Source organism: Kitasatospora sp. NPDC029312, assembly GCF_055569215.1.
Genome location: NZ_JBVHXY010000018.1, coordinates 1 through 55458, shown reverse-complemented (window position 1 = coordinate 55458; position 55458 = coordinate 1). Strand labels below are relative to the sequence as shown.

The window sequence follows — 55458 nt, the reverse complement described above, 5'->3', positions numbered from 1 at the left end:
GACCTGCCACCTCAAACTCCCGCTGGCCACCGCGACGCTGGGCCTGCGTAACCGGCGCACCATCAAGCCGGTCACCCTGGTCAACGGCGCCGTCGGCCAGCGCCTGGTGGAGGCCGTGGTCGCCCGCGAACCGCGCTTCGCCGGGCGGGTGTTGCACGCCGACGAACAGTGCTACGCGCATGCTGACGACGAACTGCTGGCCGTCCTGCTGCGCCGCTACCCGGCCGGCCTCGACGACGCCGTCACGGTGCCGCTGGCCGCGCTGCTCGCCGGGGCCCCCGACGGCCGGCTGGTGATCGACCACCTGGCCGACCGCTTCCACGGCGGTTCCGTGCTCGCCCTGTACGAGGAACTGCTGCGGCTGCTGATCGACTGGCAGACCACCCTGTTCGGCTACGGCATCGCCCTGGAGTCCCACCAGCAGAACACCTCGCTCGTCCTCGACGGCACCGGCCTGCGGCTCCTCTACAAGGACAACGACGGGCCGCGGATCAACACTGCCCGGATCGGCGAACTTGCCCACCTGGCGGCCGAGTTCTGCGACCCGAGGATTCTCGGCGAGCAGGACCGCGCCCTCACCGACCTGTTCGCCACGATCACCGGCCACCTGTGCACCGCCTCGCTCGCCTTCGGTCTCGCCGCACACGACCGGGTACCGCTGGACCTGAGCCTGCGGCTGCTGCGCGATGTCCTCAGCGAGTCGGTGAACCGCCTCGGCCCCGCCGGGGAGCCGCTGCGCACCGCCCTGCTGGACGCCGAACGGCTGCCCGTCAAGGCCATGGTGAGCGCCGGCACCCTTCTCAGCAAGGAGCGCAGCGGCGCCGCCGACATCAACAAGCACTACACCGACGGCCCCAACTACCTGCTGCTGAAAGACCTTTCCCGATGACCGTCGAACCGCTGGCACGTCCAGCCGACGCGGCGGTCGGTCTGGACCGGCGCCAGGTGCACGCCGTCGCGGCCTGCTACTTCGTCGCCTCTTTCGCCGCCCTCGGCCTGCCGCCCTACCTCACCGAGATCCTCCCGGGGCTCGGCGACCACGACGGCCACTGGGCCGGCCTGCTCTACATCGCGCCGACCGTCTTCACCGCCCTCGGCGCGCCGCTGTGGGGCCGGCTGGCCGACCGCTTCGGCCAGAAGCGGCTGCTGCTGCGCGCCCAACTCGGCCTCACCGTCTCCTTCCTGCTCGCGGGAGCCGCCGACAGCCTGCCCGCTTTCACCATCGCGCTGGTGCTCCAGGGCTTCCTCGGCGGCACCTTCTCCGCCACCAACGGCTACCTCGCCTCGGCGCTGGACGGCTCCCAGCTGTCCCGGGCGCTGACCCTGATGCAGGGCAGCGCCCGGGCGGCGCTGGTCGCGGCGCCGATCCTGGTCGGCGCGCTGTCGCCGTGGATCGACCCGCACCGGCAGTACCTGGTGATGGCGCTGCTGCCGCTGACCGCCGCCGTGCTGCTCGGCTTCCTGCCGGAACCGGCCCGCCCCGCGGCCGTCCGGGCCGACGACGACGTGGCGCAGATCGATCCGCCGAGCTCGCTCAGGCTGCTCTACACCTTCGAGTTCGCCTTCGTCTTCGCCACCATCATCTCCTTCCCCTACCTGATCACCCTGGTGCAGCAGCGGCTGCCGGGCGTCAACGGCACGGTCGCGGGCTTCCTGTTCGCGCTGCCGCACCTGGTCTACCTGGTCACCGCCGGGCGGGTGCACGCCGCCGTCGAGGCGCGGCCCCTCACCGGGCTGGCCTTCGGCTTCGCCCTGGTCGCCCTGGGCCTGGCCGGACACGCCCCCGCGCGGTCCCTGCTCACCTTCGCCCTCACCCGGGTGGTGCTCGGGTTCGGCATGACCTTCGGCCTGGTCTGCCTCGCCGTCCTCGCCGCCGAAGCCGCCCGGGGCCGCGCCCCAGGCCGGATGTTCGGCACCCGCGAGACCGTCTCCAAGTGCGGCGCCGTCGCCGCCGGACTCGCCGCCGCGCTGGCCAACGGCAGCGGCGGACCGGCCGCCCCCGTCGTCACCGGTACCGCCGCCGCACTGGCCGCCGCCCTGCTCGCCCTCCTGACCCGTAGGAGCCCCCGATGACCGCCCGTACGGCCCGCCCGCAGTCGGCCGCCGCCGCGACCGGCCTCCCCGCCACCCTGCCCACCGGCGATCCGGCCACCGACGACCGGCTCATCGGCGGCCGGCCCACCCGTGGCCAACACAGCGACCACCACGTCGGCTTGCCGACCGACCCGTCCACCGGTGCACCGATCGGCCTTCCCAGCGCCGACGAGGCGGTGGCCCACACCCTGCTCAACTGCCTGCTGCGCGAGGTCTCCGCACCCGAACACCAGACCGCCGTGGACGAGGGCCGCCTGCTACTGCGCCTGCCTCGCCGCGGCACCCTGCTGCGAGTCGCCCTGCGCCGCACCTCACTGCTCGGCGCACACCGCTTCACCGGCCCGGTATTCGAGGAAACCGTCGACGGCTGGCGGGAATTGGGCTGGAAGGAGCTGGCCGAGTACGCCCAGGACGAGCTGGAGCTGCGCACCGGCACGGTGAACGAGGAGTTCCTCGACCAGGTGGCGTCCAGCCACCACGGCGTGGACCAGGGCCTGAACGGCCGCCCACCCGCCGGGGACGACCGCTACCTGGAGTCCGAGCAGGCCCTGCTCTTCGGCCACCGCTTCCACCCGGCCCCCAAGTCCCGCTCCGCGGCCCGGGGGGAGTGGAGCCGGTACGCGCCCGAGTCCCGCGCGGCCTTCCCGCTGCGCCACCTCGCCGTCCGCTTCGAACTGCTCGCCGAGGAGTCCGCCGACGCGACCGCGAGCGCCCTGCTGGACGGCCTCGGCGAGGTCCCGGACGGTTACCGGCTGCTGCCCGCTCACCCCTGGCAGTACCAACTCATCAGCGACCACCCACTGTTGCGCGCGGCGCTGGCCAGCAGCGACGTCCTGGACCTCGGCCCGCGCGGCGAGCACTTCACCGCCACCGCCTCGGTGCGCACCCTGTACGGCGCGGACGCCTTCCTCAAGTTCAGTCTCAACGTCCGCATCACCAACTGCCTTCGCAAGAACGCCGCTTACGAGCTGACCGGCGCCGTCGCGCTCACCCGGCTGCTGTCGCCCGCGCTCACCGACCTCGCCCGGCGCTTCCCCGACGCGACGATGCTGCGGGAACCCGCTTTCCGCACCCTCGCCTTGCCCGGCGCCGACGGCCGGCCCGACCGGGCACTGTACGAGGGCTTCGGCCTGATCCTGCGCGAGGGTTTCGGCGGCCTGCTGCGGCCCGGCGTGACGCCGCTGCTCGCCGCCGCCGTCGCCGACGAGCACCCCACCAGCTCGGCCCACGTCTCCCGCTTGCTCGGGGACGGCTCGGACGGCGCGGGCGCCCTCGACTGGTGGCGCGCCTACCTGCGGCTGCTCCTCCCGCCGGTGCTGGCCGCCTACTTCGACCACGGCGTGGTCCTCGAACCGCACCTGCAGAACGTGCTGATCGGCGTCGGCCCCGACGGCCGCCCGGCCCAGGTGCTCTTCCGCGACCTGGAGGGCACGAAGCTCGTCCCCGAGCAGAACGCCGACCTCCTGGCCGCCCTCCCGCCGGAGGTGGCCGGCCCGATGAGCTACGACGCCGAGCGCGGCTGGGACCGGGTGGTCTACTGCCTGCTGGTCAACCACGTCGCCGAACTGCTCGCCGCCCTCGCCGACCGGCACCCCGGGCTGGAGGGGGCGCTCTGGCAGGCCGTCCGGGACACCCTGGAGGAGTACGCCGCCGCCCACGGCCGCCCGCCCCGACTGCGGGCCCTGCTGGCCGGCGTCCCACTGCCCGCCAAGGCCAATCTGCTGACCCGCTGGGAGCGCAAGGCCGACCGCGAGGCCGGGTACGTCCGGCTGCCTTCCCCGCTGGCCGGCTCGGTGCTCGCCGAGGCCGCCCGCATGACCGCCCACCTTCCCGCCGGGAGCCCCGTCCGATGACCGACAGCGTCCGCCACCACGTCGCCTCCCTTCCGTCCGACGAACTACCCGCTTACCTCTACGACTTGGCCGCGCTGCGCGACCACGCGGCCGCCGTCCGGGCCGCGCTGCCCGACCGGGTGGAGCTGTACTACGCCGCCAAGGCCAACCCGGACGCGCCGCTCCTGGCGGCCCTGCGCGACGCCGTCGACGGTTACGAGGTCTCCAGCGGCGGGGAGTTGGCCCACGTACGGGCCGCCGTGCCGGACGCGCCGCTGGCCTTCGGCGGACCGGGCAAGACGCCGGCCGAGATCACCGCCGCCGTCGACTCCGGGGTGCACCGCTGGCACGTCGAAGGCGAGCAGGAGCTGCACCTGCTCGCTGCCATGCTCGCCGACCGACCCGGGGCGGTGGTGGACGTGCTGCTCCGGGTCAACCTGCCGGTGGTCACCGACGCCCTGGACGCGGTGCCGCTCGCGATGGGCGGGCGGCCGACGCCGTTCGGGCTCGACCCCGACCGGGCCGAGGAGTGCGTCCGGCTGCTCACCGGCGGCGGGCCGCTCGGGCGGCAGCTGCGGCTGCGCGGGGTGCACGCCCACCTGGCCAGCGGGCTGGCGGCGACGGAGCAGCTGGCGGTCGCCGAGCAGATCGTCACCTGGTCGACCGAGCTGGCCGCGCTGCACGGCTTCCCGCTGGCCGAGGTCAACATCGGCGGCGGGATGGCGGTGGACTACGACGACCCGGCGGCGCGCTTCGACTGGACGGCGTTCGGGGAGGGCTTGGCCAAGCTGCTCGACACCCGCCCGGGGCTGACCCTGCGGATCGAGCCGGGCCGGGCGCTGACCGCCTACTGCGGCTGGTACGCGACCGAGGCGCTGGACGTGAAGCGGAGCCACGGCGAGGACTTCGCGGTGGTCCGCGGCGGCACCCACCACCTGCGCACGCCCGCCACCCGCGGGCACTCCCAACCCTTCGAGGTGCTCCCGGTGGCCGACTGGCCGCACCCCTGGCCGCGCCCTGAGGTCGCCACCGGGCGGGCCACTCTTGCCGGGCAGCTCTGCACCCCGAAGGACGTCCTGGCCCGAGCGGCGAGCGGCGCGGCCGGCCTGCGGGCGGGGGACCGCGTGCTGTTCGCGATGGCGGGCGCGTACGGATGGAACATCTCGCACCACGAGTTCCTGATGCACCGCCGCCCGGGTTTCCACTACTTGGGCGGGTGACGGCCGGCGGGTGACTGTCGGCGGCGGGTGGCCGACGGGGGCGGCCGACGGGGGCGGCCGACAGTTCATCACTCCAGCGCGACGGCTGGCGGGTGATCGATAACAGATGACAGAAAACAGCCGACAACTAACAGATAACAGATGTTGAAATCTGTCATCCGTCCGCTGTCCGCTGTCCGCCGCCCCCGTCCCCCGCACCCCCCTTCGCCCACTCGTGCGACAGTGGTAAACAGCGAAGGGAGCACGAACGTGCTGATGGACAAGGTGGCGGAGATACTCGCCGAGGCTTCGGCCGAGGCGGTGGAGCCACGCTTCCGCGCGTTGGCCGCCGGCGAAGTGATGGAGAAGGCCCCGGGCGAGGTCGTCACGATCGCCGACCGCGAGGCCGAGGCGATCATCACCCGCCGGCTGAGCGAGCTGCTCCCCGTCCCCGTGGTCGGTGAGGAGGCCGTCGCCGCCGATCCCGACCTCGCCCGGGCCATCCACGACGAGCCCGCGGTCTGGCTGGTCGACCCGGTGGACGGCACCGCCAACTTCGTCGCCGGCCGCCCCGACTACGCCGTGATGTGCTCCCTCGTCCGCTCCGGCCGGACGGTCGCCGCCTGGATTTGGCAGCCCACCACCGGAACCGCCTACAGCGCCGAACTGGGCGCCGGCGCGTGGCGCGACGGCCAGCGCCTCACCCGGTCACCGGCACCGGCCGACCCGGCCGAGCTGACGGGCGTCCTGAAGAGCCGCTTCCTCGACCCCGGCCGGCGCCGCCGCCTGGAAGCGAACGGCTCGGCCTTCGGCGGGATCGACCCGGGACGTAGCGCGGCGGGGATCGAGTACCCGGACGTCGTCGAGGGCCGGTTCGACTTCATCCTCTACTGGCGCACCCTCCCCTGGGACCACGCCCCCGGCTCCCTCCTCCTCTCCGAGGCCGGCGGGGTGTCGGCCCGACTGGACGGCAGCCCCTACCGCCCCGAGGCCCCCGGCTGCGTGGACGGACTGCTGGTCGCCGCCGACCCCCACACCTGGGAGCTCAGCCGGGACATTTTGCTGAGCAACTGACCGCGCGGCCACCCCCTGCGACACCCGCCCGCCCGGCACGCATCACCGGAGCGCCACCCCCGGGGAGCTCCCGACGGGCACGGGCCTGCCACTACCTCGCCCACTCCCCGGCGACCTCGCGCCCCGCGCCGACCACCTCCCGCAGCAGCGCGCCCACCTCCCCCGCCGTGGTGTGAGGGTTGAGCAGCGTGAGCTTCAGCCGGACCCGCCCGGGCCCCTCGCCCGGCAGTTCGGTGCGCCCGACCACCGCCCGCCCGGTGCGCAGCAGCAGCCGGCGCAGCCGCCCGTTCAACTCGTCGAGGGCGGCCTCGTCCGTCAGCCCGGGCGGCCGGTAGCGGAAAAGCAGCGCGGTGAGCACCGGCTCGGCGTGCAGTTCGAGCGAGGGTTCGGCGCGGACGGCGGAGGCGGCGGCGAGCGCCAGTTCGTGGCAGGCGTCGACCAGTCGGCCGAGCCCTTCGCGCCCGAGGGTGCGCAGGGTGACGGCCAGCTTGAAGGCGTCGGCGCGGCGGGTGGTGCGCAGGGAGCGGCCGAGCAGGCTGGGGTAGCCGGCCTGCTCGTCGTCCACCGGGTTGAGGTACTCGGCGCGTCGGGCGAGCGACACGTAGGTCTCCGCCCGCCGGACCAGGAAGACGCCGGCGGCGACCGGTTGCCAGCCGAGCTTGTGCCAGTCGAGGGAGACGGAGTCGGCGCGGGCGATGCCGTCGAGCAGTGGGGCGAGCCGGTCGGAGAGCAGCGCACCGCCGCCGTAGGCGGCGTCGACGTGCAGCCAGGCGCCGTAGCGCCCGGCGAGTTCGGCGGCGGTGTCCAGCGGGTCGATCGTGCCGGTGTCGGTGGTGCCGGCGGTGGCGACGACGGCGATCGGGGTCCGGCCGGCCCAGGTGGCCTCGGCCAGGGCGCGTTCCAACTCGTCGGGCAGCATGCGGAGTCGGCGGTCGACGGGGACGTCGACCACGGCCCGTTCGCCGAGTCCGAGCAGGGCGGCGGAGCGCTGGACGGAGAAGTGGGCGACCTCGGAGGCCAGGATGCACGGTCGCACGCCGGCCGGGATTCCGTCCAACTCCACGATGCCGTCGAGCTTCTGGTCCCGGGCGAGCATGAGGCCCATCAGGTTGGACTCGGTGCCGCCGGAGGTGAGCACGCCCGCCGCGCGCGCCGGGTCGTAGCCGACCAGGGTGGCGAGTTCGGCGAGCAGCGCGGTTTCCATGGCCGTCGCGGCGGGGGCCTGGTCCCAGGAGTCCTGCGAGGGGTTGAGCGCGCTGACCGCGAGGTCGGCGGCGGTGGCCACGGCGAGTGGAGGGCAGTGCAGGTGGGCCGCGCAGGCCGGGTCGGCGGGGTCGGCGGCGCCGTAGGCGAGCAGTTCGGTGAGCCGGGCCAGGGCGTCGTGCCCGTCGGCGGCGGACAGCCCGTCGGCGACCAGGGCGGCGATCTCGGCGGGGCTCCCGGAGGGTAGCGGGCCGGAGCGCCGCGCGATGCCGGTGTCGAGCGCGTCGAGGACGGTGGCGAGCAGCGGGCGGAGCGCCCCGGGGCCGTCGGCGCCGCCCGCGAGCGCGTCCAACGGGAGGTCGTCGCGCGGCAGTTCGGGTCCGGGGTCGGGCCGGGCGGTCACGCCCGCCCTCGCGAAGCCGCCCTCGAAGCTCCCGAAGCCGTCGGAGCCGCCGGAGCCGCCCGTGAAGCCGCCAGAGCCGCCGGAGTCGTCCGCGCCGCCACGGCAGTCTCGGCGGAGGCCGCAGCGATGGCGTCCGCCAGCCGGTCGAGCACCGCGGCCACCTGCTCGTCGGTGATGGTGAGTGGCGGCAGCAGCCGCAGCACCGCGTCGTGGCGTCCGCCGAGTTCGACGATCAGGCCGCGTGCCAGGCATGCCTCCCGCACCCGCACGGCGAGCGCCGGATCCGCCGGCCGGGCCCCGCAGGCGTCAGCGTCGGCGGCGGGGTCGACGAGCTCGACGCCGAGCATCAGCCCGCGCCCCCGCACGTCGCCGATCACCGGCAGTTCGGCGGAGAGCTCCCGCAGCCGGGCGACCATCCGCGCGCCGACCACCCCGGCCCGCTCCGCCAGCCCGTGGGCGGCGACGTGGCGCAGTGTGGCGGCCCCGGCGGCCATGGCGAGGGTGTTGCCGCGGAAGGTGCCGGTGTGAGCGCCCGGCCGCCAGCCGTCGTAGTCCTCCCGGTAGACGACGACGGCGAGCGGCAGACTGCCGCCGATGGCCTTGGACAGCACCATGGCGTCCGGGACGATGCCGCTGTGCTCGACCGCCCACATCGCTCCGGTGCGCCCGACGCCGGTCTGCACCTCGTCGACGATCAGCGGGATGCCGCGTTCGGCGGTGATCCGGCGCATCTCGCGCAGCCAGCCGTCGGGCGCGGGGACGACTCCGCCCTCGCCCTGGACGGCCTCCAGGATCATCGCGGCGGGCGGCACCACCCCGCCCGAGGGGTCGTCCAACAGCCTCTCCACGTAGGTCGCGGCGAGTTCGGTGCCGGCCTGGCCGCCGACGCCGAACGGGCAGCGGTAGCCGTACGGGTAGGGCAGTCGGACGACTTCGCCCCCGCTGGGCAGCGGTTCCTTGACGGCGACGTTGCCGGTGAGTGCGAGGGCTCCGGCGGTCATCCCGTGGTAGGCGCCGGTGAAGGCGAGTGCGCCGGCGCGTCCGGTGGCGGTCTGCATCAGTTTGAGCGCGGCCTCGACGGCGTCCGTCCCGGCCGGGCCGCAGAAGTGCACCCGGGCGCGGGCGGCGAACTCCGCCGGGAGGCTGTCGAACAGCGCGCTGGTGAAGTCGTCCTTCTCGGCGGTGGCGAGGTCGAGCAGGTGCAGCGGGGCGCCGCTGTCGAGGGTGCGGCGGATCGCCTCCAGCACCACGGGGTGGTTGTGGCCGAGGGCGAGGGTGCCCGCGCCGGAGAGGCAGTCGAGGTAGCGCCGCCCGTCGGCACCCTCGACGGTCATGCCGTTGGCGCGCACCGGGACGATCGGGAAGGAGCGGGCGTACGTCCGGGCGGCGGACTCGCGGACGCGCTGGCGGCGCAGGATGGCCTCACCGGCGGGCGGTGCCCCGGTGGCGGCCCCGCAGGCGTCCTGGGCGGGTACGGCGGCGAGCGACAAGGCGAACCCCCAGAAGAAGTTAGGTAAGCCTAACTTTATCGCCCTTGACCTGGCGGAATGCCCCGGGTCCCCCAGAACCACCCGAGCGGGTGAACCTCCCCGAACCTCCCCGGCACCCGCGACACGACCCCCGAGCGGGCCAACGAGCCGAGCACCGAAAGGTCACGCCCGACGACTGAAACCCGGGGCCCGGCCCCTCCCGGCCCGGCCCCGGCCCGCCCGGCCTCGGCCCGGCCCCAGAACGGCACGAGCGGTCAGGCCCGCCCCTTCCACCGGTAGCAGAGCTCCGGCCGGCCGACGTTCCCGTACTGCGGCTCCCGCACCGCCCGCCCGGTGTCCACCAGGTGCTCCAGATAGCGCCGCGCGGTGATCCGGGAGACCCCGGCGGCAGCGCCCGCGGCGGCCGCCGACAGCCCGGTCGCGGCCTCGCGCAGAACGGACGCGATGGTGTCCAAGGTCGGCGCGCTGAGCCCCTTGGGCAGGGGGCTGCGCTCGGGCGTGCGCAGCAGCGCGAACGCCTGGTCGACCTCCTCCTGCCCGGTCGCCTCGCCGGCCCGGCCCAGGCTGTCCCGGTAGCGGGCGTAGCGCTGCAGCCGGTCGTGCAGCGCGGCCGCGCTGAACGGTTTCAGCAGGTACTGGACGACCCCCGCCGACACCGCCTGCCGGACCATGGCGAGGTCACGGGCCGAGGTGACGGCGATGACGTCGGTGGCGTGCCCGGCCGCGCGCAGCGTGCGGCACAGCTGCAGGCCGTGGCCGTCCGGCAGGTAGAGGTCCAGCAGGGTGAGGTCGACGGACGCCCCTGCAGCGCGGGCCTTCTCCAGGAAGCGCAGCGCGTCGGCGCAGCTGTGCACCGTCCCGGCGGCGTGGAAGCCGGGCTCGCGCTCGACGTAGAGGGTGTGCGCGGCGGCGGCCACCGGGTCGTCCTCGACCACCAGGACGGAGATGTCCGCTCGGGCTGCTCCGGCCGCCGTCACGCCAGGGCCCCTTCCCGCTCGCGGGCGCGACCGGCCAGCGGCAGCCGTACGGTGAGCACCGCGCCGCGCTCCCGTCCGACCTCGACGGTGCCGCCGTTGCGCCGGGCGGCCTGGGCGACCAGCGCCAGCCCGAGGCCGTGCCCGTGGCCGTCCTGCTTGGTGCTCCAGCCGCGCCGGAACACGTCCTGGACGGCGGACGGGTCGATGCCGGCCCCGGTGTCGGCGACCCGCAGCAGCAGGCAGGCGTCCGGCGAGTCCTCGCCGTCGATCCGCGCGGTGACGGTGACCTCAGGTGCGGGGGCGCTGTGCCCGGCTCCGGCGATCGCGGCGTCCACCGCGTTGTCGATCAGGTTGCCCAGCACGGTGATCAGGTCCCGGGCGGGCAGGCCGGGCGGCAGCACGCCGTCGTCGATCCGGCTGTCCTCGGTGAGGGTCAACTCCACTCCGCGCTCGGCCGCTTGGGCGGCCTTGCCGAGCAGCAGCGCGGCCAGCACCGGTTCGCTGACCGCCGCGACCACCCGGTCGGTGAGCTGTTGGGCGAGTTCGAGTTCGGCGGTGGCGAATTCCACCGCCTGTTCGTGACGGCCGAGTTCGATCAGGGAGACGACGGCGTGCAGCCGGTTGGCGGCCTCGTGCGCCTGTGCCCCGAGCGCCTCGGTGAAGCCGCGTACGGAGTCCAGTTCTCCGCTCAGTGACTGGAGTTCGGTGTGGTCGCGGAGGGTGACCACCCGGCCGAGGCCGGTGCCGATGGTGGAGGTGTTGAGCACCACGACCCGTTCGGCGGTCAGGTGCACCTCGTCCCGTACCGGTGCCTCGCCGAGCACAGCCGTCACCAGCGCCTCGGGCAGGCCCAGTTCCGCGACCGGGCGCCCGTCCAACCCGCCGGGCAGGCCGAGCAGTTCGCGGGCGGCGTCATTGCACAGCACCACCCGGTTCGAGCGGTCGAGCAGGATCAGCCCCTCCCGTACGGAGTGCAGGGTCGCCTGGTGGTACTCGTAGAGGTGGCTGAGTTCGTCCGGCCCCATGCCGTGGGTGTGCCGCCGCAGCCGGGAGTTGGCGAGGTAGGTGCCCGCCCCGCCGAGCGCCAGGGCCGCCAGCGCGACGGCGACCAGCGCCAGCAGCGGACCGCTCAGCTGGGCGGAGATCGACTCCAGCGTCAGGCCGACGCTGACCAGTGCGACTACCCGGTGCCGGTCGTCCCACACCGGGGTGACCACCCGCACGGAAGGGCCGAGCGTGCCGGTGTAGGTCTCGCTGCGGGTTCGGCCGGCGAGCGCCCAGTCGATGTGCCCGAGGTAGCGCTTGCCGATCTGCTCGGGCAGCGGGTGGGTCCAGCGCACCCCGTCGGTGTCCATGACGGTGATGAAGGAGACCCCGGTGTCCTGGCGCACCTGCTCGACGTACGGCTGGAGCACCCCGGTCGGGTCGGGCCCGGCGACGGCGGACCGGACGGACGGCGAGTCGGCGACGGCGTGGGCGACGGAGGTGACCTCGCGGCGGGCCGCGTCCTCGGTGCGCTCGGCGGTGAACAGGTACGCGAGCACCGCGCCGCCCGCGACGACGGCGGCCACGATGACCACCTGGACGACGAAGAGTTGCCCGGCCAGGCTGCGGACCAACCGGCGCGGCAGGCGCGATAGACGCGGCAGGCGCCGTCGACGCGGCAAGCGTGGCGGGCACGGCAGGGGCGGCCACCGGCGACGCGGACGGGCGGGGTCGGGGCGCACGGACATGCCTGTCAGTGTGCACCACGCCCTCCGCGGCTCCCAGGGCCCGGAGCAGCCCCCTCCCGCCGTGAACTCTATGAACGCAAACGTGACCCCCGTCACCCCCGAGCCCATAGTCGGAGCGGCCCACCACCCGGGGCCGCCAGGAATGCAGGGCGAAGGAGCCGTAGATGTCGATAGCTGGAGCCGCAACGGCGGGGGGACCCAGACGCAAGGACCGGACCCACTACCTCTACCTCGCCGTGATCGCCGCCGTGATCGCGGGCGTGGTGGTCGGACTGGTCGCCCCCGGCTTCGCCGTGGAGCTGAAGCCGGTCGGCACCGGCTTCGTCAACCTGATCAAGATGATGATCAGTCCCGTGATCTTCTGCACCATCGTGCTGGGCATCGGCTCGGTCACCAAGGCGGCGCAGGTCGGCAAGGTCGGCGGCCTGGCCGTCGGATACTTCCTCGCCATGTCCACCGTCGCGCTGGCCATCGGCATGGTCGTCGGCAACCTGCTGGAGCCCGGCGGCGGCCTGCACCTGACCGCCGCGCTCGCCAAGTCCGGCCACGCCCAGGCGGCCGCCGGCGCGGCCCAGTCGACCACCGACTTCCTGCTGGGGATGATCCCCGACACCCTGTTCTCCGCCCTCACCCAGGGCAAGGTGCTGCAGACCCTGCTGGTCGCACTGCTGGCCGGCTTCGCCCTGCAGGCGATGGGCCCGGCCGGTGCCCCGGTGCTGCGCGGCGTCGAGCACCTGCAGCGGCTGGTCTTCCGCGTCATGTCGATGATCATGTGGGTCGCGCCGATCGGCGCCTTCGGGGCCATGGCGGCGGTCGTCGGGGCCACCGGCACGGCCGCGCTGAAGAGCCTCGCCGTGATCATGGTGGGCTTCTACGTGACCTGCGCGCTCTTCGTCGTGGTGGTGCTCGGCGCGCTGCTGCGGCTGGTCGCCGGGATCAACGTGTTCGCGCTGCTCAAGTACCTCGGCCGCGAGTTCCTGCTGATCCTCTCGACCTCCTCCTCGGAGAGCGCGCTGCCCCGCCTGATCGCCAAGATGGAGCACCTGGGCGTCAGCCGCCCCGTCGTCGGCATCACCGTGCCGACCGGGTACAGCTTCAACCTGGACGGCACCGCGATCTACCTCACCATGGCCTCGATCTTCATCTCCGAGGCGATGGACAAGCCGATGTCGATCGGCGAGCAGATCTCGCTGCTGGTGTTCATGGTGATCGCCAGCAAGGGCGCGGCCGGGGTCACCGGCGCCGGGCTGGCCACCCTCGCGGGCGGGCTGCAGTCCCACAAGCCCGCACTGGTGGACGGGGTCGGCCTGATCGTCGGCATCGACCGCTTCATGTCCGAGGCCCGGGCACTCACCAACTTCGCGGGCAACGCCGTCGCCACCGTGCTGATCGGGCAGTGGACCGGTGAACTGGACGCCGAGCGCGCCCGCCGGGTCCTGGGCGGCGAGCTGCCCTTCGACGAACGGACCCTGGTCGACGCCCACGACACCCACGGTGCCCGCGACGCCCACGGTGCCCCGGGCACTGCCGAGCCCGCCCCGGAGCCGCTCCTTACGGCGGATCCGGCTCCCACCGCGCCCACCACGTCCAGCGCGTCCACCGCCGCCTGAGCGGCCGAGCCATGTTCCACTCCCCTGGTCCGGCGCCACCCGGGAGGCGGCGTCGGGCCAGGGGTTCCCGTTGTCCGTGGCCGGGCCAGGCCGGGCCGGGCGAGGCGAGGCTTCAGAACTCCTGTGAGCCACTGATGGCCCAGGCCACCCCGCTCGCGGGGTCCTCCAGCGCGAGGTGCAGATGGCGCAGGCCGGCCGCCGGCTCCTGCCAGGTGAAGCAGCGCATCCGGGCCACCAGGGCGTTCACCTCCACCCGGTCGGGGTCATCCGCGCCCGCCATCGCGCTCAGTGCCCGCCACAGCCCCAGCCGCCCGTGCGCGCCGCCGTGGGTGCGGCCGACCGCGGCGGCCTGCACCAGCGCCGGGTAGGCGAGCGCGAACGGCAGGTACCCGCCGACCACCCGCCGGCCCCGGGCCAGCACTGCGGCCGCCAACGGGGCCTGGCCGCGCACGCAGACCACCTCCGCCCACGGCGCGATCGCGGACAGCTCGGCCAGCGCCCGGGTGACCCGCTGGCCGCCCAGCCGGGCGCCCGGCTCCGGCAAGTCGACTTCGCCCAGTCCCTCCCGGCTGGACGGCAGCGTCAGCACCGCACTGCGCGCTCCCCCGCCGGGCAGGTACTCGCGCACCCGGGAGGGTTCGTCCCAGCCCGCCGCCTCCCACGGCTCAAGCCGCAGCGGCACGCCCTCCGGGTCGGGTTCGGCCCCGTACGACAGGTCCTCCCCGAGCAGTACCCGGGTGTGCGCGACCAGGCGGCGCACCGGGGCCGGACCGAGCAGCGGGGACAGCCGCAGCCAGGAGTGCCGGGTCGCCAGCACCTCCCAGATCGGACCGGCGTCGTGGTCGGCCACTCCGGCGGCCGTCCCCTCGCCGCCGTCCGCGTCGAACAGCCGGACGGCCAGTTCGGGTGGCGCCGCGTAGGCGATCAGGTGGCCGAGCGGCGCGGTCAGGGCCGCGGCAGCCCGCTCCCCGGCCTGCGCGACAGCCGCCGCCCGGCCCTGCCGGTAGGCGGCGAGCAGCTCGGGCCAGCGGCCGTCCTCGGCCAGGGCGCGCAGGCGGTGGTCGTCGTCCGTGATCACGATTTTCAGCGTACGGGCCGGGGTGGCGCATCGGCCGACTTGTCGTCGGTTCGGTGCGTCGGACGTCGGGGACCGGTCGGATGCCTCCTGTGCGGGCCGGGGGCTCAGGGATCCACCCGGCACCGAAGCTCCGACCCGGCGTCAGGCTCCATGTCCGCGCTCAGGCTCCGTGCCGGCGCTCGTGCTCCAGGACGGCGCGCAGTCGGCGGTGGGCGCGGCGACGGGTGACGGCCAGGGTGCTGCGGTGCAGGCCGAGAAGGTCGGCGGCCTCGTCGACGGAGTAGCCGTGGAGATCCACCAGCACCACCGCGCGGGCCTGCTTGGCGGTCAGGAAACCGAGCAGCCGGACCACCTCCCACCGCGCCTGAAGCTCGGCCAGTCCGCCGGACACCGGCTCCGGCTCGGAGCGACCGCGCTCTGCCGGCTCGGCCTGCTCGGGCACCTCCGGCAGCGGGACCCGGCGGCGCTCGCGGCGCCACTGGTCGCGCAGGATGTTGGTCATCGTGGTGAACACGTAGGCGTAGGGCTGCGGATGGCTGAGGAACCGCTCCGGGCGGCGGGCGATCCGCAGGTAGGCGTCGTGGACGACGTCCCCGGCCGCGAGCGGGCTGCCGGTGAGCGTCGCAGCGGCGTGGTGGAGTTTGGGCAGGAGGTCGGTGAACGCTCGGTTGAAATCCGCGGATTGGCGTTCGGTGGGAGCCGTTCCGAGCTCCTTGCCCCGCCCGCCCAGGTATCGTCTGCTGCAATCCGCCATGCCGCTCTCCCCGGAAATCGGCACTCCGTACGCCCAGTTGGGTCGGTTCGACCCGCTGAGCAGGTTGTGACACGGGTCACATCATAGATCGCCCCCTCACTCTGCGCAGTGATTCGTGTGCAACTGGTCGCCCAGCGGACGCGGCAGTCAAACACAGAGCGAGAGGCGGCCGCCAGCTGACAGCTGACAGATGACAGATGACAAGTAACAGATAACAGATTTCGAAATCTGTTATCTGTTACTTGTTCGCATGCCCGTTGCAGCCGCCCAGAGACGAACGCCGAATCCGCTCAGCCGGCCGCCGTCACCCGCACCCGCATCGGGCTGGCCGCCCGCAGGGTGATGCCCATGGAGAGCGCCACCCGCCGGTCCACCGGCTCCACCTCGAAGTCCCGCAGCAGTACCCCGAGCGTCAGCACCGCCTCCAGCATCGAGAAGTGCTGCCCGATGCACGCTCGCGGTCCCCCGCCGAACGGGAACCAGGCGTACCGGTGCCGGGCCTTCTCCTCCTCCGGCAGGAACCGGTCCGGGTCGAAGCGCTCCGGGTCCACCCAGTGGTCCGGGTGCCGGTGGGTGACCAGTGGCGCGACCATGACCTGGGCCCCTGCCGGGATGACGTGCCCGTCGATGACCGTCTCCTCGACCGCCCGCCGCCCGACCAGCGCCGCCGCCGGGAAGAGCCGCATCGCCTCCTTGAGCACCCGGGTGACGTACGGCAGCCGCTCCAGGTCCGCCGCCGTGGGCGCCCGCCCCGCGAGGACGGTCCGCGCCTCCTGCTGCGCGAGTTTGCGCTGCTCCGGATGCTTGGCCAGCAGGTGCAGCGCGAAGGCCAGTGAGGTGGCCGTGGTCTCGTGACCGGCGAGGAGGAACACCAGGACCTGGTCCCGGAGTTCGGACGGATCCAGCCGCTCGCCGGCCTCGCCGCGGGCCCGCCCGAACAGCGTCAGCAGGTCGTCCGCGTCCTCGTCGCCGCCGCGCGCGGCCCGCTCGGCGATGATCCGGTCACAGATCCCGTACAGCGCTCGCTGCGCCTCGGCGCCGCGCCGGTTGCCGGGTGTCGGCCAGCTGCGCGGCAGCCGGACGGGGGCGAAGCCGCGTTCCTTCACGTACTCGCCGAGCACCGGGAAGCTGCGGTTCACCACCTCCACCGCCTCCTCGACGTCGGCGCCGAAGAGGATCCGCGCCACCGCACGCAGCGCGAACCGCGACATCTCCTCCGCCGCGTCCACCACCCCGCCCGGTACGCTCCGCCACCGCTCGGTGAGCGCCTGCGCCTCCTCGGCGAGCGCGTCGGCGTAGCCGTCGACCCGGCGCCGGGTGAACAGCGGCTGGATCAGCCGGCGCTGGAGCTGGTACTCACCGTCCTGGCTGGTCAGCAGCCCGTTGCCGACGCTGGCCCGCAGCTCGTCGTAGAACGCGTTCTCCTTGCGGAAGTTGGCCGCCTCGCTGCCCAGCACCTGGTGGACGCCGTCGGGCGAGAACACGCCGTAGAACTCGACGCGCAGACCGGGCGGCCCGGCCTGGAAGCGCACCACGTCGCCGTAGTCACGACGGGCCGCGAGGTAGGTGCGCAGTGGACGGCGGGTGAGGTCGAACAGCGACCCGACCAGCGGGTTCCCGGCCGGCCCCGGTATGGCGGCTGTGGTGGTCATCGGCACTCCTTCTGCGCTGGCGAGTACGGCGCTGGCGACCTCCCAACCTTACTGACGGGTATTCAGCTGCGGAAGTGATAGGGGAAGGCCGCCGAACGGCGGGTGCGGACCACGCGCACCCGCCCCCGACCGGAATCGCCCCGCTCACTCGTACTCGGTGCCGCCCTTGCGGGTCAGATACGCGTCGCTGACCACCTTGGCGATCGCCCGTCCGCCCAACACCGGGCTCCAGCGCTCGGTCACCGGCCGGATCACCACGCCCTCGCGCAGGTGGAGTTCGCGCCCGGAGTGGGTCTCCTTTCCCTGGGCGTACGCCAGCACCGTCCCGGTGTCGAACGGCCCGCGCCACAGCTCGGTCACCAACGGCAGGGTGTCTTCCAGCAGTTCGGCGGCGGGCAGCCAGGTCAGCTGTCCGTCGATCACGGCCGACACGTCGAACGCGGCGTACCCGGGCCGCCCGCCGCGTGCGGACACCCCGTACGTCAGGTCCTGGACGCCCTCGCCGAACACCTCGCCGAAGATGCCGACCCGCTCGGCGCCCAGTCGCTCGGCGAGCCGGGCCGCCACCGCCGGGATGTCGTACGCGCGCACCGTCCGCCAGTACAGGTTGCGCCCGTCCTCGACCAGTGCGAACCCCTGCGCGCCGAGCCCCTTGGAGGAGACCTGCACCTCGCCGGTCGCGGCGGTGTACGTGACCAGGCAGCAACTGCCGTGCAGCTTCTCGGTGAGCACCACCGGCTCGCCGGGCTCGAACACGTCGGGGTGGCGCTTGAGGTTCTCGACGTCCACCCAGGGCAGCAGGTCCGGTGCGCTGACCACCTCGCCGTTCATCGACGTGGGCACCGGCGGCTGCCACTTGACGATGCCGAGCAGCTCGGCGAAGTCCTCGTCCCGGTCGGCGGCCCCGGCCAGATCGGTGTCGCCGAGCGCGGCGGGCCGGCAGACGATGCCCTGGGAGAGCTCCCCGCGCAGCCGTACCGCCTTCACCCGGTCCGCCCGCGAGCCGGCCAGCTTGCCGGTCAGCCCGAGCTCATCAATCAACTGCTCGGGGAGGACGGCTTGTTCGGGGATGTAGAGGGCGTAGTCACCGCTTCGGTAGACACCCTTCGCCACCACGGCCCGGTAGAGGCCGACCTGTGCCAGCTCCAGAGCGTCGGCGTTCGGGTGCTCAAGGATGACGAGCCTCTCGGCGGTGACTCGAAGTGTGGACATGGCGGACTCCCTCCCCGGGCTCGATCGTGGGCCCGCCCGACACGACCGCTCATCGGTCGTACGGCCGGGCTGCGCACACTCTGTCCCCTTCACCAGCCTCGACGCGACGGGTTTTCCCGGCGGGACCGAAGCCTGCCACCGCTTCCGACCGCAGCCGCCGCGTCCGGGGCGCCCGGACGGCCCGGGCGGCCCGGACCGCCCGCGCCGCTTGGTTCTATCCATCCCGTCCATGCCGTCCATGCCGTCCATGCCGTTTGAGCCTTCCCACAGCGGCCCCGAGCCGCTCGTCGCAGCCCGTCTGTGCGAAGTGACAGGGGATTTATCACTCGCATTTGCGGCACTATGATCGCCGTAATGGCCGCACCTGCGGTCCGGCCCCGCGCCCGCGCCCCTTCCGGCGCGAACCCTGGAGGGGAAGCCCCGATGAGCACCCGCACCACCGCCACCCGCAGACTCGCCGTCGCCGCCACGGCGGCCCTCGTCCTCAGCCTCGGCGCCACCGCCTGCAGCAGCGGCGGCTCCTCCTCGACTGCGGGCAGCAGCGCGAGCAGCACCAGCACCGTGGCCGCCACGGGCGGCGCCACCGGCACCGGCGACGTCCCGAAGGCCCACGGCTCCGTCACCGTCTTCGCCGCAGCCTCCCTCAAGGAGACCTTCACCGACCTCGGCAAGAAGTTCGAGGCCGCCAACCCGGGCACCAAGGTCTCGTTCAACTTCGGCGGCAGCTCCGCCCTCGCCGCCAGCATCAACTCCGGTGCCCCGGCGGACGTGTTCGCCGCCGCCAGCCCGGCCACCATGAAGACCGTCACCGACGCGGGCGGTGCCAGTGGCGAGCCAAAGACCTTCGTGAAGAACACCCTCACCATCGCCGTGCCCAAGGGCAACCCCAAGCACATCGCGGGCCTGAAGGACCTCACCGCCTCCGGCGTGAAGGTCGCGCTCTGCGCGAAGGAGGTGCCCTGCGGCGCCGCCGCCCAGACCGCGCTGAAGGCCGCGGGCCTCAGCCTGACGCCGGTCACCTTGGAGCAGGACGTCAAGGGCGCCCTCACCAAGGTCGAGCTCGGCGAGGTCGACGCCTCACTCGTGTACAAGACCGATGTGCGCTCCGATGCTGCGAAGATCGACGGCGTGGACTTCCCCGAGGCCGACAAGGCCGTGAACGACTACCCGATCGCCGCGCTCGCCAAGGCCCCGAACAAGGACGGCGCCGCCGCCTTCGTGGCGTACATCCAGTCGCCCGAGGCCAAGCAGGTGCTGACCGCGGCGGGCTTCCAGGCGCCGTGAGGGACCGCACCACCACCGGCCGCGACGGTTCTACCGGCCGCGACGGCCCCACCGGCCGCGACGGCTCCACGGGCCGGGGCACACCGGCGGCCGCAGGACCCGCGAGGGCCCTGACGCGCCGCCGCAGGGGCGCGCACCGCGTCCCGGTCACGCTGCTGCTCCCGGCGCTGCTCGGTCTGGCGTTCCTGACCCTCCCGCTGGTGGGATTGCTGGTCCGGGCGCCGTGGAGCGGTCTGTCCGAGCAGCTCACCAGCGACGCCGTCTGGGAGGCCCTCCGGCTGTCGCTGATCTGCGCGACCGCCGCCACCGCGGTCTCGCTGGTGCTCGGCGTCCCGCTGGCCTGGCTGCTCGCCCGCACCGAGCTGCCGGGCCGGCGGGTGGTCCGGGCGCTGGTGACCCTGCCGCTGGTGCTACCCCCGGTGGTCGGCGGCGTGGCGCTGCTGCTGGTGCTCGGGCGGCGCGGGATCGTCGGCTCCTGGCTGGACTCCGCCTTCGGCATCACCCTGCCCTTCACCACCACCGGCGTCGTGATCGCCGAGGCCTTCGTGGCGATGCCCTTCCTGGTGATCAGCGTCGAGGGCGCGCTGCGGGCGGCCGACCCCCGCTACGAGGAGGCGGCCGCGACGCTGGGGGCCTCCCGGCTGACGGCGTTCCGCCGGGTCACCCTGCCGATGATCGCACCGGGGATCGCCGCCGGCGCCGTACTGGCCTGGGCCCGGGCGCTCGGCGAGTTCGGCGCGACGATCACCTTCGCGGGCAACTTCCCCGGCCGCACCCAGACCATGCCGCTGGCCGTCTACCTGGCCATGGAGTCCGACCCGCAGGCTGCGATCGCCCTCTCGCTGGTCCTGCTCGCGGTCTCCGTCGCCGTCCTGGTCGGCCTGCGCGACCGCTGGATGTCGACGACCCCGTAGCGGCCCCCGCGGAGCCGACCCGGACGGCGACTACGAAGCCGACTCCGACGCCGATCCCGACGCCGGCCCTGGAGCCGGCCCAGAAAGCCCCGGAACCAGCCCCTGACCCGGAAGCGCAGAGCCGAAATGCGGAGTCGATGAGCACGATGAGTACCTCGAGCACCGCGAGCACCGCGAACGCGAAGAGCGCCCCGGGCCCCGCCCTGGACGCCCGCCTCCGGGTCGAGCGTGCCGCGTTCACCCTCGACCTCGCACTCACCGCCGCCCCCGGCGAGGTGATCGCGCTGCTCGGTCCGAACGGCGCCGGCAAGTCGACCGCGCTGCGCGCCCTGGCCGGACTGCTCCCGCTCACCGGCGGCCACCTGCGACTGGACGGCCGGGTGTTGGAGGAACCGGCCCGACACCTGCACATTCCGGCCGAGGAGCGGCCGGTCGGCGTGGTGTTCCAGGACTACCTGCTGTTCCCTCACCTCAGCGCGCTCGAGAACGTCGCCTTCGGTCCGCGCTGCCAGGGCCGTCCCAAGCGCGAGGCCCGGGCCGAGGCGGCGGCCTGGCTGGACCGGATGGGCCTGGCCGAGTACGCCTCCGTGCGCCCCGGCCGGCTCTCCGGCGGGCAGGCGCAGCGGGTGGCTCTCGCCCGCGCGCTGGCCGTCCGCCCCCGGCTGCTCCTGCTGGACGAGCCGCTGGCCGCCCTGGACGCCCGTACCCGGCTCGACGTCCGGGCCCGACTCCGCCGTCACCTGGTCGAGTTCGAGGCGGTGGCGGTGCTCGTCACGCACGACCCGCTGGACGCCATGGTGCTGGCCGACCGGCTGGTGGTGATCGAGGACGGCCGGGAGGTGCAGTCCGGCAGACCGGCGGAGGTCGCCCGGCGGCCGCGCACCGACTACATCGCCCGTCTGGTCGGATTGAACCTGTACCAGGGCCGGGCGGAGGGCACCCGGGTCACCCTGCCGGAGGGCACGGTCGTGGTCACCGCCGAGGAGCTGAGCGGCCCGGCCTTCGTGGCGTTCCCGCCCTCCGCCGTGACGCTGCACCGGGATCGGCCCCAGTCCAGCGCGCGCAACCTGTGGCAGGTCGAGGTCACCGGCCTGGACCTGCACGGCGACCAGGTGCGCGCCGAGCTGGCCGGGAGCCTGCCGATGGCCGCCGACCTCACCCCGGCGGCGGTCGCGGAACTGGGGCTGGCGCCGGGGTCGACGGTCTGGGCCTCGGTCAAGGCCACTCAGGCCCACGCCTACCCGGCCTGACCCCGCGGCAGCCCGACGACCCGATGGCCCGGCCGCCCGACGGCACCGCTGCGAGGCGCCACGCGGAAGGGACGACTCCCGGGACGCTGCTCGGGAGCCGTCAGCCCCGGAGCCGCTACTCCAAGAACGGCTGCGCCCAGGGCCGTCACTCCGAGGGCTCGACGAACCCCGACTCGTACGCCGCGATCACCGCCTGGGTGCGGTCCCGCGCGCCGAGCTTCGCCAGCACACTGCTGACGTGCGTCTTCACCGTCTGTACCCCGAGGAACAGTTGTTCGGCGATCTCCCCGTTGCTGAGCCCGCGTGCCATCAGCCGCAGCACCTCCGCCTCGCGCTCGGTCAGCGCCGCCCGGGTCATCGCGGCGCGGGCGGCGGGGTTGCCGTGCCCGTTTGCCAGGCGGCGGATCGCGGCCGGGAACAGCAGCGACTCACCCGCCGCCGCGAGCCGGACCGCGTGGGCGATCTCGGCCGGGCGGGAGCGCTTGAGCAGGAAGCCGTCGGCGCCCGCGCGCAGCGCCTGGTACACGTAGTCGTCGTTCTCGAAGGTGGTCACCACCAGGATCCGCGGCGGCCGCTGCCCGGAGCCGTCGGGGCGCAGCAGTTCGCGGGTGGCGGCCAGGCCGTCCAGGACGGGCATCCGGACGTCCATCAGCACCACGTGCGGGCGCAGCGCGCGGGCCAGTGCCACCGCCTCCGCGCCGTCGGCGGCCTCGCCGACCACCCGCAGGTCGCCCTGGGCCTCCAGGACGGCGCGCATTCCGGCCCGGACCAGGTCCTCGTCGTCGGCGAGCAGGATGTCGACCGGGCCGGTGGCCACGCTCCGACGGCCGTTTCCAAGATCGTTCGTCACGGGCCCAAGCGTAGGGGCAGCCGCACGTCGAGCACCCATGCCCCGGCCCCATCCCCGGTCCCATCGCCGTTCCCGTCGCCGTTCCCGTCGGCGTCCCCGGCGGTGGACGGCCCGGCGGTGGACGGCCCGGCGGTGGCCACGCCGCCGAGCAGGACGGCGCGCTCGCGGATGCCGCGCAGCCCCTTGCCGCCCTTGCGCGGGGCGCCCCGACCCGCCGCCGACACCAGGCGGTTGGCGCAGCGCAGCTCCAAGTGCCCGTCCCGGACGGCTATCCGGACGTCGACGGGCTCGCCGGGCGCGTACTTGAGCGCGTTGGTGACGCCCTCCTGGACGATCCGGTAGGACTCCCGCGAGAGCACTCCGGGCAGCACGCCGGTCGGCACCTCGATGCGTGCCTCGATCGGGTTGCCGGCCGCGCGGGCGGTGTCGAACAGGGCGGGCAGCTGGTCGACGCCGGGCTGTTCGGTGGCCGCGCCGCCGGCGGCTCCCGCCGGGGTCTCGCGCAGCAGGACGAGGGTGCGTTCGAGGTCCTCCATGGCCTGCCGCCCGGTCTCCTCGATGACTTCGAGTGCCTTGGCGACGAAGGCCGCGTCCCCGACCTCCCGCGCCGCTCCGGCCTGAAGGACCGTCACGGTCAGGGCATGGCCGATGGAGTCGTGCAGCTCGCGGGCCAACCGGTTGCGCTCCAGCAGCCGTTCGGCCCGCAGCTCCGCCTCCGCCAGCCGCTCGGCCGGGGACGGCCCCAGCAACCGTGCGGCCATGGCGAGTTGCAGGCGTCCGGCCCAGACCACCAGCCAGCCGTAGCCGAGGGCCAGGAGCGGGGCGAGCGGGAGGTACCAGAAGGCGCGCGGTCCGGTCAGCAGGTCGAAGGCGGGGGCGAGTCCGAAGACGATCGCGAAGCCGACCGCCGAGCCGAACGCCACCCGCCCGATCAACCAGCCCGCGGTGCGCCGCCGGTCCGTCCAGGTACGGGAGGGTTCCACGCCGATGTCCTCCTCGCGGTCGGGCACCAGCAGGAGCCGCGCCTGAACGCCCTCGGCCCGGCGCGCCGCGGGGATGAGCGCGACCAGCACGAGCAGTACCGCGTCCAGGCAGACGGCCTTCGTCAGGATCGCGCCGAGGCTCGTCTGGAACGTCCCCGGATAGATCATCAGGACGACGCCGGCGAAGATCCATCCGACCAGCAGGTGCAGCAGCCGGGCGTAGGTGGCACCGGCCACCAGCGGCGCGAGGGCCCTGGGCGGCACGTACCCGGCTTCTCCGCCCCGGCGCGGCCGGAGCCGGGGCGCGGTCATTCGTGGCATCGGGCCATCCTGCCAGGTCAAGGGTGTTCCCGTGCTCCCCCGGCGGGTTGCCGGGTGCTCCCTCCCGGGAGGGAGCCGCGTCCCCGCCCCGGCGGGATCCGCTCGCCCGCCCGCTCCGGTCGAATGGGACCACCGCCCGGAACACGGGCGGTGACCACTGCGAGGACGGGAGGGCGGCCGTGATCGAGATCCAGGGCCTGACCAAGGAGTACGACGGCCGACGGGTCGTCGACGACCTGTCGTTCGAGGTCCGGCCCGGCGTGGTGACCGGATTCCTCGGCCCGAACGGCGCCGGCAAGAGCACCACCATGCGGCTGATCCTCGGCCTGGACCACCCCACCGCCGGGCACGCCCTGGTCGGCGGCCGCCGGTACGCCGAACTCGCCGCGCCGCTTCGGCAGGTCGGCGCACTGCTGGACGCCCACGCCCTGCACGGCGGCCGGACGGCGCAGGGCCACCTGCGCTGGATCGCCGCGAGCAACGGCCTGTCGCGGCGGCGGGTCGGCGAGGTGCTGGCCCAGGTCGGGCTGGCGGAGGCGGCCGAGCGCCGGATCCGGGGCTTCTCGCTCGGGATGCGCCAGCGCCTCGGGGTTGCGGCGGCCCTGCTCGGCGACCCGCAGGTGCTGCTGCTGGACGAACCGGTCAACGGCCTGGACCCGGAGGGCATCCGCTGGATCCGCACACTGCTGCGCGACCTGGCGGCCGAGGGCCGGGCGGTGCTGGTCTCCTCCCACCTGATGACCGAAATGGCGCTCACCGCCGACCACTTGGTGGTGATCGGACGAGGTCGGCTGCTCGCGGACGCCGCCACCTCCGAGTTCCTCGACCGCCACGGCCGCAGCCGGATCAGGGTCCGCGCCGTGGACGCGGGCAAGCTGGCGGCCCTGCTCGGCGGGAGCGGCCACGGCCTCGACGCCGTCGAAGTCGGCGGCGGCGCCTGGGAGGTGACCGGCGCCGAACCCGAGCGGATCGCGGCGCTCGCCGCCGCCAACGGCGTGGTGCTGTACGAGATCGCGGTCCAACAGGACTCGCTGGAGGAGGCGTTCATGCGGATGACCGCCGAGAGCGTCGAGTACCGCGCGGAGGCCACCGCATGAGACCGCGGTGGTACGCCGTCGACGCCTTCCGGGCGGAGCGGATCAAGCTCACCACGCTCCGCTCGCTCTGGCTCCCGCCGCTGTTCGCCGTCCTGCTCACCGTCGGCACCACCACGGCCGTCGGCGCCGCCCTCGGCGGCAGGGACCACACCATCACCGACGACCCGGGCGTCGGCGTCTTCTACGGGCTCAACTTCGGCCAGGCGGCCCTGGTGGCCTTCGGCGTACTGCTGATCGGCCAGGAGTTCAACACCCGGATGCTCGACGTCTCGCTCACCGCCGTCCCCCGGCGGAGCCGCCTCTCCGGCGCCAAGCTGGCGTTGGGCGCGCTGGTCGGCCTCGGGGCGGGCGCGCTCGGCACGGCGGGCGCCTTCGCCGGATACGCGGCGACCACGCCCGGCGGCTGGCACGGCCCCGCCTTCGCGCGAGCGGTCACGGCCGGAGTGCTGTACCCGGCGCTGCTGGTGGTGTTCTGCCTCGGGGCGACCGCGCTGCTGGGCAACCTCACCGCCGCCATAGGCCTGTTGGGCCCGACGGTGTTCCTGCTCTCGCCGCTGCTGGCCGGCGTGCCGGGAGTTCGCCAGGTGGTCCAGTTCCTTCCCGACCGGGCCGGCCAGTACGCGCTGCACTACGCCGACGACCCGCAGGTCGCGTTCGGGCACTGGACCGGGCTGCTGATCATGGCGCTCTGGACGGCGCTGGCGGCGTACGGCGGCCTACGGGCCGTGCGGCGGGCCGAGTGACTGCGGCGCTAAGTGACTGTGAACCAAGTAACCGTGGGCCAAGCGACGTGGGCCATGTGATCGCGGGCGAAGGATCGATCGAAGGAGAGATGAGGATGAGCCTCGGCAACGCCCTGCGCGCCGAACGGATCAAGTTCACCACCCTGCCCTCGCAGTGGGCGGCGCCGCTGACCGCCGTGGTCATCACCGTCGGAGTGACCGCGGCCGTCAACGCCGCGTACGGCGCGAAGGACCACACCCCCGGCGAGGACCCGGCCGGCGGGATCTACTACGGCCTGCTGTTCGGCCACGTCGCCCTGGCCTGCCTCGGAATCCTGCTGATCGGGCAGGAGTTCAACACGCGGATGATCGGCGGCTCGCTCACCGCCGTCCCCCGGCGGAGCCGCCTCTACGGCGCCAAGCTCGCGCTCGGCGGCGGACTCGGGCTGCTGGTGGGACTGGTGTCGACGGCGGGCTGCTTCCTCGCCGTCCGCACAACCGTGGGCTTGGACCTGTCCACCCCGGGCCTCGGCCGCAGCTTCCTGGCCGGCGTGCTCTACCACCCGATGATGGTCCTGCTCTGCCTCGGCCTGACCGCGATGCTCGGCAACTTCACTGCGGCGCTCGGCCTGCTCACTCCGATGGTGTTCCTGGGCACCACCTGGCTGGCCGCGATCCCCGGCGTCCGGGAGGTCGGCCAGTTCCTGCCCGACCGGGCCGGCCTGTACGCGATGCGCACCCAGAGCGAGCCCGGCATCCACTACGGCCACTGGGCAGGATTGCTGATCCTGGCGCTCTGGACGACCACGGCGGCGTACGGCGGGCTGCGGGCGATGCGGCGCTACGAGGGTTCGGGCGGGTAGCGAACGCGGCCGGCCAGGCGAACAGATAACAGGCGACCGCGAACAGATGACAACTAACAGATTTCGAAATCTGTTAGTTGTCATCTGTCACCTGTCATCTGTCCGCCGTCGTCCCTCCGGGGAGCCAGCGCCAGCAGCCAACCGCTCCCCTCCCCCCTTCACCGCAGCGCCGGATGATCCGCGATCACCGTGCAGCTGCCCGGCGCGATCTCCGTGAAGCCGGCGTCCTGGACCACCGGAAGGTCTCTGCGCACCAAGCCCGTCCACGTCTCCGCCGAGGCCGTCCGCACCGCGAGCGCGAACCCGGACTCCGCCCATTCCTTGCGCTGCGCGTCGTCGAGCCGCCACCAGGCGAGCTGGGCGGCGTGCCCGGTCTGCGCCATCGTCTTGCCCGCACTCATCTCCAGCTCCGGGTTGAGCCACAACACCGGCAGCCCCGGCCCGGGCGCGCCGACCTCGGCCGTCTCCTCCAGGTCCGTCCCGGAGACCTGGAGCTTGGCGAGCTCCTTCGGCCAGCCGTCCAGCGGAATCGGCGGGAACACCCGCACCTCCGCCTCCTGTCCCCGCACCGTGATGCCCGGCAGCTCTCCCGCCCGGCGCCACTCGCCGCCGCGGGCCCGCCGGACCACCTTGCGGATCCGGGCGTCCTCCCACGCCGTGACCCGCTCCGCCCACTCGCCGTCCACCTCGGTCACCCTCGGGTCAGCGAGCAGCGTGAGGACAGCCCGCGCCGAGGTCTCCAGCGCGTCCGTCCGCCCCGGCGGCGTGGCCTTCTCCAGCCGGACGACCAGCGGCAGCACGTACTGCGGCCGCGCATCGCGGCCCTCGGCACCGGCGGAGTCCTCAGCACCGGCGGAGTCCCCGGGGGCCAAAGTCTCGTCGGTCGCGGGAGCGGAGGCCGGTGCGTCGAACACCTGAGAGCCGACCGCCGAGGAGTCGGGCGCCGGGGAGTCGGGCGCCGGGGAGTCGTACGGAAAAGTCACCCGTCCAGCATGCCAGCCCCTCGGCACCCGCCCCGGGCCACCCCCGCCCGATTCAGCAGCCGGCGCCCCGGCGACTCAGCGCAGCCGCTGCCGCAGTTCGTCCACCGCTGCCCGGATGCCCGCGCTGTAGGCGTCCTGGGGCAGCGCGTCCAGGCTGCGCACCGCCCGTTCAAGCTGCTCGCGCGCCCGCTCGGGCTCCCCGAGCTTGAGGTGGTCGGAGGCCAGGTTGAGGTGCAGCGAGGGATAGAAGGCGCGCACCTGGTGCGCCGGCTCATAGGTCTCGGCGCGTTCGGCGGACAGCGAGTCGGCAGCCGCGAGGGCCCGCCGGTCCCACTCCAGCTCGGCCCGGGGGTCCTCTTGTAGATCGGCCAGATAGTGCGCCAGCACGCACCGGTGGAGCACGTCCCGCTCGCCGAGCGCCTCCCACAGCGCCTCGAGGCTGGCCCGCGCCTCCGCCGTCCGCCCGCGCTGCGCCGCCTGCACACCGCCCAGTCCGAGCGCGATCCGCGTCAGCGCCGACTCGTCCCCGTCCGGCTCCGCCGAGGACTCACCCGCCCCACCGGAGGAACCGGCACCGCCGACCGCGCCGGCAGGAGCGGAAGCACCGGAAGCAACAGAGGAGCCGAGGGAGCCAGACATACCGGTCACATCAGACGCATCGGACATGCCCGCAGCCTAGCCGCCCGTCCGCCGCCACGCCCGGCTCCCGGGACCGCCCCGAGGACCGCCCCGGAACCGTCCCCGGAGGACCGGCCCGCCGCTCGACGCCCGCTCAGCGCCGGTACCCGCGCTGCGGGTCCCGTTCCTCCGCGTCCTCGTACGTCAGGAACCACCCCTCAGGGTGGGTCGCCGCCAGCAGCACTTCGGTGCGCTGCTCCGCGCCCAGCTCCGGGTCCCCGTCGTCCGGTCCGTACACGCCGAACAGCTCGTCGTGGCAGCCGTCCCAGTCGTAGTCGTACAGGTCGGCCGGCAGATCGCCCATCATGTCGGCCACCGACTCGGGCTGGGAGCCCAGCAGCGTCCGGGCGTCCACCAGCGCCATCCGCAGCGCGAGCTCCTCGGCCAGGCAGCGCGGCAGTGGCCACTCACCGAGCGCGAGGTCCTCGGCCAGGTCGTCGAAGGCCCGGGCCATCGAGCGGCGCCAGCCCCGGTGGAGGCGCCAGGTGCGCTCGGGCAGGCGAGCGAAGACCGTCCAGTCGGCGTCCTCGCCGTCGACCACCGGGTCGTCCCCGTGCTCGTCGAGGTCGTCGTACGCGGCGTCGCCCAGGCCGATCAGCTGGGCGTGCAGCAGGCAGGCGGTGCGCGGGGTGAGCGTCCAGTCGGCGCCCGCGCCGCCGTCCTCGTCCTCGCTGTCGAGCGGGAACAGGTCGGCGAAATCCGGTGTGAAGTCCTCGGTGACGCTGATCTCCAGGGTGCCGCCGATCGCCTCGACGCCCGGGATGACGGCCACCAGCCGGTCGGGGTGCAGCAGCGCCCCGAGCGCCGCGTTGGCGTCCTCGGCCACTTCGCGCAGTAGTTCACGGCGCTGGCCGGCCGGGTCGATGCCCTCGAAGTCCAGGTCCTCGACGGCCCTGATCGCGGCCGCGCGCAGCGCCGGCCAGTCGGTGATCCGCAGGCCCAGCACCACCGTCGCCTCGATCTCCGGCGCGCCGGAGTACTCCGCCGCGCCCGGCCCCTGCGGATGATCGTTTCGCTCGCCCATGGGGCTACGGTACGGCTTTTCGGCCGCCCGATCACCGGTCTGATCCAGCTTCGCGAAGCCTTCTCGGCCACCCCCGGCCGCGCCTGCGTCACTCGGACGCAGGACCCCGGCAGGATGGGCGGTATGGCTGACATCAACGAGTACGGTGGTGGGCAGGGCCCGAACGCCGACGTCATGGTCGTGACCACCAACGACATCCCCGGCTTCCGGGTCGACCAGGTGATCGGCGAGGTGTTCGGTCTGACCGTGCGCAGCCGCCACCTCGGCAGCCAGATCGGCGCCGGACTGAAGTCGCTGATCGGCGGTGAGCTGCGGGGGCTGACGAAGACCCTGGTGGAGAGCCGCAACGAGGCGATGCAGCGCCTGATCGAGCAGACCAAGGCGCGTGGCGGCAACGCGGTGCTGATGATGCGCTTCGACGTGACCGAGGCGGCGGACGTGGGCACCGAGGTCTGCGCCTACGGCACGGCCGCGGTCATCACCCCGATCGCCTGAGGCTGGGAACAGCCGCTGTCCGCCGGATGTTTCACCGGCGTGACTGTTTACGGTGCAACGAACGGTGCCATGCCCAGCGCGCCTGAGCGGCGGGTGGACGTCCTGGTGGTGGGTGCCGGGCAGGCGGGCCTGTCCGCCGCCTATCACCTGCGCCGTCGCGGGTTCGCCCCGTACGGGGAGGGCGTCGAGGGCGGCTTCGTGGTGCTCGACGGCAACGCCTCGCCCGGCGGTGCCTGGGCCCACCGCTCACCGTCCCTGCAGATGGCCACCGTGCACGGTTTCCACGACCTCCCGGACGCCGGGCTTCCGCCGGTCGACCCCGAGGCCCCAGCACGCGAGGTGGTGCCGGGGTACTTCGCGGCGTACGAGGAACGGCACGCGCTCCCGGTCGTGCGCCCGGTCGCCGTCCGCGCGGTGCGCGCCGAGTCGCAGCGTCCCGACTCCCGACTGCTGGTCGAGACCGATCGGGGCACCTGGTCCACCCGCGCGCTGATCAACGCCACCGGCACCTGGACCCGCCCCTTCCTGCCGCACTACCCGGGGCACTTCGCGGGCCGTCAGCTGCACTACGCCGACTACCGCGGCCCCGAGGAGTTCGCCGGCCGGCGCGTCCTGGTGGTGGGCGGCGGCGCCTCGGCGATCCAGGTGCTGTCGGAAGTGGCGGCGGTCGGCGAGACCGTCTGGGCCACCCGCTCCGAGCCCGTCTACCACGACGGCCCGTTCACTCCCGAGTACGGGCGTGCGGTGGTCGCCAAGGTCGAGGAGCGGGTCCGCCTGGGGCTGCCGGTGTCCAGCGTGGTGAGCGTGACCGGCCTCGGCCCCTCCGTCGCCTACCGGCGCGCCGAGGAGCTGGGCGCCCTGCACCGCCGGCCGATGTTCGACCGGCTCACCGAGCGCGGGGTCGCCTGGGGCGACCAGGAGCTGGCGGTGGACGCGATCGTGTGGGCGACCGGCTTCCGGCCGGAGGTCGGCCACCTCGCCCCGCTCGGCCTGCGCTCCCCCGGCGGCGGCATCGCCCTCACCGGCACCCGTGCCACCGCTGACCCGCGCGTCCACCTGGTCGGCTACGGCCCGTCGGCCAGCACCGTCGGCGCCAACCGGGCCGGGCGCGCTGCCGTCAACGACCTGGTGAAGCTGCTCGGGGACCCGGCGAGGGAGCCCGGGAGCGTGCCGACGCAGGCCGGGCCGGTGCCGACGGGCGCCGGGAGGGCGCCCGAGAGAGTGGCCGCCGTCGTCTGACGTTCCGCCGTCCGACATGCCGCCGTTCGACGTTCCGCCGTCCGACATACCGCCGCTTGACGTTCCGCTGCCTGAGCCGCCGCCGTCTGAGTCGCCGCCGTCCGATCCTGGCCGTCCGAGAGGTCTCAGCGGTCGTAGTCGACCGTCACCCGATCGGTGAGCGGACGGGCCTGGCAGGTGAGGACGTAGCCGGCCGCCAGCTCCTTCTCCTCCAGCGCGAAGTTGCGGCGCATCTCCACCTCGCCCTCGGTGACCAGGGCACGGCAGGTGCCGCAGACCCCGCCCTTGCAGGCGAAGGGCAGGTCGGGGCGGGAGCGCTGGGCGCCGTCCAGGATCGAACGGTCGCGCGGGAGGGTGAGAGTGCTGCCGCGGCCGTCGAGGACGACGGTGACCTCGCTGCGCTCGCCGCTGCCCCCCTCGGCATCGCCGTCCGCGCGTTCCCAGTCCTCGTCGCGCTCGGCGAGCGGCTCGTCCTCGGCGTGGAACAGCTCCTGGTGCACCCGCTCGCCGGGCACCCGCATCTCGGCGAGCAGTTCCTTCGCGCCCGCGACCATCCCGAACGGCCCGCACAGCCACCAGTGCCCGACGCTGCCGACGTCCACCAGCGCCGTGAGCAGCGCCCGCACCCGCTCCGGGTCCAGCCGGCCGCTGAGCAGTTCGGCGTCTCTGGTCTCCCGGGAGAGTACGTGGACCAGCTGGAACCGGCCGAGGTAGCGGTCCTTCAGATCGGCCAGCTCGTCCGCGAACATCACGGTGTCGCTACGCCGGTTGCCGTAGAGCAGGGTGACGGTGGAGCGGCGGTCGGCGGCCAGCACGGAGGCGGCGATCGACAGCATCGGGGTGATGCCGGAGCCGGCCGCGAGCAGCACGTGGTCGGCGGGGACGCCGAGCTCGGGGGTGAACAGACCGGACGGGGTGAGGACCTCCACCTCCTCGCCGGGCCGGGCTTCGCGCACCAACCAGCGGGAGAACAGCCCGCCGGGCACCTCCCGAACGGCGATCCGCAGCGGGCCGCCGACGGGGGCGCAGATCGAGTACGAGCGGCGCTCGTCGACGCCGTCCACCACCTTGCGCAGGGTCAGGGCCTGCCCGGGCCGGAAGGCGAAGTCGGCGGCCAGGTCCTCCGGCACCTCGAAGGTCACCGCCACGGCGTCGTCGCAGAGCCGCTCCACCCGGTCGATCCGCAGCCGGTGGAAGGTCGGGCGGCGGGCGGGTCGCACGGCGTTCGCGGTGTCCGTGCCGTCCGTGTCGTTCGCGCCGTTCACACCGGACGGGGACGTCGCGGAGGCCGCGGACGCTGCGGACGCTGCGGCGGGAGAGGCGGCGGGCATTCAGATCTCCTTGACACGTTCGAAGGGCTCACGGCAGGCGCGGCAGCGCCAGAGCGCCTTGCAGGCGGTGGAGCCGAAGCGGGACAGCTCCTCCGTGTCGGTGCCGCCGCACTGCGGGCAGGGCACAGGGGCGGCGGAGCCACTGGCGCGGGTGGGCCCGAGGGTGAGCGGGACGGGGCCGTCGGCGGCGACCGCCGAGGTGGGGCGCGGCGGCGCGATGCCGGCCTCGGCGAGCTTGCGCCGGCCCTCTGCGGTGATCAGGTCGGTGGACCACGGCGGGTCCAGCCGCAGCCGTACCCGGACGTCCGGGTACCCGGCCGCGCGCAGTCGGCGGTCCACGTCCGCGGCCATCTCGGCGACCGCCGGGCAGCCGGAGTAGGTCGGGGTCAGCCAGGCGGTCACCGCGCCGTCGGCGCCGTCCACCTCGACGTCGGCCAACACGCCCAGGTCCGCCAGGGTGAGCATGGGAAGCTCCGGGTCCGGGACGGCCGCGGCGACCGACCAGGCCAGGTCGCGGGTGGTCACGGTGTCGGTCACCACGTCGCCCCCGGGTGTGCGCGGGCCACCACCTGCAGTTCGGCCAGCAGCGGGCCGAGCGCCTCGGTGTGCACGCCGTCCCGGCCGGCCCGGCCGAGCACGGTGGCCAGCGGCGGGACGTCCGGCACGGTCAGCCCGGCCTCGGCGATGACGGCGCCGAGCGAGCGCAGCACGGGTTCGCGCAGCCGCGCCGGGTCGACGCCGACCCGCAGCTCCACCGGGTGGCCGGTGAACAGTTCCTCCAACAGCGGCCAGACCGCGTCCAGCCCGGCCTGCATCCGCTCCGCCGAGTGCGGCGTGCCGTCGCCGAGCCGCAACGTCCAGGCGGTGGCGTACTCGCGGTGGTAGGCCAGTTCCTTGACGCCCCGGGCGGCGACCGCGGCCAGTACCGGGTCCGGGTGCGCGCTCAACGCCTCGTACAGGGCGCCGCGGGCGGTGGCGAACAGCAGCAGCCGGGCGACGGAGTACGCGAAGTCGCCGTTCGGGATCTCCACCAGGCGGACGTTGCGGAACTCGTGCTCCTCCCGCCAGTACGCCAGGTCGTCCTCGCTACGGCCGGATCCGTCCGCCTGACCGGCTCGGGTGAGCAGCAGCCGGGCCTGGCCGAGCAGGTCGAGGCCGAGGTTGGCGAGCGCGACCTCCTCCTCCAGCTCGGGCGCCCGGGTGCACCACTCGATCAGCCGCTGGGCGAGGATCAGGGCGTCGTCGCCGAGCATCTGGCAGTAGGCGGCGAGGTCGGCGCCGTCCAGACCGGCGGGCAGCGCGGTGTCTACGCCGAGCAGCGGATCGGCGAAGCCCGTTCCGTAGGCCCAGCGGCCCTCACCCTCGGGGCCGGGCGTGGCGTCGGTGAGGCTGAGGTAGACGTGGTCGTCCTCGGTGGACGTGGTGTGGTCGTGCACGGTGGCTCCCCCGTCAGATGTGCGGGACACCCTCGGGGATGTCGTAGAAGGTCGGGTGGCGGTAGACCTTGTCGCCGCTGGGCTCGAAGAACGGGTCGCGCTCGTCCGGGGTGGAGGCGGTGATCGCGTCCGAGCGGACCACCCAGAGGCTGACGCCCTCGTTGCGGCGGGTGTACAGGTCGCGGGCGGCGAGCAGCGCCATCCGGTCGTCGGACGCGTGCAGCGAGCCGACGTGGACGTGGTTCAGGCCGCGCCGGGGGCGCACGAACACCTCGTACAACGGCCAGCCGGCCCTGGACTCGGCGGTGGGCCCTGCCGTGGGCTCTCCGGTGGGCCCGGGCGCGGGCTCTGCCATGGGTACTGCCGGGGACGCGGCCTTGGGCTCGGTCACTTTCCGTTCTCCTGTTCGGTGCGCTGCTCGGCGGCGCGCTTGGCGGCGTAGGCGACGGCCGCCTCGCGCACCCAGGCGCCGTCCTCATGGGCGGCCCGCCGGCGGTCGATCCGCTGGGCGTTGCAAGGGCCCTGGCCGTGGATGACCCTGGTCAGCTCAGACCAGTCCGGCTCGCCGAAGTCCCAGCCGCCGCGCTCCTCGTTCCAGCGCAGCTCGGGGTCGGGGAGGGTGACGCCCAGGTGCTCGGCCTGCGGGACGGTCATGTCGACGAAGCGCTGCCGCAGCTCGTCGTTGGTGTGGCGCTTGATCCGCCAGGCCATCGAGCGGGCGGTGTTCGGCGAGTCGGCGTCCGGGGGGCCGAACATCATCAGCGACGGCCACCACCAGCGGTCGACGGCGTCCTGGACCATCCGGCGCTGGGCCTCGGTGCCGCGCATCAGGGTCATCAGGAGCTCGTAGCCCTGACGCTGGTGGAAGGACTCCTCCTTGCAGATCCGCACCATCGCGCGGGCGTAGGGGCCGTAGCTGCAGCGGCACAGCGGGACCTGGTTGCAGATCGCGGCGCCGTCCACCAGCCAGCCGATCACGCCGACATCGGCGAAGGTGAGGGTGGGGTAGTTGAAGATCGAGGAGTACTTCTGGCGGCCGTTGATCAGCTTCTCGGTGAGCTCGGCACGGTCGACGCCGAGGGTCTCGGCGGCGGCGTAGAGGTAGAGGCCGTGGCCGGCCTCGTCCTGGGCCTTGGCGAGCAGGATGGCCTTGCGGCGCAGCGAGGGCGCGCGGGTGAGCCAGTTGCCTTCGGGCTGCATGCCGATGATCTCGGAGTGGGCGTGCTGGGCGATCTGGCGGATCAGGGTGGCCCGGTAGGCGTCGGGCATCCAGTCCCTGGGCTCGATCCGCTGCTCGGCGGAGATCACCGCCTCGAAGCGGTCCTCCGGCGTCTGCGCGGGGATCGCCTCGGTCGCCTCTGTTGTCACCACGGTCCCCTCTCGTGTTCCCGCTCTGCTGTCCCGCCCTGGCGGCTGTCCCGCCCTGGCTCCGGGCGCCAACCGACTGACCGTTCGGTCGGTACCATTCTGCGGGGCGGGGCGCAGGGATGGCAAGGGATGAGCGGACCACGCCCATATGCCCGCGCGGGTAACAGATAACAGAGAACAGCTGACAGAATCTGAATTCTGTCAGCTGTTCTCTGTTATCTGTTAGCTGTCAGCTGCGATCGGCGGTCTCCCTGCCATCAGCGCTTCCCGTGAGGCTCCGCAGCTCATCCCTCCACGCGGTCCCGCAGCCGCGGCAGCGGCACCGCGAGCAACGCCGCGAGCAGGGCGATCCGCGGAGCGAGCTGGTCCAGCCGGATGTACTCGTGCCGGGCGTGGGCGCCGGCGCCCACCGCGCCGAAACCGTCCAGCGTGGGCAGGCCGCGCGAGCCCGGCAGATTGGTGTCACCGGCCCCGCCCGCCGGGGCACCGTCCAGCTGCTGCCCGAGCACCGCGGCGAGTGAACGCACGTGCCGCAGCAGCGGATTGCCGGTCCGCTCCGGCCAGGCCGGGCGGCTGGACAGCACCTCCGTCCGCACCCGGGCACCCGGGCGCAGCGCGGTCAGCCGGGCGAGGTTGTCCAGCGTACGGCGCTGGGCTTCGGCGGTGGCGAACCGCAGTCCGAGCTCCGCCTCGGCCCGGCCGGCCACCACGTTCGCCCGCGAACCGCCGCTGATCCGGCCGGCGTTGAGCTCGGTGCCGGGCTGTCCCGTGAGGCCGCGGACGAGCACCAGCTGGTCGACGAGCTCGTCCACGGCCGACACCCCGTCGTGGGCGTCGTTGCCCGCGTGGGCCTCCCGCCCGGTCACGGTGAGCCGGACCCGGGTGCTGCCGCGCCGCGCGGTCTTCAGCCGGCCGTCCGGATGCGGCGGCTCCAGGCCCAGCACCGCCGCTGCCCCGCGCAGTTGGCGCTCGACCAGGCGGCGCCCGTCCGGACTGCCGACCTCCTCGTCGGAGACCACGACCAGCCGCACGGTGCGGTGCGGCCGCTCCCCGAGGTCCGCGAGCAGTGCCAACGCGCCTTCCAGTACGGCGAGTCCGCCCTTCATGTCGACCACGCCGGGTCCGGTGAGGCGCCCGTCCTGCTCGGCCACCGGCCAGTCGGCCAAGGTGCCGGCCGGCCAGACGGTGTCGTGGTGGCCGACGATCAGCAGGTGCGGCAGGGTCTCGTCCCGCCCCTGCCACTCCAGCACGAGGTGGTCACCGGCCGGCCCGGGTTCGCGGCGTGCGATGGCCCCGGTGGCTCGGAAGCCGGCCGCCAACTCCTCGGCCAGTGCGTCGAGTCTGGGCGCGTCCCCACTCGGCGACTCGATTCGGGCCAGGTCGGCGCAGCGCCGCCGGACGGCACCGGCGAGGGTGCGGGCGCGGGCACTGAGTGCCTGCGGCAGGCCGGGCAGCGCCGCGGTCGCGGCAGCGGACCCCGCGGTGGCGGTGGCGGAAGTGGGGGTGGCGGACGTGGCGGTGGCGGGAGTCGGGGTTGCGGCAGCGGCGGCGACGGCCTCGGCGCCCGTGGAGGCCGGAACGGTCCGCGGTACGCGCTCGGGTTCGGCGGCGGCAGCCGGCGCGTTCGCCGACCCGACGATCTGGGGACTCAACGCTCGCCTCCGCGGCCGCCGCCGGTATTCAGCGGACGCACCGGCCGACCGCTCCCGCCCGGGTACCAGGCCCGTGCGGACCGCACCGGTCGGCCGGGGTGGTGGGCGGCCGGTCGGAACGGCCCGTCTGGCCCAAGTGCGGTGGAACGGCTGGGCGGCGTGCCTGGCATTGTGTCCTCCTCGGTCAATCCGGTGCCCCGGTACGCCCGGAGCCCCGTACACATCGGCTTCCTGGAGTCGGGCGCAGAGGCCGGACCGCCGCAGGGAAGCCGAGATGTGAGCCTAGAAGAACCATTCGGTTTCCTGCGAGGTGGCCCTGCTCCCAGCGTGCCGGTACCGGCCCCGGCCTGGGACACCCGTCGGACAACGGCGGCGGACGCTCGGCACTCGGGCCCGAATCGGCGCGCGGGCGCGGTCGCCGGATCGCGCCCATCTCCACCATGGACCCGCCGCCCGGGTTCGGCAGCGCAAACGGCCAAGGCACGGCAATTCCACGCCGGATGGGTGACAGCGGCTCAGCGGGCGGTACGAACCGGGGGCACGCGACGGCTCAGGGAAGCCCGTGCCGCCGCCGGGCCCGGCGTCCGGGGAACGTGCGTGTGAACACCGTCCGACGCTGCGCCCCGCCCCGCCCTCGCGCGCGCCTGCTGTCAGACGCCGTCCGCGACCAGTCCGGTGTCCCGCGCGAGCAGCGCGGCCTGGACGCGGTTGCCGACGCCGAGCGCGGTCAGGATCCGGCTGACGTGCGCCTTGACGGTGCTCTCCCGCATGTCCAACGCGCCCGCGATCTCGGCGTTGGACAGCCCGTCGGCGAGTTCGCGGAGCACGTCGGTCTCGCGCGGGGTGAGCCCGGCGATCCGGGTGCGGGCGGTGACCGACCGGGATGCGCCGACGCGGTGGTACCGGTTGATCAGGCGTCGCGCGGCTGCCGGGTGCAGCATTCCCTCGCCGCCGGCGACCACGTGGACGGCCCGGGCGATCTCGGCGGGCGGAGTGTCCTTGAGCAGGAAGCCGTCGGCCCCGGCGGCGAGCGCCCGGTACACGTACTCGTCCAGATCGAAGGCGGTGAGTGCGATGACCCGCGGGCCGTCGGGCAGTTCGCGCAGCAGCCGGGTGGCGGCGATGCCGTCGAGTCTGGGCATCCGGATGTCCATCAGCGCGACGTCGATCCGCCGGCCGCGGGCCAGCTCCACGGCTTGCAGCCCGTCGGCGGCCTCGGCGACCACGGCCAGGGCCGGGTCCTGGGCGAGGAGGCCGACCAGGCCGAGACGCACCAGCGCGTCGTCGTCGACCACCATCGTGCGGATCATGTGGAGTCCTTGGGCTGGAGGGTCGGTGGCGGGAGGGGCGGTCGCTGCGGCGGCGGGTCGGCGCGCAGGGCACCGAGGACGTCACGCAGGTCGTCGAGCGAGCGGACAGCGGTGGTGCGCAGCAGTTCCAGGCGATGGGTGAGCCGCTGCGGATCGGCGGCGACGGTCGCAGCCCGCGCCTGGACGCGCAGCACGCCGGCGTGCAGCACTCTGGCGTGCAGCACCAGCAGGCTGAGACGGTGGGCCGGCACGTCGTGCATCTCCCTGGAGACGCGGGCGCGTTCGGAGGCTCTCTCCTGTTCGGCGCGAAACTCCCGTTCGCGGCGAAGGGTTTCGACCTGTTCGTGCCGGGCACCGATCAACACGAGCAGCAGCAGGGCGTCGACCGGGGGACGGCGGTCGGAGCCGAACCAGTCGAGCGCCTGTACGCATCGCCCCCTTCCCTCCCGCCTGGACCGGCCTTCAGCCTGTCGGCACGTCCGCCGGTACCTCCGCCAGCCCGCCGGTCCGTCGGCACGTCCGTCGGGCCGCCGGTCCGTCACCCACCGGTCCGCTCGATGCTAGGTCGGGCGGTGGGATGGCGCCCCCCCTTCTTCCGGCCAACCGCACCGTCGACTTTGGTCAGGGGGGCGCCGCTCCGCGGCCGATTCCGGGCTGTCGGGGCCCGCCTAGCGTCGACGGCATGACGAACGGGCAGCTCCAGCACCACCCGACTCCCTTCTCGCACGGTGTGGTTCGCACACCGCACCCGGTTCGCCGTCCGGCGCCGACCGCCGGCTGTTCCTCGCCGAGGCGCTGCGCGCCTTCCATGACACCGGCGCGCTGGCACCGAGCGGCACCGAGTCGGTGAACGCACCGGTGGCGCCGACGACCAGCCGCCCGAACCGGCCGATCTCGGTGCTGGAGGTCGGCCGTGTGCGGACCGGGCGAGCGCACGGTGTGGCGCAACCTCCCGCCCGCGCGGGCCCACCTCCTGCGCTCGCCGGGCGGCCGGGAGCGCTGGGCTCCGCCGGCGGCGAGCGTCCTCGCCCGAACAGATGACAATCGACAACTTTCAGATTTCAGATAACAGACGACAGCGAACAGTTTTTGAATTCTGTTCGCTGTCGTGCCATAGTTGAGACCCGGGTCACACCGCCCGCGCCGTTCGGCGCCGTACACCTGCCCCTGGAGCACCCATGGCTTCGACCACCCGTCGCGCGCAGCGCGCGCTCGGCACCTCCGGGCCCGTCACCTCCGCGCTCGGCCTCGGCTGCATGGGCATGTCCGACCTGTACGGGCCGGCCGACGAGAGCGAGAGCATCGCCACCATCCACGCCGCCCTGGACGCCGGGATCACCCTCCTCGACACCGGCGACTTCTACGGCATGGGCCACAACGAGCTGCTGATCCACGAGGCGCTGCGCGGCCGTGACCGCGAGAGCGTGCAGATCAGCGTGAAGTTCGGCGCCCAGCGCGACCCGAACGGCCAGTGGCTCGGCTACGACGCGAGCCCGGCGGCCACCAAGACCGCGCTCGCCTACACCCTGCGCCGCCTGCGCACCGACCACGTCGACATCTACCGACCGGCCCGCCTCGACCCGAAGGTCCCGATCGAGGAGACCGTCGGGGCCATCGCCGACCTGGTGAAGGCCGGCCACGTCCGCCACATCGGGCTGTCCGAGGTCGGCGCCGAGACCCTGCGCCGCGCCGCCGCCGTCCACCCGATCAGCGACCTCCAGATCGAGTACTCGCTGCTCTCCCGTGCCATCGAGGCCACCGTGCTGCCGGCCGCCCGCGAACTCGGCATCGGCATCACCGCGTACGGCGTGCTCTCCCGCGGTCTGCTCAGCGGCCACTGGAACCAGGACCGCCCGCTCGCCGGGACGGACTTCCGCGGCCACAGCCCACGCTTCCGGGGCGAGAACCTGACCCACAACCTCACGCTCGTCGAGGCGCTGCGCCGGGTCGCCACCGCCAAGGGCGCGAGTGTCGCCCAGGTCGCCATCGCCTGGGTCGCCTCGCGCGGGCAGGACGTCGTCCCGCTGGTCGGCGCCCGCCGCCGGGACCGCCTGACCGAGGCGCTCGGCGCGCAGGACGTCGCGCTGACGGCGGAGGACCTCGCCGCCATCGAGGCGGCCGTCCCCGCCGGAGCCGCCGCCGGCGACCGGTACGCTGCCGCGCAGATGGCGAACCTGGACAGCGAGCGCTGACCGGCACAGCCCTTCGCACCACCCCTGAGCACCACTCGACCGCACGACCGCACGACCCTAAGGACGGCCCTCCCCGTGACCACGGACACCGCACTCACCGCCGAACAGATCCTGATCGCGGCGGAGGAAGTCCTCCGGCGGTTCGGCCCGGCCAAGGCCACCGTCGTGGACGTCTCCCGCGAACTCGGCGTCAGCCACAGCAGCGTCTACCGGCACTTCCCCAGCAAGGCCGCCCTGCGCGAGGCGGTCACCCAGCGCTGGCTCGACCAGGCGCACCACGAGCTGGCGACGATCTCGATCGACGCCGGCGGCGCCGCCGAGCGCCTCAAGCGCTGGCTGACCGCGCTGTTCGCGGCCAAGCGGAAGAAGGCGCTCGACGACCCGGAGCTGTTCGCCACCTACATGGTGCTGGTCGAGGAGAACAGCGGCACCGTGGCGGCGCACATCGACACCCTGGTCCAGCAGATCGCGCAGATCGTCCAGGACGGCATGGACGGCAAGGAGTTCAAGCTCGCCCACGTCCTCACCACCTCCCGCGCCGTCTTCGATGCCACCGCGCCCTTCCACGACCCGGCCTACGCGGCCACCTGGTCCGAGCCGACCGCCGACGAGCGCTTCGCGGCCGTCTGGAAGCTGGTTCTCGGCGGCCTGAAGGCCAAGTGACCCACGCGGCACGTCCGGTCGCGGACGGTGGGGGCGTAATCCGGTCGCCGGCGCCCCGGCCGTCGGGCAGACTGGCGGGCACACAGTCGATCTCACCTGGAGGATGACATGCGTGCGGCCGGCCCGGTCCTGGACAGCCTGCAGGGGCTCGCCCTCGGCGACGCCTTCGGCGACCGGTGGTTCTCGGTCCCGGTCGACGAGATGTCCGCCGCCCTGGCGGCCCGTTCGCCCCGCCCGGCGCCCTGGCACTGGACCGACGACACCGCGATGGCGCTCGTCCTGGTCCGCCATCTGATCGCCTGGGGCGGGGTCCGGCAGGACGCGCTGGCCGGGGAGTTCGCCGCGGAGTACAGCCGCGAGTACGGACGCAAGTACGGCCCGGCGATGCACCGGGTGCTGCGCGGTATCGGCTCCGGCGGCGACTGGCGGGCCATCACCGCGAGCCAGTTCGAGGGCCAGGGCTCGTACGGGAACGGCGCCGCGATGCGGGTCGCCCCGTTGGGTGCCTGGTTCGCCGACGACCTGGACGAGACCGTCCGACAGGCCGAACTCCAGGCGCTGACCACGCACTTCCACCCCGAGGCGGTCGCCGGCGCGGTGGCGGTCGCACTCGCCGCGGCGCTCGCGGTCCGCAGCCGCGGCGGGAGCGCCCCCGGCCGGGCGGAGTTGCTCACCGAGATCGCCGGACGGGTGCCCGACAGCGAGGTCCGCTCCGGCCTGCGGATCGCGGCCCGGATGCCCGAGCACACCAGCGTCCGGCACGCGGCCACCGTGCTCGGCTCCGGACTCCTGATCTCCGCCCCCGACACCGTCCCGTTCGCCCTCTGGTCCGCCGCCGGGCACCTCGACTCGCTGCCCGAGGCGATCTGGCACACCGTGGAGGGCGGCGGCGACACGGACACCACCTGCGCCATCGCCGCCGGGGTGGTCGCCGCCCGCACCGGACTCGCCGACGTCCCGCCGGCGTGGCTGGCCGCCCGCGAGGAACTGCCGGACTGGGTCGCCGAGGTGTCGGCCTCGTCCTGACCGGCCGGCGCCGGCGGTCGACCGTATGGGCCGGCCCCTCGCCCCGGGGGGCCGGCCCGGTCAGACCGACGACAACCGGGGCGTCACCGCCGCGAGTTGCCGAAGATCAGCCGGTAGGCGATCAGCAGCACCAGCGCACCGCCGATGGCCGACACCCAGGTCGGTCCGTCGAAGAAGCGCGCCGTGATCGACCTGTGCATGAAGTGCGACGCGACCCAGCCGCCGACGAAGGAACCGGCGATACCGATCAGGGTCGTCACGATCAGACCGCCCGGGTCCCGCCCGGGCAGCAGCAGCTTGGCCAGGGCGCCCGCCACCAGGCCCAGCACGATCCACGCGATGATGCTCATCCGTTCCGTCCCTCCCGTCGGCGCGACGGCCCCGTCCCGCGCGCTCTGCACCGAAGGACGCCGCCGTCCACGGCCCGGTTCCGCCGCACCGCGCGGGGCGCCGCGATCCGGCCACGCGCGGCCGACCGGTCCGCGCGTGGCGTCCTTCCGGCAGGCTGCGCGCGTCGAAATACTGCGGCCATGCGCATCCTGATCGCCGCCGCCGGCTCCCGGGGCGACGTCGCCCCCTTCACCGGGCTCGGCGTCCGCCTGCGGACGGCCGGGCATCAGGTGGCCGTCGCCACCCACGCCACCTTCGCCGAGTCGGTGCGGGGCGCCGGACTGGAGTTCCGCCCGCTGCCGGCCGACCCGCGCGCCGAACTCGCCTCCGCCGGAGGCCGGCGGCTGCTGCGAGCCGGCAGCGGGCCCCGAGCGGTCCTGCAACTCCTGCGGCTGGGCCGGAGGTTGATGCCGGCGCTTGGCGCGGGCATCGTCGACGCGACGGCGCTCGGCGCCGATCTGCTGCTCACCACCAGCACCACCAGCGCGCTCGGACAGGTCGCCGCCGAGGCCGCCGGCATCCCCACCATCGGGCTCTACCTCCAACCCCTCTCCCCCACGGGCGCGTTCGCACCCGCCGTCAGCGGCACCCGGACGCTCGGACGGCCCGGCAACCTGCTCGCCGGGCACGCCGTCCAGGCCGCGACCGACCAGTTGTTCGCCCCGGCCGTACGGGCCCTGCGGCGACAGCTCGGGCTGCCGCCGCTGAGCGTCGCCCGTGCCCGCCGCGACCACCCCGTCCTGCACGGCTTCTCGCCACGGGTCGTTCCCCGGCCCAACGACTGGCACCCGCGACTGGACGTGGCCGGGTACTGGTGGCCGCCCGAGCGGACCGGCTGGCAGCCACCGGCCCGGCTGCTGGACTTCCTCGCCGCCGGACCGCCACCGGTCTTCGTCGGCTTCGGCAGCCTGGTCGTGCCCGAACCCGAGCGGCTCACCGCGACCGTCCTCGCCGCGGCACGCACCGCCCGGGTGCGCGTACTGCTGCAGTCCGGCTGGAGCGAACTGGCCGCCGAGGACTCGGACTCCGTGCTGACCATCGGCGACACCCCGCACGAGTGGCTGTTCCCCCGCACCGCCGCCGTCGTCCACCACGCGGGTGCGGGCACCACCGCCGCCGCCCTGCGCTCCGGCACCCCGACCGTCCCGGTGCCCGCCCAACTCGACGCCCCCTTCTGGTCCGCCCGCCTGACCGGACTCGGCGTCACCCCTGGCCCGCTCCCGCTGCGCACCCTCACTCCCGCCCGATTGGCCACCGCCATCCGTCAGACCGTGGACGACCCCCGCTACCGCATCAGGGCCCGGTCCGTCGCCGAAGCCCTGGCCTCCGAGGACGGGGCCGCGAAGGTCATCGCCGCGGTGGAGCGGGAGGACGCGGCCGCGAAGGGATGACGGACGACGAACTGACCAATGACGAGCAACAGATGACAGCTGACAGATTTCGTAATCTGTCAGCTGTTATCTGTCAGCTGTTACCTGTCGCCCGCTCGCCGACGTCCGCCCGCCCGCGCCGCCCGCCATTCGCCGCGTGCCGCCCCGCTCCTGCCCGCCGCCGGCCGCCCGACAGCCAGTTGAGGAGCAGATACAACACCGAAGCCGCCGCGAAGCCGACCGCCCAGCCGTAGTCGGCGAGCGGCTTGAGGGCGGGGACAACCCCGTCCACCGGGAACGGGCCCTGCTGGACGCCGTGCCCGTCGACGGTCGAGTACGAGCCGCCGACCGCCAGCAGGCCACCGGCCAGCAGCGCGACGACCGCCCGCCAGTTCCACCCGGCGGCGTACCAGTAGGTGCCGAACGGCCGGTAGAGGTCGGCGAGTCGCAGCCGGGTGCGGCGCAGCACCCAGTAGTCCGCGATCAGCACCCCGGCGACCGTGCCGAGCAGGCCGCCGACGACGCCCAGCCAGACGTAGATGTAGACGTGCGGGTCGGCGGTCAGCTTCCAGGGGAGGATCGCGATCCCGACCACGCCGGTGATCAGCGCCCCGGTACGGAAGCTGATGAACCGGGGCAGCAGGTTGGCCAGGTCGTAGGCCGGGGAGACGACGTTCGCGGCGAGGTTCACCGACAGCGTCGCGACCAGGACCGTCAGCAGCGCGAACAGGACGGCGGCCGGGTTGTCCATCTTCGCGGCCAGCTTGATCGGGTCCCAGACCGGCTCGCCGTAGACCGCCTGGGAGCCCGAGGTGACCAGCACCGACAGCAGCGCGAAGAGCGTCATCGTGGTCGGCAGGCCGAGCGCCTGGCCACGGATCTGGGCCCGCTGGCTGCCGCCGAAACGGGTGAAGTCGGGGATGTTCAGCGACAGCGTGGACCAGAAGCCGATCATGCCCATCAGGGACGGGAAGAAGACCTTCCAGAATCCGCCGCCCCACCCGAGCCGCGACGGCTGGGAGAGCAGCGGCCCCAGCCCGCCCGCCTTGACGCTGATCCACACCAGCAGGGCGAGCGCGCCGGCGATGACGAACGGCGCCGCCCAGTTCTCGAAGCGCCGAAGTGTCTCCATCCCCCGGGCGATGATGACCATCTCGATCAGCCAGAACACCAGGAAGGACAGCCACTGCGTCCACGGGTAGCCGCCGAACTCCGGCGCCGCGCGCCAGGATTGGCCGAGCAGCTTGCCCGCGAGCAGGAAGATGCCCTCGCCGCCGATCCAGGTCTGGATGCCGAACCAGGCACAGGCCACCGCCGCACGGATGAGCGCGGGCAGGTTGGCACCGCGCAGCCCGAAGGAGGCCCGGGCGAACACCGGGAACGGGATGCCGTACTTGGTGCCGGCGTGCCCGGTGAGCAGCATCGGGACCAGCACGATCAGGTTGGCGAGCGCGATGGTCAGCACCGCCTGCTTCCAGTCCATGCCGATCGCGACCAGGCCCGAAGCCAGGGTCCAGGACGGGATGTTGTGGGCCATGCCGACCCAGAGTGCCAGGAAGTTGTACGTGGTCCAGGTGCGCCGCCGCACCTGGACCGGTCTCAGGTCGTCGCTGGTGAATCCGTTGGGAGGCAACCCCCCGTCGGCCGCGTCGAGTTCGACCCGGCCGTCGGGGTGTTGCCGCTGTCTGCCGCCACTGGTCGCGGTGTCGGTCATGGGCAACTCCCGTCTGATGCGGAGGGATCAGCGGTTGGAGCACGCGGCGGAGCACGCGGCCCCGCACGAGGTGGAGCAGGCGCCGGAGCACGCGGTGGAGCAGCGGAAGGACCGAGCAGAGCTTGTGGATCGGAGGTGGTGGATCAGAGGTGGGGGATCACGTCCGTCCCGTAGGCGTCGATGGTGGTCTCGACGGCGTCGTGCATGGCGTAGACGGCGAACTGGTCGACGCCGAGCGCGCGGAGCTCCGCCAGCCGGGCCCGCTGGGCTTCCACCGGCCCGATCAGGCAGAAGCGGTCGACGATCCCGTCGGGGACGAAGGCCGTGTCGGGGTTCCCGGCCCGGCCGTGGTGGCTGTAGTCGTAGCCATGGCGGTCCTTGATGTAGTCGGTGAGCGCGTCGGGCACCAGGTCGGAGTGCTCGCCGTAGTGGCCGACCAGGTCGGCGACGTGGTTGCCGACCATGCCGCCGAACCAGCGGCACTGCTCCCTGGCGTGGGCGAGCGCGGCGGGCGAGTCGTCGGCGGTGACGTACGCGGGTGCGGCGACGCAGACGGTGACCGAGGAGGGGTCCCGGCCGGCGTCGGCGGCCGCGGCCCGGACCGCCTTGACCATGGACTCGGTGAGGTAGGGGTCGGCCAGTTGCAGGATGAACCCGTCGGCCTGGCGCCCGGTCAGGGCGAGCGCCTTCGGCCCGTACGCGCCCATCCAGACCGGTAGTGCGGCGCCGGGGCGCACCCAGGGCAGGTGCATCTCGGTGCCGTCCACCTCGACGGTGCGTCCTTCGGCCAACTCCTTGATGGCGTGCATGGCTTGGGAGAGCCGGTCGAGGGTGGCGGGCCGGCGTCCGGCGACCCGCATGGCGGAGTCGCCGCGGCCGATGCCGCAGACGGTGCGGTTGCCGTACATGTCGTTGAGGGTGGCGAACAGGGAGGCGGTGACTTCCCAGGTGCGGGTGGAGGGGTTGGTGACCATCGGGCCGACGGTCAGCCGTTCGGTCTCGGCGAGGATGCGGCTGTAGATGACGAAGGGCTCCTGCCACAGCACGCAGGAGTCGAAGGTCCAGCCGTGGCTGAACCCGGCCCGTTCGGCGCGGATCATCCGGTCGATGAGCAGGCGGGCGGGCGGGTCGGTCTGCAGGACGAGGCCGATGTCCATGGGTGGCTCCGGGAGGGGGTGGGGAGGGCGGCCCGGGGTCGGCGTGCGCCGCGCGGCCCCGGGCGGGAGAGGGAGGGAGATCAGGTCAGGTCACGTCAGGGCAGCTCAGGTCACGTCAGGGCAGCTCAGGTCACGTCAGGGCAGGTCGGTCAGGTCAGGGACGGGTCAGGTCAGGTACTGGCAGGTGTCGCGGCGCAGGAAGGCACCGTGCCCGGCTCGGCCGAGCCAGTGGCCGTCGTCCAGGACGACGGTGCCGCGGGAGAGCACCGTGCGGGCCCGGCCGGTGAGTCGACGGCCCTCGTAGGCCGAGTAGTCGACGTTCATGTGGTGGGTGGCGGCGGAGACGGTCTGCACCGCGGTGGGGTCGTAGACCACCAGGTCGGCGTCGGCGCCCGGGGCGATGGTGCCCTTGCGCGGGTGCAGTCCGAACATCCGGGCGGGGGTGGTGCAGGCGATCTCGATCCAGCGGCGCCGGGTGATGTGTCCGTCTACCACGGCCTGGTGGAGCAGGTCCATCCGGTTCTCCACGCCGGGGAGGCCGTTGGGGATCTTCGAGAAGTCGCCGCGGCCGAGTTCCTTCTGCCCGACGTAGCAGAACGGGCAGTGGTCGGTGGAGACCACCTGGAGGTCGTTGGTGCGCAGCCCGCGCCACAGCGCCGCCTGGTGCTCGCGCGGCCGCAGCGGGGTGCTGCACACGTACTTGGCGCCCTCGAAGCCGTCCGTGCCCTCCTCGGCGAGGTTGTCGGTGGAGAGGAAGAGGTACTGGGGGCAGGTCTCGCCGAAGACGTTGAGTCCGGTGTCGCGGGCCCGGGCGAGTTCGTCGAGGGCGGAGGCGGCGGAGACGTGCACCACGTAGAGCGGGCTGCCGGCGACCTGGGCGAGCTTGATCGCCCGGTGGGTGGCCTCGGCTTCGAGGAGTTCCCGCCGGACCTCGCCGTGGTAGCGGGGGGCGGTGTGTCCGGCGGCGAGGGCCTGTTCGACCAGGACGTCGATGGCGATGCCGTTCTCGGCGTGCATCATGATCAGCCCGCCGTTGGCGGCGCCGCGCTGCATGGCGCGCAGGATGCGGCCGTCGTCGCTGTAGAAGACGCCGGGGTAGGCCATGAACAGTTTGAAGGAGGTGGATTCGCCGGAGTCGACGAGCGTGTCCATCTCCTTGAGGACGGCGTCGTTGACGTCGGAGACGATGGTGTGGAAGGCGTAGTCGATCGCGCAGGTGCCCTCGGCCTTGGCGTGCCAGGTGTCCAGGCCCTCGCGCAGTGAGCCGCCGACGGGCTGGACGGCGAAGTCGACGATGGTGGTGGTGCCGCCCCAGGCGGCGGCTCGGGTGCCGGTCTCGAAGGTGTCGGAGGCCGCGGTGCCGCCGAACGGCAGTTCCATGTGGGTGTGGGCGTCGACGCCGCCCGGGATGACGTAGTGGCCGGTGGCGTCGATGACGGTGTCGGCGGTCCAGGTCTCGGCGGTCGCGCTGCCGGTGGCGGCCAGTGCGGCGATGCGTTCGCCTTCGATGAGGACGTCGGCGTGGAGTTCGTCGGCGGCGGTGATGACGAGGCCGCCGCGGACGACGGTGCGCTGGTGCGGGTCGCGGGTGGTCATCGCGGGGCTCCTCAGGCCTCGGCGAGCGGTCCGTAGGCGTCGGGGCGGCGGTCGCGGTAGAACTGCCACTGCCGGCGGACCTGTTCGATCAGGTCGAGGTCGAGGTCGCGGACGAGGAGCTCCTCCTCCTTGTCGGAGGCGACGTCGCCGACGAACTTGCCGCGCGGGTCGACGAAGTAGGAGGTGCCGTAGAAGTCGTTGTCGCCGTACTCCTCGGTGCCGACGCGGTTGATGGCGGCGACGAAGTACTCGTTGGCGACGGCGGCGGAGGGCTGTTCGAGCTGCCAGAGGTGGGCGGAGAGGCCGCGGCTGGTCGCGGAGGGGTTGTAGACGATCTGCGCGCCGGCCAGGCCCAGGGCGCGCCAGCCCTCGGGGAAGTGCCGGTCGTAGCAGATGTAGACGCCGACCTTGCCGACGGCGGTGTCGAAGACGGGCCAGCCGAGGTTGCCGGGCTTGAAGTAGTACTTCTCCCAGAAGCCCTTGAGCTGCGGGATGTGGTGCTTGCGGTACTTGCCGAGGTAGCTGCCGTCCGCGTCGATCACGGCGGCGGTGTTGTAGTAGACGCCGGTCTGCTCCTCCTCGTAGATCGGCACGACGATGACGAGGCCGAGTTCCCGGGCGAGGTCCTGCATCCGGCGCACGGTCGGGCCGTCGGGGACGGCTTCGGCCCAGCGGTAGTGCTCGGGCTCCTGGACCTGACAGAAGTACGGGGAGTTGAAGACCTCCTGGAAGCCGATGATCTTCGCGCCCTGGGCGGCGGCCTCGCGGGCGTACCGTTCGTGGAGCGCGATCATGCTCTCCTGGTCGCCGGTCCAGCGGGTCTGGACGAGCGCGGCACGGACGATCTGCGACATGGGTACCTCCGCAACTGCGCGGCCGGCCGTGCGGCCGGGCCCGCGGTCTGAGGGTTGACGGGGCGGGTCTCGCCTGCGGTCCCGCTCGGGGACCCCAGCCGGTCTACGTGCGTAGAAAGCAGTCTGTCGACGGTAGGCCGGGCTTCGGTGGCCTGACAATACGTCGGCGGTAACGCGTCTGAGGCGATCTCGTTACGCGGACACGCGGGCACTCCTGGGTGGGATGAAAGGCTGATCTACCCCGCCGATGCGCTCCCTACTCGTATGGCGCGCTCATTCCTCGGTCGGTGGAGTGAAGGCGGCCGCGCCGCCGCGCCGGGGATCATCGCGGGCCACCGGGGATCACGGGGATCTCCGGGGGTCACCGGGGGTCACCGGGGTCACCGGGCGCAACAAGCCGGCGTCCCGGCTTGACTTCGCCCGACGGGCTCGGAAAGGATCCGGTGCATGGAAACCGGCACCACTCTGGTCTGCCGCCTGCACGTCGATCTGCGACGCCAGGCGAGTTCCATCTGTGCCTGTTGACCTCGCCCCTTCCCGCCGGTCCCGCCCTGTGACGTCCGCCAGGGCCCGCGCCGCGCACCCGTACCCGCAGTTCTGACTCCCGCCCGCCCGACGGCAAGCGCGCGTGCCGTGCCCGGTCGGGCCGGGTCGCTCCGCCGACTCGCGCCCGCCGGGCCGCACCGCCGCCACCACCGTCACCTGGCATCGCTACAGCTACCGCCGTGGAGCGGGCGCACCCCGCCGACGTTCCCGCCGCACCCGAGGACGCCTCATGAGCCTGCACCTCGCCCCCGAGACCCCGACACACACCGCCGGAACACCACCCACCGAAGAACCGCTCAGCCCCAGTACCCTGCGCGGCATCGTCCGCGAGCTGGCCGAGCGGCCCGAGCAGTGGATCCACCTGGTCCGGCTCTCCACCGAGGAACGCTGGTACCGGCGCCTGGTGGCGGCGGGCGACCACGAGGTGTGGCTGATCAGCTGGCTTCCCGGCCAGTCCACCGGCTTCCACGACCACGGCGGCTCGCGCGGCGCGTTCACCGTCGCCCTCGGCGAGTTGGAGGAGCTGTCCCTCGGCGGCCCGGAGCAGGGGCTGCTGATCCGCCGGGTCCCGGCCGGCACCGCCCGCGCCTTCGGCCCGGAGTACGTGCACGACGTCCGCAACACCGCCTCCGCACCGGCTGTGACCCTGCACGCCTACTCGCCCCCGCTCAGCTCCATGGCGCACTACGATCTGCGGGCCGGTGGGCTCGTCCGTACCTCCGAGGAAGGACCGCAGCAGTGGTGACCACGATCGACGACCTGGTGGCACGGGCCCGGGAGGGCGTCCACCGCCCGGGCGCCCGGGAGGCGCACCGGGCCCAGGCGCGGGGCGCGCTGCTGGTGGACATCCGTCCCGCGGCGCAGCGGGCGGCCGAGGGCGAGATCCCCGGCTCGCTGATCATCGAGCGCAACGTCCTGGAGTGGCGGCTCGACCCGGCGGGCAGTCACCGCATTCCCGAGGCCGCGGGTTACGACATCGAGGTGATCGTGGTCTGCTCCGAGGGGTACGCCTCCAGTCTGGCCGCCGCCTCGTTGCGCGAGCTGGGGCTGCACCGGGCGACCGATCTGGACGGTGGATTCGTCAGCTGGGCGGCCACCGGGCTGCCGACCCGCCCGGGCGGTTGAGGCCTGGTGGTCGCGGCCGGGCGGTTGCGGTTCCGGGACTGCGGCCGAACGGATCGGTGGCCCGGCGGCCCCGGCGGCGTTCGCGCCGAGGAGAACTGACGGCCCGGCAGGGTCTGGGGCGGCGGCGCTGCGCCGGGGCCGAGCCGGGCGCGACGGCGTGTGCCGCACGGTAAATCACGGACAGGAGATGATGCAGGTCATAGTCTGATCGGAGTTTCCGCCGGTCTGTAGCTGGGCAGCCACGCGGGCGGAAGAACGCCCGGGCGGTCGGAGCCGCCGCCAACCGGACGACCTCGACCGAAACGCCCCCCGACCGAACGACCAATCGATCGGCCCGACCGTCCATCACCGACCGAACACCACTGACCGACCGACACTGACCGACCGACCGACCGACACAGACGCCGCCACTCCGGCGCGCCCTGACGAGGAAACACCCCGTGATCAGATTCGAGGGCGCCGGCAAGCGCCACCCCGACGGCACCATCGCCGTCGAGGGCCTGGACCTGGAGGTTCCGACCGGTCGGATAACCGTCCTGGTCGGACCGTCCGGCTGCGGCAAGACCACCCTGCTGCGCATGGTCAACCGGATGGTCGAGCCCACCTCCGGCCGGGTACTGCTGGACGGTGCCGACGTCGCCGCGCTGGAGCCCGCCAAGCTGCGTCGCGGCATCGGGTACGTGATCCAGCAGGCCGGGCTCTTCCCGCACCGCAAGGTGATCGACAACATCGCCACCGTCCCCTACCTGCTCGGCTGGGACCGCAAGAAGGCCCGCGCCCGAGCCGCGGAACTGCTCGAACTGGTCGGGCTCGCCCCCGAGACCGCCAAGCGCTATCCGTTCCAGCTCTCGGGCGGCCAGCAGCAACGCGTCGGCGTGGCCCGCGCGCTGGCCGCCGACCCGCCGGTCCTGCTGATGGACGAGCCGTTCAGCGCGGTTGACCCGGTGGTACGGGCCGGGCTCCAGGAGGAGCTGCTGCGGCTGCAGTCCGAACTGCACAAGACGGTGCTGTTCGTGACCCATGACATCGAGGAGGCCGTCCGGCTCGGCGACCAGGTCGTGGTACTGCGCGAGCACGGCCGGATCGCCCAGCTGGCCGACCCGCACACCCTGCTCACCGCCCCCGCCGACGACGGCGTCGCCGCCTTCCTCGGCCGCGACCGGGGCCTGCGCGGTCTCGGGCTGCGCCCCGCGACCGCCGTTCGGCTGCGCCCGCTGGGCGACGGGGTCTCGTACGGCGGCTGGAAGTTGACGCTGGACGACGAGCTGCGCCCGATCGGCTGGGTCGACCGCGACGCCGTCACCGCCGCCCTTCAGCCGGTGGCCGCGTACCACCCGGACCGCGACACCCTGCGCACCGCCCTGGACGCCGCCGTGCTCTCACCGGCCGGCGTCGCGGTGGCGCTGGACGCCGAGGGCCGGGCGGTCGGCACCGCGAGCCGTGAGGCGATCCTCGCCGCGCTCGCCCCCGCCGACCGGACCGCCGACGCGCCCCGGATGGACGTCGGGACGGACGTCGGGACGGACGGAGCCGACGGTGGACGATGAACCGATCGTCCGCTGGTACTGGATCGGCGACCACCTCGGCTACCTCGGGAACCTGCTCGCCGACCACGCCCTGATCGCCCTGGTCCCGGTGCTGATCGGCCTGCTGCTCGCCGTGCCGCTCGGTCTGGCCTGCGCCCGGTTCCCCCGGCTGTACCAGCCGCTGTCCGCCGTCTTCAACGTCGTCTACGCGCTTCCCTCGCTGGCCGTGTTCGTGGTGCTGATCCCGTACACCGGGCTCGCCACCCAGGCGACCGTGATGATCCCGCTCACCTTCTACGCGCTCGCCGTGCTGCTGCCGACCACCGTGGACGGGCTGCGCGCCGTCCCGGAGGCCGTCCGGCAGGCGGCCACCGCGATGGGCTACGGGCCGTGGCACCGGCTGACCGCGGTCGAACTGCCGGCCGCCGCGCCGTACCTGATCGCCGGGCTGCGGGTCGCCGCGGTGTCCAGCATCTCGCTGGCCAGCGTCGGCGCGCTGGTCGGGCGCGGCGGGCTCGGTTACCTGTTCATCGACGGCTTCCAGCGCACCTTCCCGACCCCGATCGTGGCCGGCATCGTGCTGATCGCCGTGCTCGCGCTGGCCGTCGACCTGCTGCTGGTGGCCGCGCGGCGGCTGCTCGCGCCGTGGGCCGTCCGGGAGAAGGGGGCGGGCTCGTGAGCTGGCTCGACTGGCTGAGCGACTTCTTCTCCGCCCCGGACCGCCGCAGCGGCCCGGACTCGATCATGCACCGGGTGAGCGAGCACCTGCTGCTCTCCGGCGAGGCCCTGCTGTTCGCGGCCCTGCTGGCGGTGCCGCTCGGGCTGCTGATCGGCTATACCGGGCGCGGTGTCACCGCCGTCACCGCGCTGGCCGGCGCCGCCCGGGCCCTGCCCACCCTCGGCCTGGTGACGCTGGCGGTGCTGCTCGCCGGGGTCGGCGACACCGCCGTGCTGATCCCGCTGGTCGCGCTCGCCGCGCCACCGCTGCTGGTGGCGGCCGTCGAGGGGGTGCGGGGCACCGATCCGGACGTCCGGGACGCCGCCCGCGGCATCGGGCTGACCCACCCGCAGGTGCTGTTCCAGGTCTGCCTGCCCTCGGGCGCGCCGACCCTGCTCGCGGGCTTCCGCATCGCGACCGTCCAGGTGATCGCGACCGCCACGGTGGCCGCCTACGTCGGTCTGGGCGGCCTCGGCCGTTACGTCATCGACGGCCTGGCCACCCGCCAGTACGCGGTGACCGTGGGCGGCGCGCTGCTGGTGGTGCTGCTCGCGGTCGGCGCCCAGCTGTTCTTCGCCCTGCTCGCCCGGTTCGCGCTCCCGCCCGGGGTGCGCGCCCAGCGCCGGGCCGGCTGAAGCCCTCCTCACCCATCCGCTCCGGAAGGACAACTGTCACCATGTCGACAATGAAGAGAAGCAGGCGCGCCGTCCTCCTCGGCACCCTCGCGGCGCTCGCCCTGGGTGCCACCGCCTGCGGCTCCTCCAACAGCAGCAACCCGCTCGGCGGGGGGTCGAGCGCCGCGACGGGCACCGGCGTCTCCGGGGGCGCCACCGCGGCCGGCGGCGGCTCCGGGTCGACGGTCGTGGTCGGCTCGGCGAACTTCCCGGAGAACGTCCTGCTCGGCTCGATCTACTCGCAGGCGCTCAAGGCCAAGGGTGTGAAGGTCCAGGAGAAGTTCAACATCGGCAGCCGCGAGGTGCTGTACGGGCAGTTGCAGAGCGGCAACCTGACCGTCCTGCCCGAGTACAACGGCGCGCTGCTCGCCTACCTGGACGCCAAGGCCACCGCCGTCACCACCCAGGACGTGAACGCGGCCCTGACCAAGGCGCTGCCCGCCTCGCTGGGGATCCTCGACTCCTCCCCCGCCGAGGACAAGGACTCGCTCAGTGTCACCCAGGAGACCGCCGACAAGTACAACCTCAAGAGCATCGCCGACCTCGCCGCCAAGGCCGGTGACTTCACCATCGGCGGCCCGCCCGAGTTCAAGACCCGCCGTGAGCAGCAGTTCAAGGACGTCTACGGGCTGACCTTCAAGGAGTGGAAGCCCACCGCCGACACCACGGCGAACGCGCTGAAGGACGGCAGCATCCAGGTCGGCAACGTGTTCACCACCGACCCGAAGATCGTCCAGTACAAGCTCGTTCCGCTGACCGACCCGAAGAACGTCTTCGGGGCGCAGAACGTCACCCCGCTGGTCAACAAGGCGGGCGTGGACGCCACGGCGACGGCGGCGCTCAACGCGGTGTCGGCCAAGCTGGACACCGCCGGGCTGACGGCGCTGATGAAGCGGGTCTCGATCGACAAGGAGGACCCGTCGACGGTGGCCAAGGACTGGCTGAAGGCCAACGGGCTCGGCTGATCCGCGGGGGCCGTACGGGCCGTACGGCTCGCATCACCGGCCCGCATGACCGGCCCCGCACGGCTGGGGCGGCGGCACGGAGGCATCGTCTTCCGGGCCGCCGCCGGCCGTGCGGCGGGACCTTCCCTTCGGCGCCGCGAACATGACAGTGTGACGCCATGCGCACTCGTCTCCTCGCCGCCACCCTCACGGCACTCGCCGCGGTGAGCCTCGCTGCCTGCTCCAGCTCGGGATCGACCTCGGGATCGGGCTCCGGCTCCGGCTCCGGCTCCGGCTCCGACAAGGCCACCACCGCGGCCGCCACCTCGCCCGCCGCCTCGACCGGCGCGGCCGCCTCGACGCCCGCGACCCCCGGGCCCTCAGGGGCCGGCCCCGTGGACGGTGCCGCCGGGACGCCCGCGGGCTCCTCGCCCGGCACGGACGCGTCGGCCCCGGCCAAGCCTGCGCCGCCCGCCGACGCCGGGCTGCCCGCCAAGCCGGACGCCGACGTCACGGGCAAGGTGGTCGCCGCACTGAACGCGATCGACCCGGCGATCGTCGGCGGCAAGCCCGACCAGGCGGTGGAACAGGCGCGCAAGCAGTGCCAGTCGATGTACCAGTTCCCCAAGGACACGGCGAAGCTGGTCGAACTGGCCGGCCAGAACTTCACCTCGCCCGACCACCCGCAGGGCTTCGGCCCCGACACCGCCGCGAAGATCAACGACGCGCTGCGCGCCACCCTCTGCCCGTCGCCGCGCTAGGGGCCGTCTTCAAAGCTGATCAAGTGATGAGGAATCATGTCCGTCATGGTGCGTCGTCATGAGCTGTCGGATGCCGAGTGGGCTGTGCTGT

General features: G+C 73.5%; 52 protein-coding genes (1 of these 52 only partly in view). 26 read left to right on the top strand and 26 right to left on the bottom strand.

Features of this window, described 5'->3' with window-relative positions:
- The 5 genes from ACZ4WV_RS17000 to ACZ4WV_RS16980 form a co-directional block, all read left to right on the top strand.
- Nucleotides 1-889 carry the 3' portion of an IucA/IucC family protein gene (locus ACZ4WV_RS17000; protein WP_465747335.1) on the top strand. It extends 851 nt beyond the left edge of the window, so 889 of the gene's 1740 nt are visible here — the last part of the coding sequence; its start codon lies beyond the left edge, outside the window; it ends in the stop codon at nt 887-889.
- A complete protein-coding gene (locus ACZ4WV_RS16995) occupies nt 886-2073 on the top strand; it encodes an MFS transporter (protein ID WP_465747333.1) in 1188 nt (395 codons plus the stop codon). Before ACZ4WV_RS17000 ends, ACZ4WV_RS16995 begins: the two co-directional genes overlap by 4 nt.
- Complete coding sequence (locus tag ACZ4WV_RS16990; protein WP_465747331.1) at nt 2070-3947, top strand: IucA/IucC family protein; 1878 nt, start codon at nt 2070-2072, stop codon at nt 3945-3947. The genes ACZ4WV_RS16995 and ACZ4WV_RS16990 overlap by 4 nt, the downstream gene beginning before the upstream one ends.
- A complete protein-coding gene (locus ACZ4WV_RS16985) occupies nt 3944-5146 on the top strand; it encodes a type III PLP-dependent enzyme (RefSeq protein ID WP_465747329.1) in 1203 nt (400 codons plus the stop codon). Before ACZ4WV_RS16990 ends, ACZ4WV_RS16985 begins: the two co-directional genes overlap by 4 nt.
- A gap of 255 nt (nt 5147-5401) precedes the next feature.
- Nucleotides 5402-6199, top strand: a complete 798-nt coding sequence (locus ACZ4WV_RS16980; RefSeq protein ID WP_465747486.1) for an inositol monophosphatase family protein — start codon at nt 5402-5404, stop codon at nt 6197-6199.
- Between the two features lie 91 nt (nt 6200-6290).
- On the opposite strand, the gene ACZ4WV_RS16975 is transcribed toward ACZ4WV_RS16980, so the two are convergent.
- The 4 genes from ACZ4WV_RS16975 to ACZ4WV_RS16960 form a co-directional block, all read right to left on the bottom strand.
- Nucleotides 6291-7805, bottom strand: coding sequence for a pyridoxal phosphate-dependent decarboxylase family protein (locus ACZ4WV_RS16975; protein ID WP_465747328.1), 1515 nt, complete (start codon nt 7803-7805; stop codon nt 6291-6293).
- The gene (locus ACZ4WV_RS16970; RefSeq protein WP_465747327.1) at nt 7802-9295 is read right to left on the bottom strand and encodes a diaminobutyrate--2-oxoglutarate transaminase; all 1494 of its coding nucleotides are present in this window, start codon (nt 9293-9295) and stop codon (nt 7802-7804) included. Before ACZ4WV_RS16970 ends, ACZ4WV_RS16975 begins: the two co-directional genes overlap by 4 nt.
- A gap of 254 nt (nt 9296-9549) precedes the next feature.
- Nucleotides 9550-10272 carry a response regulator gene (locus ACZ4WV_RS16965; RefSeq protein ID WP_465747325.1) on the bottom strand — a complete coding sequence of 241 codons (723 nt, stop codon included), beginning with the start codon at nt 10270-10272 and terminating at the stop codon, nt 9550-9552.
- Nucleotides 10269-12113, bottom strand: coding sequence for a sensor histidine kinase (locus ACZ4WV_RS16960; RefSeq protein WP_465747323.1), 1845 nt, complete (start codon nt 12111-12113; stop codon nt 10269-10271). Before ACZ4WV_RS16960 ends, ACZ4WV_RS16965 begins: the two co-directional genes overlap by 4 nt.
- A gap of 56 nt (nt 12114-12169) precedes the next feature.
- Here ACZ4WV_RS16960 and ACZ4WV_RS16955 point away from each other — a divergent pair, with 56 nt between their 5' ends.
- Entirely contained in the window at nt 12170-13615 is a 1446-nt protein-coding gene (locus ACZ4WV_RS16955) for a cation:dicarboxylate symporter family transporter (RefSeq protein ID WP_465747321.1), read from the top strand.
- Nucleotides 13616-13727: 112 nt separating this feature from the next.
- Here the strand turns inward: ACZ4WV_RS16955 and ACZ4WV_RS16950 are convergent, their stop codons facing one another.
- The 4 genes from ACZ4WV_RS16950 to ACZ4WV_RS16935 form a co-directional block, all read right to left on the bottom strand.
- A complete protein-coding gene (locus ACZ4WV_RS16950) occupies nt 13728-14693 on the bottom strand; it encodes a hypothetical protein (protein WP_465747319.1) in 966 nt (321 codons plus the stop codon).
- Between the two features lie 160 nt (nt 14694-14853).
- On the bottom strand, nt 14854-15447 hold the full coding sequence (locus ACZ4WV_RS16945; RefSeq protein WP_465747318.1) for an RNA polymerase sigma factor: 594 nt from the start codon (nt 15445-15447) through the stop codon (nt 14854-14856).
- A 290-nt stretch (nt 15448-15737) separates the two neighbouring features.
- Nucleotides 15738-17099 carry a cytochrome P450 gene (locus ACZ4WV_RS16940; protein WP_465747316.1) on the bottom strand — a complete coding sequence of 454 codons (1362 nt, stop codon included), beginning with the start codon at nt 17097-17099 and terminating at the stop codon, nt 15738-15740.
- A 144-nt stretch (nt 17100-17243) separates the two neighbouring features.
- Complete coding sequence (locus ACZ4WV_RS16935) at nt 17244-18311, bottom strand: RNA ligase (ATP) (RefSeq protein ID WP_465747314.1); 1068 nt, start codon at nt 18309-18311, stop codon at nt 17244-17246.
- Nucleotides 18312-18734: 423 nt separating this feature from the next.
- Here ACZ4WV_RS16935 and modA point away from each other — a divergent pair, with 423 nt between their 5' ends.
- The 3 genes from modA (at nt 18735) to ACZ4WV_RS16920 (ending at nt 21759) form a co-directional block, all read left to right on the top strand.
- Nucleotides 18735-19595 (top strand): molybdate ABC transporter substrate-binding protein, encoded by an 861-nt coding sequence (gene modA / locus ACZ4WV_RS16930; RefSeq protein WP_465747312.1) that lies wholly within the window; start codon nt 18735-18737, stop codon nt 19593-19595.
- 110 nt (nt 19596-19705) lie between these two features.
- Entirely contained in the window at nt 19706-20509 is an 804-nt protein-coding gene (locus ACZ4WV_RS16925) for an ABC transporter permease (protein WP_465747484.1), read from the top strand.
- A 146-nt stretch (nt 20510-20655) separates the two neighbouring features.
- Nucleotides 20656-21759 (top strand): ABC transporter ATP-binding protein, encoded by a 1104-nt coding sequence (locus tag ACZ4WV_RS16920; protein WP_465747310.1) that lies wholly within the window; start codon nt 20656-20658, stop codon nt 21757-21759.
- 145 nt (nt 21760-21904) lie between these two features.
- Here the strand turns inward: ACZ4WV_RS16920 and ACZ4WV_RS16915 are convergent, their stop codons facing one another.
- Nucleotides 21905-22609: a response regulator transcription factor gene (locus tag ACZ4WV_RS16915; RefSeq protein WP_465747308.1), complete on the bottom strand. Its 705-nt coding sequence runs from the start codon at nt 22607-22609 to the stop codon at nt 21905-21907.
- A complete protein-coding gene (locus tag ACZ4WV_RS16910) occupies nt 22606-23913 on the bottom strand; it encodes a sensor histidine kinase (protein WP_465747306.1) in 1308 nt (435 codons plus the stop codon). The genes ACZ4WV_RS16915 and ACZ4WV_RS16910 overlap by 4 nt, the downstream gene beginning before the upstream one ends.
- 179 nt (nt 23914-24092) lie before the next feature.
- On the opposite strand from ACZ4WV_RS16910, the gene ACZ4WV_RS16905 reads away from it, so the two are divergent.
- The 3 genes from ACZ4WV_RS16905 (at nt 24093) to ACZ4WV_RS16895 (ending at nt 26595) form a co-directional block, all read left to right on the top strand.
- Nucleotides 24093-25010: an ABC transporter ATP-binding protein gene (locus ACZ4WV_RS16905; RefSeq protein ID WP_465747304.1), complete on the top strand. Its 918-nt coding sequence runs from the start codon at nt 24093-24095 to the stop codon at nt 25008-25010.
- On the top strand, nt 25007-25753 hold the full coding sequence (locus ACZ4WV_RS16900; RefSeq protein ID WP_465747303.1) for a hypothetical protein: 747 nt from the start codon (nt 25007-25009) through the stop codon (nt 25751-25753). The genes ACZ4WV_RS16905 and ACZ4WV_RS16900 overlap by 4 nt, the downstream gene beginning before the upstream one ends.
- Before the next feature lie 95 nt (nt 25754-25848).
- Nucleotides 25849-26595, top strand: coding sequence for a hypothetical protein (locus ACZ4WV_RS16895; RefSeq protein ID WP_465747301.1), 747 nt, complete (start codon nt 25849-25851; stop codon nt 26593-26595).
- Between the two features lie 158 nt (nt 26596-26753).
- On the opposite strand, the gene ACZ4WV_RS16890 is transcribed toward ACZ4WV_RS16895, so the two are convergent.
- The 3 genes from ACZ4WV_RS16890 to ACZ4WV_RS16880 all read right to left on the bottom strand — a co-directional run bounded on the left by ACZ4WV_RS16890 (nt 26754) and on the right by ACZ4WV_RS16880 (nt 29280).
- On the bottom strand, nt 26754-27467 hold the full coding sequence (locus ACZ4WV_RS16890) for an aminoacyl-tRNA hydrolase (protein ID WP_465747482.1): 714 nt from the start codon (nt 27465-27467) through the stop codon (nt 26754-26756).
- 186 nt (nt 27468-27653) lie between these two features.
- Nucleotides 27654-28217, bottom strand: coding sequence for a hypothetical protein (locus ACZ4WV_RS16885; RefSeq protein ID WP_465747299.1), 564 nt, complete (start codon nt 28215-28217; stop codon nt 27654-27656).
- Between the two features lie 133 nt (nt 28218-28350).
- Entirely contained in the window at nt 28351-29280 is a 930-nt protein-coding gene (locus tag ACZ4WV_RS16880; protein ID WP_465747297.1) for a hypothetical protein, read from the bottom strand.
- A gap of 123 nt (nt 29281-29403) precedes the next feature.
- Here ACZ4WV_RS16880 and ACZ4WV_RS16875 point away from each other — a divergent pair, with 123 nt between their 5' ends.
- Together ACZ4WV_RS16875 and ACZ4WV_RS16870 are read left to right on the top strand one after the other, a co-directional pair.
- Entirely contained in the window at nt 29404-29775 is a 372-nt protein-coding gene (locus ACZ4WV_RS16875; protein WP_465747296.1) for a YbjQ family protein, read from the top strand.
- 69 nt (nt 29776-29844) lie between these two features.
- On the top strand, nt 29845-31014 hold the full coding sequence (locus ACZ4WV_RS16870) for an NAD(P)-binding domain-containing protein (protein ID WP_465747294.1): 1170 nt from the start codon (nt 29845-29847) through the stop codon (nt 31012-31014).
- A gap of 125 nt (nt 31015-31139) precedes the next feature.
- Here the strand turns inward: ACZ4WV_RS16870 and paaE are convergent, their stop codons facing one another.
- From paaE to ACZ4WV_RS16830, 8 genes are all read right to left on the bottom strand, one after another.
- Nucleotides 31140-32345, bottom strand: a complete 1206-nt coding sequence (gene paaE / locus ACZ4WV_RS16865) for a 1,2-phenylacetyl-CoA epoxidase subunit PaaE (protein ID WP_465747293.1) — start codon at nt 32343-32345, stop codon at nt 31140-31142.
- Complete coding sequence (paaD, locus tag ACZ4WV_RS16860; RefSeq protein ID WP_465747291.1) at nt 32346-32885, bottom strand: 1,2-phenylacetyl-CoA epoxidase subunit PaaD; 540 nt, start codon at nt 32883-32885, stop codon at nt 32346-32348.
- Nucleotides 32879-33781 carry a 1,2-phenylacetyl-CoA epoxidase subunit PaaC gene (gene paaC / locus ACZ4WV_RS16855; RefSeq protein WP_465747289.1) on the bottom strand — a complete coding sequence of 301 codons (903 nt, stop codon included), beginning with the start codon at nt 33779-33781 and terminating at the stop codon, nt 32879-32881. The genes paaD and paaC overlap by 7 nt, the downstream gene beginning before the upstream one ends.
- A gap of 13 nt (nt 33782-33794) precedes the next feature.
- Nucleotides 33795-34136, bottom strand: a complete 342-nt coding sequence (gene paaB / locus ACZ4WV_RS16850) for a 1,2-phenylacetyl-CoA epoxidase subunit PaaB (RefSeq protein ID WP_465747287.1) — start codon at nt 34134-34136, stop codon at nt 33795-33797.
- A 32-nt stretch (nt 34137-34168) separates the two neighbouring features.
- Complete coding sequence (paaA, locus tag ACZ4WV_RS16845; protein ID WP_465747285.1) at nt 34169-35152, bottom strand: 1,2-phenylacetyl-CoA epoxidase subunit PaaA; 984 nt, start codon at nt 35150-35152, stop codon at nt 34169-34171.
- A gap of 281 nt (nt 35153-35433) precedes the next feature.
- On the bottom strand, nt 35434-36801 hold the full coding sequence (locus tag ACZ4WV_RS16840) for a M20 family metallopeptidase (protein WP_465747283.1): 1368 nt from the start codon (nt 36799-36801) through the stop codon (nt 35434-35436).
- Nucleotides 36802-37451: 650 nt separating this feature from the next.
- Nucleotides 37452-38111 (bottom strand): response regulator, encoded by a 660-nt coding sequence (locus ACZ4WV_RS16835; RefSeq protein WP_465747281.1) that lies wholly within the window; start codon nt 38109-38111, stop codon nt 37452-37454.
- Entirely contained in the window at nt 38108-38371 is a 264-nt protein-coding gene (locus tag ACZ4WV_RS16830) for a hypothetical protein (protein ID WP_465747279.1), read from the bottom strand. Before ACZ4WV_RS16830 ends, ACZ4WV_RS16835 begins: the two co-directional genes overlap by 4 nt.
- A gap of 918 nt (nt 38372-39289) precedes the next feature.
- On the opposite strand from ACZ4WV_RS16830, the gene ACZ4WV_RS16825 reads away from it, so the two are divergent.
- The 3 genes from ACZ4WV_RS16825 (at nt 39290) to ACZ4WV_RS16815 (ending at nt 41992) form a co-directional block, all read left to right on the top strand.
- A complete protein-coding gene (locus ACZ4WV_RS16825; protein ID WP_465747277.1) occupies nt 39290-40303 on the top strand; it encodes an aldo/keto reductase in 1014 nt (337 codons plus the stop codon).
- Nucleotides 40304-40378: 75 nt separating this feature from the next.
- The gene (locus ACZ4WV_RS16820; RefSeq protein ID WP_465747275.1) at nt 40379-40966 is read left to right on the top strand and encodes a TetR/AcrR family transcriptional regulator; all 588 of its coding nucleotides are present in this window, start codon (nt 40379-40381) and stop codon (nt 40964-40966) included.
- A 108-nt stretch (nt 40967-41074) separates the two neighbouring features.
- Nucleotides 41075-41992 carry an ADP-ribosylglycohydrolase family protein gene (locus ACZ4WV_RS16815; protein WP_465747273.1) on the top strand — a complete coding sequence of 306 codons (918 nt, stop codon included), beginning with the start codon at nt 41075-41077 and terminating at the stop codon, nt 41990-41992.
- Between the two features lie 83 nt (nt 41993-42075).
- Here ACZ4WV_RS16815 and ACZ4WV_RS16810 read toward each other — a convergent pair whose 3' ends face one another.
- On the bottom strand, nt 42076-42342 hold the full coding sequence (locus ACZ4WV_RS16810) for a GlsB/YeaQ/YmgE family stress response membrane protein (RefSeq protein WP_465747272.1): 267 nt from the start codon (nt 42340-42342) through the stop codon (nt 42076-42078).
- A 180-nt stretch (nt 42343-42522) separates the two neighbouring features.
- On the opposite strand from ACZ4WV_RS16810, the gene ACZ4WV_RS16805 reads away from it, so the two are divergent.
- The gene (locus tag ACZ4WV_RS16805) at nt 42523-43773 is read left to right on the top strand and encodes a glycosyltransferase (protein WP_465747270.1); all 1251 of its coding nucleotides are present in this window, start codon (nt 42523-42525) and stop codon (nt 43771-43773) included.
- Nucleotides 43774-43846: 73 nt separating this feature from the next.
- Here ACZ4WV_RS16805 and ACZ4WV_RS16800 read toward each other — a convergent pair whose 3' ends face one another.
- The 4 genes from ACZ4WV_RS16800 to ACZ4WV_RS16785 form a co-directional block, all read right to left on the bottom strand.
- Nucleotides 43847-45466: an NCS1 family nucleobase:cation symporter-1 gene (locus ACZ4WV_RS16800; protein ID WP_465747268.1), complete on the bottom strand. Its 1620-nt coding sequence runs from the start codon at nt 45464-45466 to the stop codon at nt 43847-43849.
- A gap of 143 nt (nt 45467-45609) precedes the next feature.
- A complete protein-coding gene (locus ACZ4WV_RS16795) occupies nt 45610-46623 on the bottom strand; it encodes a TIGR03842 family LLM class F420-dependent oxidoreductase (protein ID WP_465747266.1) in 1014 nt (337 codons plus the stop codon).
- A 165-nt stretch (nt 46624-46788) separates the two neighbouring features.
- Nucleotides 46789-48219 carry a dihydropyrimidinase gene (gene hydA / locus ACZ4WV_RS16790; protein WP_465747264.1) on the bottom strand — a complete coding sequence of 477 codons (1431 nt, stop codon included), beginning with the start codon at nt 48217-48219 and terminating at the stop codon, nt 46789-46791.
- An 11-nt stretch (nt 48220-48230) separates the two neighbouring features.
- Complete coding sequence (locus tag ACZ4WV_RS16785; protein WP_465747262.1) at nt 48231-49073, bottom strand: nitrilase-related carbon-nitrogen hydrolase; 843 nt, start codon at nt 49071-49073, stop codon at nt 48231-48233.
- Between the two features lie 447 nt (nt 49074-49520).
- Here ACZ4WV_RS16785 and ACZ4WV_RS16780 point away from each other — a divergent pair, with 447 nt between their 5' ends.
- The 8 genes from ACZ4WV_RS16780 to ACZ4WV_RS16745 all read left to right on the top strand — a co-directional run bounded on the left by ACZ4WV_RS16780 (nt 49521) and on the right by ACZ4WV_RS16745 (nt 55367).
- Nucleotides 49521-49598, top strand: coding sequence for a putative leader peptide (locus ACZ4WV_RS16780; protein WP_465747480.1), 78 nt, complete (start codon nt 49521-49523; stop codon nt 49596-49598).
- A 250-nt stretch (nt 49599-49848) separates the two neighbouring features.
- The gene (locus ACZ4WV_RS16775; RefSeq protein WP_465747260.1) at nt 49849-50364 is read left to right on the top strand and encodes a cysteine dioxygenase; all 516 of its coding nucleotides are present in this window, start codon (nt 49849-49851) and stop codon (nt 50362-50364) included.
- Nucleotides 50358-50744 (top strand): rhodanese-like domain-containing protein, encoded by a 387-nt coding sequence (locus ACZ4WV_RS16770; RefSeq protein ID WP_465747258.1) that lies wholly within the window; start codon nt 50358-50360, stop codon nt 50742-50744. The genes ACZ4WV_RS16775 and ACZ4WV_RS16770 overlap by 7 nt, the downstream gene beginning before the upstream one ends.
- Nucleotides 50745-51184: 440 nt before the next feature.
- Nucleotides 51185-52291 (top strand): ABC transporter ATP-binding protein, encoded by a 1107-nt coding sequence (locus tag ACZ4WV_RS16765; RefSeq protein ID WP_465747256.1) that lies wholly within the window; start codon nt 51185-51187, stop codon nt 52289-52291.
- Entirely contained in the window at nt 52281-52949 is a 669-nt protein-coding gene (locus tag ACZ4WV_RS16760) for an ABC transporter permease (protein ID WP_465747255.1), read from the top strand. The genes ACZ4WV_RS16765 and ACZ4WV_RS16760 overlap by 11 nt, the downstream gene beginning before the upstream one ends.
- A complete protein-coding gene (locus tag ACZ4WV_RS16755; RefSeq protein WP_465747252.1) occupies nt 52946-53623 on the top strand; it encodes an ABC transporter permease in 678 nt (225 codons plus the stop codon). Before ACZ4WV_RS16760 ends, ACZ4WV_RS16755 begins: the two co-directional genes overlap by 4 nt.
- A 50-nt stretch (nt 53624-53673) precedes the next feature.
- Complete coding sequence (locus tag ACZ4WV_RS16750; RefSeq protein WP_465747251.1) at nt 53674-54627, top strand: ABC transporter substrate-binding protein; 954 nt, start codon at nt 53674-53676, stop codon at nt 54625-54627.
- A 158-nt stretch (nt 54628-54785) separates the two neighbouring features.
- Entirely contained in the window at nt 54786-55367 is a 582-nt protein-coding gene (locus ACZ4WV_RS16745) for a hypothetical protein (protein WP_465747249.1), read from the top strand.
- Nucleotides 55368-55458: the final 91 nt, after the last annotated feature.

Excerpts from the sequence above, each read along its gene's own strand:
- ACZ4WV_RS16995 (WP_465747333.1), top strand. The coding sequence starts at position 886 with ATGACCGTCGAACCGCTGGCACGTCCAGCCGACGCGGCGGTCGGTCTG.
- ACZ4WV_RS16990 (WP_465747331.1), top strand. The coding sequence starts at position 2,070 with ATGACCGCCCGTACGGCCCGCCCGCAGTCGGCCGCCGCCGCGACCGGC.
- ACZ4WV_RS16985 (WP_465747329.1), top strand. The coding sequence starts at position 3,944 with ATGACCGACAGCGTCCGCCACCACGTCGCCTCCCTTCCGTCCGACGAA.
- ACZ4WV_RS16980 (WP_465747486.1), top strand. The coding sequence starts at position 5,402 with ATGGACAAGGTGGCGGAGATACTCGCCGAGGCTTCGGCCGAGGCGGTG.
- ACZ4WV_RS16960 (WP_465747323.1), bottom strand. The coding sequence starts at position 12,113 with ATGGGCTCGGGGGTGACGGGGGTCACGTTTGCGTTCATAGAGTTCACG.
- ACZ4WV_RS16955 (WP_465747321.1), top strand. The coding sequence starts at position 12,170 with ATGTCGATAGCTGGAGCCGCAACGGCGGGGGGACCCAGACGCAAGGAC.
- ACZ4WV_RS16945 (WP_465747318.1), bottom strand. The coding sequence starts at position 15,447 with ATGGCGGATTGCAGCAGACGATACCTGGGCGGGCGGGGCAAGGAGCTC.
- ACZ4WV_RS16940 (WP_465747316.1), bottom strand. The coding sequence starts at position 17,099 with ATGACCACCACAGCCGCCATACCGGGGCCGGCCGGGAACCCGCTGGTC.
- ACZ4WV_RS16935 (WP_465747314.1), bottom strand. The coding sequence starts at position 18,311 with ATGTCCACACTTCGAGTCACCGCCGAGAGGCTCGTCATCCTTGAGCAC.
- modA (WP_465747312.1), top strand. The coding sequence starts at position 18,735 with ATGAGCACCCGCACCACCGCCACCCGCAGACTCGCCGTCGCCGCCACG.
- ACZ4WV_RS16920 (WP_465747310.1), top strand. The coding sequence starts at position 20,656 with ATGAGTACCTCGAGCACCGCGAGCACCGCGAACGCGAAGAGCGCCCCG.
- ACZ4WV_RS16910 (WP_465747306.1), bottom strand. The coding sequence starts at position 23,913 with ATGCCACGAATGACCGCGCCCCGGCTCCGGCCGCGCCGGGGCGGAGAA.
- ACZ4WV_RS16900 (WP_465747303.1), top strand. The coding sequence starts at position 25,007 with ATGAGACCGCGGTGGTACGCCGTCGACGCCTTCCGGGCGGAGCGGATC.
- ACZ4WV_RS16895 (WP_465747301.1), top strand. The coding sequence starts at position 25,849 with ATGAGCCTCGGCAACGCCCTGCGCGCCGAACGGATCAAGTTCACCACC.
- ACZ4WV_RS16885 (WP_465747299.1), bottom strand. The coding sequence starts at position 28,217 with ATGTCTGGCTCCCTCGGCTCCTCTGTTGCTTCCGGTGCTTCCGCTCCT.
- ACZ4WV_RS16880 (WP_465747297.1), bottom strand. The coding sequence starts at position 29,280 with ATGGGCGAGCGAAACGATCATCCGCAGGGGCCGGGCGCGGCGGAGTAC.
- ACZ4WV_RS16875 (WP_465747296.1), top strand. The coding sequence starts at position 29,404 with ATGGCTGACATCAACGAGTACGGTGGTGGGCAGGGCCCGAACGCCGAC.
- ACZ4WV_RS16870 (WP_465747294.1), top strand. The coding sequence starts at position 29,845 with ATGCCCAGCGCGCCTGAGCGGCGGGTGGACGTCCTGGTGGTGGGTGCC.
- paaE (WP_465747293.1), bottom strand. The coding sequence starts at position 32,345 with ATGCCCGCCGCCTCTCCCGCCGCAGCGTCCGCAGCGTCCGCGGCCTCC.
- paaB (WP_465747287.1), bottom strand. The coding sequence starts at position 34,136 with ATGGCAGAGCCCGCGCCCGGGCCCACCGGAGAGCCCACGGCAGGGCCC.
- ACZ4WV_RS16835 (WP_465747281.1), bottom strand. The coding sequence starts at position 38,111 with ATGATCCGCACGATGGTGGTCGACGACGACGCGCTGGTGCGTCTCGGC.
- ACZ4WV_RS16830 (WP_465747279.1), bottom strand. The coding sequence starts at position 38,371 with ATGCACGACGTGCCGGCCCACCGTCTCAGCCTGCTGGTGCTGCACGCC.
- ACZ4WV_RS16825 (WP_465747277.1), top strand. The coding sequence starts at position 39,290 with ATGGCTTCGACCACCCGTCGCGCGCAGCGCGCGCTCGGCACCTCCGGG.
- ACZ4WV_RS16815 (WP_465747273.1), top strand. The coding sequence starts at position 41,075 with ATGCGTGCGGCCGGCCCGGTCCTGGACAGCCTGCAGGGGCTCGCCCTC.
- ACZ4WV_RS16810 (WP_465747272.1), bottom strand. The coding sequence starts at position 42,342 with ATGAGCATCATCGCGTGGATCGTGCTGGGCCTGGTGGCGGGCGCCCTG.
- ACZ4WV_RS16805 (WP_465747270.1), top strand. The coding sequence starts at position 42,523 with ATGCGCATCCTGATCGCCGCCGCCGGCTCCCGGGGCGACGTCGCCCCC.
- ACZ4WV_RS16800 (WP_465747268.1), bottom strand. The coding sequence starts at position 45,466 with ATGACCGACACCGCGACCAGTGGCGGCAGACAGCGGCAACACCCCGAC.
- ACZ4WV_RS16795 (WP_465747266.1), bottom strand. The coding sequence starts at position 46,623 with ATGGACATCGGCCTCGTCCTGCAGACCGACCCGCCCGCCCGCCTGCTC.
- hydA (WP_465747264.1), bottom strand. The coding sequence starts at position 48,219 with ATGACCACCCGCGACCCGCACCAGCGCACCGTCGTCCGCGGCGGCCTC.
- ACZ4WV_RS16785 (WP_465747262.1), bottom strand. The coding sequence starts at position 49,073 with ATGTCGCAGATCGTCCGTGCCGCGCTCGTCCAGACCCGCTGGACCGGC.
- ACZ4WV_RS16780 (WP_465747480.1), top strand. The coding sequence starts at position 49,521 with ATGGAAACCGGCACCACTCTGGTCTGCCGCCTGCACGTCGATCTGCGA.
- ACZ4WV_RS16775 (WP_465747260.1), top strand. The coding sequence starts at position 49,849 with ATGAGCCTGCACCTCGCCCCCGAGACCCCGACACACACCGCCGGAACA.
- ACZ4WV_RS16750 (WP_465747251.1), top strand. The coding sequence starts at position 53,674 with ATGAAGAGAAGCAGGCGCGCCGTCCTCCTCGGCACCCTCGCGGCGCTC.
- ACZ4WV_RS16745 (WP_465747249.1), top strand. The coding sequence starts at position 54,786 with ATGCGCACTCGTCTCCTCGCCGCCACCCTCACGGCACTCGCCGCGGTG.